Annotated in this window: 55 protein-coding genes and 1 other RNA gene (2 of these 56 only partly in view); 33 read left to right on the plus strand and 23 right to left on the minus strand. The window is 68.3% G+C overall.

Annotated features, from left to right (window positions below):
• Positions 1-310, minus strand: partial view of a LemA family protein gene (locus tag OLX02_RS14260; RefSeq protein ID WP_264423879.1) — the start only. Its footprint begins 371 nt before the window's first position; the window shows 310 of its 681 coding nt (coding positions 1-310); the start codon lies at positions 308-310; its stop codon lies beyond the left edge, outside the window.
• 206 nt (positions 311-516) lie between these two features.
• Here OLX02_RS14260 and mscL point away from each other — a divergent pair, with 206 nt between their 5' ends.
• Entirely contained in the window at positions 517-954 is a 438-nt protein-coding gene (gene mscL / locus OLX02_RS14265; protein ID WP_264424016.1) for a large conductance mechanosensitive channel protein MscL, read from the plus strand.
• A 55-nt stretch (positions 955-1,009) separates the two neighbouring features.
• Positions 1,010-1,410: a transfer-messenger RNA gene (ssrA, locus tag OLX02_RS14270) on the plus strand.
• Between the two features lie 58 nt (positions 1,411-1,468).
• On the opposite strand, the gene OLX02_RS14275 is transcribed toward ssrA, so the two are convergent.
• The 3 genes from OLX02_RS14275 to OLX02_RS14285 all read right to left on the minus strand — a co-directional run bounded on the left by OLX02_RS14275 (position 1,469) and on the right by OLX02_RS14285 (position 4,158).
• Complete coding sequence (locus OLX02_RS14275) at positions 1,469-1,723, minus strand: hypothetical protein (RefSeq protein WP_264423881.1); 255 nt, start codon at positions 1,721-1,723, stop codon at positions 1,469-1,471.
• A gap of 185 nt (positions 1,724-1,908) precedes the next feature.
• Positions 1,909-2,946, minus strand: a complete 1,038-nt coding sequence (locus OLX02_RS14280) for an arginine N-succinyltransferase (RefSeq protein WP_264423883.1) — start codon at positions 2,944-2,946, stop codon at positions 1,909-1,911.
• 6 nt (positions 2,947-2,952) lie between these two features.
• Entirely contained in the window at positions 2,953-4,158 is a 1,206-nt protein-coding gene (locus OLX02_RS14285) for a hydrolase (protein WP_264423885.1), read from the minus strand.
• A 186-nt stretch (positions 4,159-4,344) separates the two neighbouring features.
• On the opposite strand from OLX02_RS14285, the gene OLX02_RS14290 reads away from it, so the two are divergent.
• Positions 4,345-6,471, plus strand: a complete 2,127-nt coding sequence (locus OLX02_RS14290; protein ID WP_264423887.1) for a malate synthase G — start codon at positions 4,345-4,347, stop codon at positions 6,469-6,471.
• A gap of 67 nt (positions 6,472-6,538) precedes the next feature.
• Here the strand turns inward: OLX02_RS14290 and rsmA are convergent, their stop codons facing one another.
• The 4 genes from rsmA to OLX02_RS14310 all read right to left on the minus strand — a co-directional run bounded on the left by rsmA (position 6,539) and on the right by OLX02_RS14310 (position 12,377).
• A complete protein-coding gene (rsmA, locus tag OLX02_RS14295) occupies positions 6,539-7,408 on the minus strand; it encodes a 16S rRNA (adenine(1518)-N(6)/adenine(1519)-N(6))-dimethyltransferase RsmA (protein WP_264423889.1) in 870 nt (289 codons plus the stop codon).
• Positions 7,405-8,418 carry a 4-hydroxythreonine-4-phosphate dehydrogenase PdxA gene (pdxA, locus tag OLX02_RS14300; protein ID WP_264423890.1) on the minus strand — a complete coding sequence of 338 codons (1,014 nt, stop codon included), beginning with the start codon at positions 8,416-8,418 and terminating at the stop codon, positions 7,405-7,407. The genes rsmA and pdxA overlap by 4 nt, the downstream gene beginning before the upstream one ends.
• Positions 8,419-8,464: 46 nt before the next feature.
• A complete protein-coding gene (locus OLX02_RS14305) occupies positions 8,465-9,883 on the minus strand; it encodes a peptidylprolyl isomerase (RefSeq protein ID WP_264423892.1) in 1,419 nt (472 codons plus the stop codon).
• A gap of 190 nt (positions 9,884-10,073) precedes the next feature.
• On the minus strand, positions 10,074-12,377 hold the full coding sequence (locus OLX02_RS14310) for an LPS-assembly protein LptD (RefSeq protein ID WP_264423894.1): 2,304 nt from the start codon (positions 12,375-12,377) through the stop codon (positions 10,074-10,076).
• A gap of 114 nt (positions 12,378-12,491) precedes the next feature.
• On the opposite strand from OLX02_RS14310, the gene OLX02_RS14315 reads away from it, so the two are divergent.
• From OLX02_RS14315 to OLX02_RS14335, 5 genes are all read left to right on the plus strand, one after another.
• Positions 12,492-13,949: a leucyl aminopeptidase gene (locus OLX02_RS14315; RefSeq protein WP_264423896.1), complete on the plus strand. Its 1,458-nt coding sequence runs from the start codon at positions 12,492-12,494 to the stop codon at positions 13,947-13,949.
• Positions 13,950-13,959: 10 nt separating this feature from the next.
• On the plus strand, positions 13,960-14,115 hold the full coding sequence (locus tag OLX02_RS14320) for a DUF2256 domain-containing protein (RefSeq protein WP_264423897.1): 156 nt from the start codon (positions 13,960-13,962) through the stop codon (positions 14,113-14,115).
• The gene (locus tag OLX02_RS14325; RefSeq protein WP_264423899.1) at positions 14,115-14,558 is read left to right on the plus strand and encodes a DNA polymerase III subunit chi; all 444 of its coding nucleotides are present in this window, start codon (positions 14,115-14,117) and stop codon (positions 14,556-14,558) included. Before OLX02_RS14320 ends, OLX02_RS14325 begins: the two co-directional genes overlap by 1 nt.
• A gap of 91 nt (positions 14,559-14,649) precedes the next feature.
• Positions 14,650-15,072: a nucleoside-diphosphate kinase gene (gene ndk, locus OLX02_RS14330; protein WP_264423901.1), complete on the plus strand. Its 423-nt coding sequence runs from the start codon at positions 14,650-14,652 to the stop codon at positions 15,070-15,072.
• 128 nt (positions 15,073-15,200) lie between these two features.
• Entirely contained in the window at positions 15,201-15,443 is a 243-nt protein-coding gene (locus OLX02_RS14335; protein ID WP_264423903.1) for a hypothetical protein, read from the plus strand.
• On the opposite strand, the gene OLX02_RS14340 is transcribed toward OLX02_RS14335, so the two are convergent.
• Genes OLX02_RS14340 through purM form a run of 3 tightly spaced genes read right to left on the minus strand, consistent with a single transcriptional unit; the run spans position 15,392 to position 18,637 of the window.
• Entirely contained in the window at positions 15,392-16,585 is a 1,194-nt protein-coding gene (locus OLX02_RS14340) for an MFS transporter (RefSeq protein ID WP_264423905.1), read from the minus strand. The genes OLX02_RS14335 and OLX02_RS14340 overlap by 52 nt on opposite strands.
• Before the next feature lie 11 nt (positions 16,586-16,596).
• A complete protein-coding gene (gene purN / locus OLX02_RS14345) occupies positions 16,597-17,538 on the minus strand; it encodes a phosphoribosylglycinamide formyltransferase (protein WP_264423906.1) in 942 nt (313 codons plus the stop codon).
• Positions 17,531-18,637: a phosphoribosylformylglycinamidine cyclo-ligase gene (purM, locus tag OLX02_RS14350; protein WP_264423908.1), complete on the minus strand. Its 1,107-nt coding sequence runs from the start codon at positions 18,635-18,637 to the stop codon at positions 17,531-17,533. Before purM ends, purN begins: the two co-directional genes overlap by 8 nt.
• A 107-nt stretch (positions 18,638-18,744) precedes the next feature.
• Here purM and OLX02_RS14355 point away from each other — a divergent pair, with 107 nt between their 5' ends.
• The 5 genes from OLX02_RS14355 to OLX02_RS14375 all read left to right on the plus strand — a co-directional run bounded on the left by OLX02_RS14355 (position 18,745) and on the right by OLX02_RS14375 (position 22,180).
• Positions 18,745-20,016 (plus strand): heavy-metal-associated domain-containing protein, encoded by a 1,272-nt coding sequence (locus OLX02_RS14355; protein WP_264423910.1) that lies wholly within the window; start codon positions 18,745-18,747, stop codon positions 20,014-20,016.
• Positions 20,017-20,052: 36 nt separating this feature from the next.
• Positions 20,053-20,679 (plus strand): HdaA/DnaA family protein, encoded by a 627-nt coding sequence (locus OLX02_RS14360; protein WP_264423912.1) that lies wholly within the window; start codon positions 20,053-20,055, stop codon positions 20,677-20,679.
• A gap of 81 nt (positions 20,680-20,760) precedes the next feature.
• A complete protein-coding gene (epsC, locus tag OLX02_RS14365) occupies positions 20,761-21,477 on the plus strand; it encodes a serine O-acetyltransferase EpsC (RefSeq protein ID WP_264423914.1) in 717 nt (238 codons plus the stop codon).
• Positions 21,478-21,506: 29 nt separating this feature from the next.
• Positions 21,507-21,851, plus strand: coding sequence for a DUF2794 domain-containing protein (locus tag OLX02_RS14370; RefSeq protein WP_264423916.1), 345 nt, complete (start codon positions 21,507-21,509; stop codon positions 21,849-21,851).
• A 107-nt stretch (positions 21,852-21,958) separates the two neighbouring features.
• Positions 21,959-22,180 (plus strand): hypothetical protein, encoded by a 222-nt coding sequence (locus OLX02_RS14375; RefSeq protein WP_264423918.1) that lies wholly within the window; start codon positions 21,959-21,961, stop codon positions 22,178-22,180.
• A 12-nt stretch (positions 22,181-22,192) separates the two neighbouring features.
• Here OLX02_RS14375 and OLX02_RS14380 read toward each other — a convergent pair whose 3' ends face one another.
• The 3 genes from OLX02_RS14380 to OLX02_RS14390 all read right to left on the minus strand — a co-directional run bounded on the left by OLX02_RS14380 (position 22,193) and on the right by OLX02_RS14390 (position 25,239).
• Positions 22,193-23,101 (minus strand): SDR family NAD(P)-dependent oxidoreductase, encoded by a 909-nt coding sequence (locus OLX02_RS14380; RefSeq protein WP_264423920.1) that lies wholly within the window; start codon positions 23,099-23,101, stop codon positions 22,193-22,195.
• 69 nt (positions 23,102-23,170) lie between these two features.
• Positions 23,171-24,271 (minus strand): branched-chain amino acid aminotransferase, encoded by a 1,101-nt coding sequence (locus OLX02_RS14385; protein ID WP_264423922.1) that lies wholly within the window; start codon positions 24,269-24,271, stop codon positions 23,171-23,173.
• 431 nt (positions 24,272-24,702) lie between these two features.
• A complete protein-coding gene (locus tag OLX02_RS14390; RefSeq protein ID WP_264423924.1) occupies positions 24,703-25,239 on the minus strand; it encodes a hypothetical protein in 537 nt (178 codons plus the stop codon).
• Between the two features lie 25 nt (positions 25,240-25,264).
• Between OLX02_RS14390 and OLX02_RS14395 the strand changes: the two genes are divergently transcribed.
• From OLX02_RS14395 to OLX02_RS14405, 3 genes are all read left to right on the plus strand, one after another.
• Positions 25,265-26,122 (plus strand): TlyA family RNA methyltransferase, encoded by an 858-nt coding sequence (locus OLX02_RS14395; protein WP_413630297.1) that lies wholly within the window; start codon positions 25,265-25,267, stop codon positions 26,120-26,122.
• A gap of 35 nt (positions 26,123-26,157) precedes the next feature.
• Positions 26,158-26,712: a TspO/MBR family protein gene (locus tag OLX02_RS14400; protein ID WP_264423928.1), complete on the plus strand. Its 555-nt coding sequence runs from the start codon at positions 26,158-26,160 to the stop codon at positions 26,710-26,712.
• A gap of 100 nt (positions 26,713-26,812) precedes the next feature.
• Positions 26,813-27,100: an accessory factor UbiK family protein gene (locus tag OLX02_RS14405; RefSeq protein WP_264423930.1), complete on the plus strand. Its 288-nt coding sequence runs from the start codon at positions 26,813-26,815 to the stop codon at positions 27,098-27,100.
• Positions 27,101-27,110: 10 nt separating this feature from the next.
• Here OLX02_RS14405 and OLX02_RS14410 read toward each other — a convergent pair whose 3' ends face one another.
• Both OLX02_RS14410 and metZ read right to left on the minus strand, forming a co-directional pair.
• Positions 27,111-28,451 (minus strand): PAS domain S-box protein, encoded by a 1,341-nt coding sequence (locus OLX02_RS14410; protein WP_264423932.1) that lies wholly within the window; start codon positions 28,449-28,451, stop codon positions 27,111-27,113.
• Positions 28,452-28,542: 91 nt separating this feature from the next.
• Positions 28,543-29,751, minus strand: a complete 1,209-nt coding sequence (gene metZ, locus OLX02_RS14415; protein ID WP_264423934.1) for an O-succinylhomoserine sulfhydrylase — start codon at positions 29,749-29,751, stop codon at positions 28,543-28,545.
• Between the two features lie 88 nt (positions 29,752-29,839).
• Between metZ and OLX02_RS14420 the strand changes: the two genes are divergently transcribed.
• Positions 29,840-31,141, plus strand: coding sequence for a phospholipid carrier-dependent glycosyltransferase (locus OLX02_RS14420; RefSeq protein WP_264423936.1), 1,302 nt, complete (start codon positions 29,840-29,842; stop codon positions 31,139-31,141).
• Positions 31,142-31,190: 49 nt separating this feature from the next.
• Here OLX02_RS14420 and OLX02_RS14425 read toward each other — a convergent pair whose 3' ends face one another.
• From OLX02_RS14425 to recO, 3 genes are read right to left on the minus strand one after another with little or no spacing between them, the layout of a single operon-like run.
• Positions 31,191-32,315 (minus strand): glycosyltransferase, encoded by a 1,125-nt coding sequence (locus tag OLX02_RS14425; RefSeq protein ID WP_264423938.1) that lies wholly within the window; start codon positions 32,313-32,315, stop codon positions 31,191-31,193.
• Positions 32,316-32,326: 11 nt separating this feature from the next.
• On the minus strand, positions 32,327-33,382 hold the full coding sequence (gene leuB, locus OLX02_RS14430) for a 3-isopropylmalate dehydrogenase (protein ID WP_264423940.1): 1,056 nt from the start codon (positions 33,380-33,382) through the stop codon (positions 32,327-32,329).
• Between the two features lie 15 nt (positions 33,383-33,397).
• The gene (gene recO, locus OLX02_RS14435; RefSeq protein ID WP_264423942.1) at positions 33,398-34,003 is read right to left on the minus strand and encodes a DNA repair protein RecO; all 606 of its coding nucleotides are present in this window, start codon (positions 34,001-34,003) and stop codon (positions 33,398-33,400) included.
• Positions 34,004-34,094: 91 nt separating this feature from the next.
• Here recO and apaG point away from each other — a divergent pair, with 91 nt between their 5' ends.
• From apaG to OLX02_RS14450, 3 genes are all read left to right on the plus strand, one after another.
• Complete coding sequence (apaG, locus tag OLX02_RS14440) at positions 34,095-34,493, plus strand: Co2+/Mg2+ efflux protein ApaG (protein WP_264423944.1); 399 nt, start codon at positions 34,095-34,097, stop codon at positions 34,491-34,493.
• Between the two features lie 61 nt (positions 34,494-34,554).
• Entirely contained in the window at positions 34,555-35,361 is an 807-nt protein-coding gene (locus OLX02_RS14445) for a LysR family transcriptional regulator (protein ID WP_264423946.1), read from the plus strand.
• 121 nt (positions 35,362-35,482) lie between these two features.
• On the plus strand, positions 35,483-37,420 hold the full coding sequence (locus tag OLX02_RS14450) for a putative bifunctional diguanylate cyclase/phosphodiesterase (protein WP_264423948.1): 1,938 nt from the start codon (positions 35,483-35,485) through the stop codon (positions 37,418-37,420).
• An 18-nt stretch (positions 37,421-37,438) separates the two neighbouring features.
• Here OLX02_RS14450 and OLX02_RS14455 read toward each other — a convergent pair whose 3' ends face one another.
• A complete protein-coding gene (locus OLX02_RS14455) occupies positions 37,439-38,740 on the minus strand; it encodes a multidrug effflux MFS transporter (protein WP_319641253.1) in 1,302 nt (433 codons plus the stop codon).
• Positions 38,741-38,817: 77 nt separating this feature from the next.
• On the opposite strand from OLX02_RS14455, the gene dinB reads away from it, so the two are divergent.
• Positions 38,818-39,993, plus strand: a complete 1,176-nt coding sequence (gene dinB, locus OLX02_RS14460) for a DNA polymerase IV (protein ID WP_413630310.1) — start codon at positions 38,818-38,820, stop codon at positions 39,991-39,993.
• On the opposite strand, the gene OLX02_RS14465 is transcribed toward dinB, so the two are convergent.
• Positions 39,972-40,469, minus strand: coding sequence for an NUDIX domain-containing protein (locus OLX02_RS14465; RefSeq protein ID WP_264423953.1), 498 nt, complete (start codon positions 40,467-40,469; stop codon positions 39,972-39,974). The genes dinB and OLX02_RS14465 overlap by 22 nt on opposite strands.
• A 162-nt stretch (positions 40,470-40,631) precedes the next feature.
• Here OLX02_RS14465 and OLX02_RS14470 point away from each other — a divergent pair, with 162 nt between their 5' ends.
• From OLX02_RS14470 to gspN, 8 genes are read left to right on the plus strand one after another with little or no spacing between them, the layout of a single operon-like run.
• Positions 40,632-41,480 (plus strand): type II secretion system protein N, encoded by an 849-nt coding sequence (locus OLX02_RS14470; protein WP_264423955.1) that lies wholly within the window; start codon positions 40,632-40,634, stop codon positions 41,478-41,480.
• On the plus strand, positions 41,477-43,699 hold the full coding sequence (gene gspD, locus OLX02_RS14475; RefSeq protein WP_264423957.1) for a type II secretion system secretin GspD: 2,223 nt from the start codon (positions 41,477-41,479) through the stop codon (positions 43,697-43,699). The genes OLX02_RS14470 and gspD overlap by 4 nt, the downstream gene beginning before the upstream one ends.
• A gap of 2 nt (positions 43,700-43,701) precedes the next feature.
• A complete protein-coding gene (locus tag OLX02_RS14480) occupies positions 43,702-45,255 on the plus strand; it encodes a GspE/PulE family protein (RefSeq protein ID WP_413630301.1) in 1,554 nt (517 codons plus the stop codon).
• Positions 45,255-46,496 (plus strand): type II secretion system inner membrane protein GspF, encoded by a 1,242-nt coding sequence (gene gspF, locus OLX02_RS14485; RefSeq protein ID WP_264423959.1) that lies wholly within the window; start codon positions 45,255-45,257, stop codon positions 46,494-46,496. Before OLX02_RS14480 ends, gspF begins: the two co-directional genes overlap by 1 nt.
• Positions 46,497-46,500: 4 nt before the next feature.
• The gene (gene gspG, locus OLX02_RS14490) at positions 46,501-46,983 is read left to right on the plus strand and encodes a type II secretion system major pseudopilin GspG (protein WP_264423961.1); all 483 of its coding nucleotides are present in this window, start codon (positions 46,501-46,503) and stop codon (positions 46,981-46,983) included.
• Positions 46,984-46,992: 9 nt separating this feature from the next.
• Positions 46,993-48,123, plus strand: a complete 1,131-nt coding sequence (gene gspL / locus OLX02_RS14495; RefSeq protein WP_264423963.1) for a type II secretion system protein GspL — start codon at positions 46,993-46,995, stop codon at positions 48,121-48,123.
• Positions 48,120-48,593 carry a type II secretion system protein M gene (locus OLX02_RS14500; protein ID WP_264423965.1) on the plus strand — a complete coding sequence of 158 codons (474 nt, stop codon included), beginning with the start codon at positions 48,120-48,122 and terminating at the stop codon, positions 48,591-48,593. Before gspL ends, OLX02_RS14500 begins: the two co-directional genes overlap by 4 nt.
• Positions 48,590-49,318 (plus strand): type II secretion system protein N, encoded by a 729-nt coding sequence (gene gspN / locus OLX02_RS14505; protein ID WP_264423967.1) that lies wholly within the window; start codon positions 48,590-48,592, stop codon positions 49,316-49,318. Before OLX02_RS14500 ends, gspN begins: the two co-directional genes overlap by 4 nt.
• A gap of 3 nt (positions 49,319-49,321) precedes the next feature.
• Here the strand turns inward: gspN and OLX02_RS14510 are convergent, their stop codons facing one another.
• On the minus strand, positions 49,322-49,777 hold the full coding sequence (locus OLX02_RS14510) for a Dps family protein (RefSeq protein ID WP_264423970.1): 456 nt from the start codon (positions 49,775-49,777) through the stop codon (positions 49,322-49,324).
• Between the two features lie 96 nt (positions 49,778-49,873).
• A complete protein-coding gene (gene nhaA, locus OLX02_RS14515) occupies positions 49,874-51,046 on the minus strand; it encodes a Na+/H+ antiporter NhaA (RefSeq protein WP_264423972.1) in 1,173 nt (390 codons plus the stop codon).
• A 101-nt stretch (positions 51,047-51,147) separates the two neighbouring features.
• On the opposite strand from nhaA, the gene OLX02_RS14520 reads away from it, so the two are divergent.
• The 4 genes from OLX02_RS14520 to OLX02_RS14535 all read left to right on the plus strand — a co-directional run.
• Positions 51,148-52,527, plus strand: coding sequence for a glycosyl transferase family protein (locus OLX02_RS14520; protein ID WP_264423974.1), 1,380 nt, complete (start codon positions 51,148-51,150; stop codon positions 52,525-52,527).
• Positions 52,528-52,874: 347 nt separating this feature from the next.
• Entirely contained in the window at positions 52,875-53,600 is a 726-nt protein-coding gene (locus OLX02_RS14525) for a hypothetical protein (RefSeq protein WP_264423975.1), read from the plus strand.
• Between the two features lie 78 nt (positions 53,601-53,678).
• Positions 53,679-54,593, plus strand: coding sequence for a sulfite exporter TauE/SafE family protein (locus OLX02_RS14530; protein ID WP_264423977.1), 915 nt, complete (start codon positions 53,679-53,681; stop codon positions 54,591-54,593).
• Positions 54,590-54,786 carry the 5' end (the start) of a TIGR02186 family protein gene (locus OLX02_RS14535; RefSeq protein WP_413630305.1) on the plus strand. Its footprint extends 565 nt past the window's final position, so the window shows 197 of its 762 coding nt (coding positions 1-197); its start codon is at positions 54,590-54,592; its stop codon lies off the right edge, out of view. The genes OLX02_RS14530 and OLX02_RS14535 overlap by 4 nt, the downstream gene beginning before the upstream one ends.

Raw genomic sequence — 54,786 nt, forward strand, 5'->3', positions numbered from 1 at the left:
GCTGGTACTGCGCCATCTTGGCCGGGTCGGTCACGTCGGCCGCCGAAATCTGGATGCTGGTGGCCTTGGCGCGCGCCTCGGTCACTTTCACCAGCGTGTCTTGCTCCTGCTTGGCATAGCCCTTCACCGTCGCGACCAGGTTGGGGATGAGGTCGGAGCGGCGCTGGTACTGGTTCTGCACGTCAGCCCACTTCGCCTTGGCGTTTTCCTCGGCCGTGGGGATCGTGTTGACACCGCAGCCGGCGAGGCCGGCGGCGGCGGCGGCGACGAACGCAAACCGGGTCAGTCGGGAAAGGAAGGAAGCGGCCATGGCTTGAAAGGTCCTCTCGTGCGCCGGGCGCGCCGGCTGTGCGAAGGGCAATGTAGCGCCGCCGTGGGGCGGTTCAAGGCGCGACACGAAACGTCACGAAGCCGCGAGCAGCGCGGCCGGCACCTGATCGCGCTTGTCGCGTTGGCGGACGAGTGGCAATCAGGAGACGCTCGAGGATGGTTAAAGGGGAAATACGGGTCATGGGCATGATGCACGAATTCAAGACGTTCATCGCGCGGGGCAATGTGCTTGATCTCGCGGTCGGCGTGATCATCGGCGGCGCCTTCGGCAAGATCATCACCTCGCTCACCGAAAGCGTCATCATGCCGGTGGTAGGCTTCATCACCGGCGGCGTCGATTTCACGCGCTTTTTCGTCCGGCTCGGGCCGATCCCGGCGACGTTCAAGGGCGATCCCACCAGCTATGCCGAACTGAAGACGGCGGGCGTGCCGATGATCGGTTATGGCGATTTCATCACGCAAGCGGTCAACTTCGTGATCGTGGCCTTCATTATCTTCCTGATCGTCAAGGCGGCCAACCGCCTGCTGGAAAAGCGCAAGGAAGAAGTTCCCGCCGCTCCCGCCGGGCCGAGCGAGGTCGAACTCTTGGCGGAAATCCGCGACGAACTGCGCCGCCGCGCCTGAAGGAGCGTCAGGTCCGGTCGCAAGTCCGGTCGTGTGAAGGGGCGTCGTTGCGGCGCCCCTTTTCATTTGAAGCGCAGCGCCTATATGGGTCGTGCCGGTTTCGACCGGCTATGACGATAAATTGTGGCGTACAATAGACGCAGCGGACCCGGGGGCGGTACCCGGCGGCTCCACCATCACCACCGGACCAATGGGCCGGGCCTTGTTGTCGCAAGGGTGTTGATGGGGCCGAACTAGGATCGACGTGTGTTGAAAAGCGCTGTTTTCGTCCGGGCTGAGTAACCCGTTAAAGGCTCAAAACCCACAAGTGCCAACGACAACGACGCACTTGCTCTTGCCGCGTAATTCTAGGGGCTAACGCCCCGAAGTTACAAAGCCAGAACGCGGTTGGACCCACCGGGCAACAGAAGGGATACCAGCGGCTGGGGACGAGCCGGGCAACAGAATCGTCCCACCTTCCCACATCTATACCATCGGGCCTGGCACGAGCCGCGCCGCCGGCCGCAGGCACCTTTCAGGTGTCGCCGCCGGCCGCTGCGCGCAGGTCCGCTTTCGCCGCATGCTCGTACTTCACCGCGTCGAGGATCTTGGCGCCGCCCATGAAGACGGCGCCGGTGCAGGCCAGGAACAGCAGTTTGCCGCCGAAGCCGGGATACTGCCCCAGATAGACATGGCCGCGCTCAACCGCGCCCAGCGCCAGCGCGTAGATGATCGCGAACGCCTCGAAGCGGGTCTTGATCATGAACAGGCGCGCGATCTTCTGGAGCATGGCATCCCTCTCTGCCTGAACCCTTCCGCAACCATCGTGCCAGATGAGGAATTGCAGTCCAGAAGAAGGTTAAGGCCGCGGTGACTGTAAATCGCGGCGACACCCGCTCCGGGCCTGCCGTGCGGCAAGCGTCAGCTCCTGAACCCAACGGCGCGCCGTCTCGCCGGTTCCGCCTGCCCGCCCGATCAGCGGCGCACGTGCCAGACCTTGTCGCCCACGCCGACACCCAGCCCGGCCGCCGCGATCGGATCGAGCACCAGCCCGTCACCCGTCTCGGCCACTTCGGCAAAGCAGCAGCGGAAATCGGCCAGCCGCCCGGTTGCGACCAACGCCTTGCGCGCACCTCCCGTGCTTTCGGGCGCGCGGATGTGCGCCACGGGGGCTTCGCTGGCGGATGCAATCGATTCGACGCGGTCGGTGCGCGCGGTCATCGTCGGGCCGCCGTCGAAGATGTCGATATAGCCTTCTGACGCGAAGCCCTCCTCCTCCAGCATCCGCATCGCCGCCCGGCCGGAAGGGTGGGGCAGGCCGATCGCGCTGCGCGCGGTTTCCGGCAGCATCGCGATATAGACGGGATGCTTGGGCATCAGGTCGGCGATGAACTGGTTGCCGTTGATGGCGTTAAAATAGTCGGCTTCCTGGAAGCTCATGCCAAAGAAGCGCCCGGCCACCCCGTCCCAGAAGGGCGATCCGCCGCGCTCGTCGATCACGCCGCGCAGTTCCGCCAGAATCTTGTCGCCGAAGCGCCTGCGATGCATCGCGATGAACAGGTAGCGGCTGCGCGCCAGCAGCATCCCCAGACCGCCGGCGCGTTCGGAGGGATGGAGGAACAGCCCGCCCACCTCGCTCGATCCTTCGAGGTCGGTGACGAGGTTGAGCATCTCGGCGCGGAACGTGCGGTTCAGCTCCTTGGAGTGCTGGGTCAGCGTGGCCATGCGATAGGAATAGAACGGCCACTGCTGACCAACGCGCGTGAAGATCTGCGCGGTGCCGCGCACTTCGCCTGTGGCGGTGTCTTCCAGCACCAGCACGAACAGTTCGTCCTTGCTGTCTTTGGAATCGCCTTCCTCAAGGTTGGCATAGGCCGCGGCGGATCGCTCCAGCTTGGCACGCAGCGCCTTGCGGTCCGGAGGCAGGTTGGTGAAGCCGCCCCCCGTCAGCTTGGCCATTTCATAGAGGTGCTGCAGATCGTCGGCGCTGGCCGCCCGGATGCGATGGGTCATTATGGTCTACTCCCCTCCCGAAAGTCGATGCAGCACCAGCGCCGAAAGCGCCGCGCGCTCCGCCAGCGAAGGCACGATCAGGTATTCCTGCGGCGAATGGATAGCCCCGCCGCGCACGCCCATCGTATCGACCACCGGCACGCCCAGCGCTGCGATGTTGTTGCCGTCGCAGACCCCGCCCGATGGCTGCCAGCCGATCTTCTGCCCCAGCGCGGCGCCGCAGGTTCGCACCAGCCCGAACAGCGCCTCGGCCTCCGGTGTCAGCGGCTTGGGCGGGCGGGTGATCCCGCCATGGAGGTGGACCTCCACTTCGTGCTCGGTTTCGATCTCGCGGATCAGGCCGTGGATCGCGCGTGAAAAGCGTTCGGCATCGGCCTCCTCGCGCGGGCGGATGTTGAAGCGCAGCACGGCATGATCGGGCACCACGTTGTTGGCGCTGCCGCCGTCGATCCGTGCCGGGTTGATCGAAAGTCCGGCCGTTTCCATGTGCTTCAGCCGCAGCGCGAGATCCGCCGCCGCGACCAGCGCGTTGCGCCCGTCCTGCGGATTGCGCCCCGCGTGCGCCGACCGCCCGGTGACGATGGCGGAGAAGTTGCCGCTGCCGCCACGCGCGCCGGCCAGTGTGCCGTCGGGCAGCGCGGACGGCTCGTAAGTGAGCGCCGCGACCTTGCCCTGCGCGAGACTGGCGATCAGCGCGGCGGAAGACAGGCTGCCCGTCTCCTCGTCGGAATTGATCATCACGTCGTATCCGACACCGGCCGCCGCCGGGCCGGCCTCGAACGCGGCGAGCGCGGAGAGGATCACCGCGATGCCGCCCTTCATGTCGGCCACGCCCGGTCCGTTCAGCGTTTCCCCGTCGAGCCAGGTCAGCGCCTGGAAGGCGTGGTCCGCCGGATAGACGGTGTCCATGTGGCCCGTCAGCAGGAACCGCCGTGCGGCGCCGGGCCGCACCGACAGCACCAGATGCGCGCCGTGTGCCAGCGCCGTGCGGGTTCCGTCGGCTGCCACGGCTTCCACCGGGGCGGCCTCGACCAGTCGCACCTCGCCGGGCAGCGCGGCAAAGGCATCGGCCAGCAGCCCCGCTTGCGCGGCCAGACCGGCAAGGTTGCGCGTGCCGGTGTTGATGGCGCACCAGCCTTCCACCTGCGCCAGCATTGCGCCGGCGCCTATCGGTTCCAGCAGGGCGCGTTCGGTGGGGGAAAGCTGTTGCATCCGTAACCGTCTAGCGCGGCTTGGGCACGGGGTGAAGCCCGTGCGACTTTCGGATGATTGCCATTCGCGCGCCGATGCGGCATAGGCTGGGGCATCCTCCCCAGGATCTTCGATTCCATGCGATACCCAGGCTGCGGCTTCGGGTATCGTGCGTCTGTTACCGAAGCGAATGGGAAGTTGAGATCCATGAACGAACGCGTCACGCTGAGCGGCCTCCACGTCGATCGCCTGCTTGCGGAATTCGTCGATAACCGCGTGCTCGCCCCGCTGGGCCTTGAAGCTGCGGCTTTCTGGCAGGGCTTTTCCGCGCTGTGCGACCGCTTCGTGCCGGTAAACCGCGCGCTGCTGGCCAGGCGCGATGCGCTTCAGGCGCTGATCGATTCCTGGCACCGCGAGCGCAAGGGCAAGCCCATCGACGGCGACGAATACCGCGCCTTCCTCACCGAGATCGGCTATCTGGTGCCCGAGCCGGAGGACTTCCTGATCGGCACGCAGAACGTCGACCGCGAGATCGCGGGCATGGCGGGGCCGCAGCTGGTCGTCCCCGTGCTCAACGACCGTTTCGTCCTCAACGCCGCCAACGCGCGCTGGGGCAGCCTCTATGACGCATGGTACGGCACCGACGCGCTCGACGCCGCGCCCGCAAAGCCGGGCGGCTACGACGCGGAACGCGGCGCCGCCGTGATCAAGGCGGGCCGCGCCTTCCTCGACCTCACGCTGCCGCTGGGCGGTGCCAGCTGGTCCGACTGGGACGGCGAGGGCCTGCCCGCGCTGGTCGATCCCTCGCAGTTCGTCGCGCGCAAGGATGGCGGCCTGCTTTTCTGCAACAACGGCCTGCACATCGAGATCGTGATCGACCGCACGCACAACGTGGGCAAGAGCGACAAGGCCGGCATTGCCGACATCGTGCTCGAAGCGGCGTTGACGGCCATCGTCGATCTGGAAGATTCGGTTGCCGCGGTCGATGCCGAGGACAAGCTTGCCGCCTACACCAACTGGCTGGGCCTGATGCGCGGCGATCTGGAAGCCAGCTTCCAGAAGGGCGGCCGCACCATGACCCGCGCGCTCGACGGCGACCGGGAATGGACCCGCGACGATGGCAGTGCGCTCACGCTGCCGGGCCGCAGCCTGCTGTTCGTGCGCAACGTCGGCCACCTGATGACCAACCCGGCGATCCTGCTCGCCGATGGCTCTGAAATCCCCGAAGGCGTGATGGACGCGGTCATCACCTCGGCGGCGGCGATGCACGACATCACGGGGCTGGGCCGCCATCGCAACAGCCGCACGGGCAGCATCTACATCGTCAAGCCGAAGATGCACGGGCCGGAGGAAGCCGGCTTCACCAACGACCTGTTCAATGCGGTGGAAGACCTGCTCGGGCTGGACCGCCACACGATCAAGGTCGGCGTGATGGACGAGGAGCGCCGCACCAGCGCGAACCTCGCCGCCTGCATCGAGCAGGTGCGCGACCGCATCGTGTTCATCAACACCGGCTTCCTCGACCGGACCGGCGATGAAATCCACACCTCGATGCAGGCGGGCGCGATGATCCGCAAGGGCGCGATGAAGGCCTCCGGCTGGATCGCCGCCTATGAAAAGCGCAACGTGTGCATCGGCCTCGCGCATGGCCTGTCGGGCAAGGCGCAGATCGGCAAGGGCATGTGGGCCGCGCCGGACATGATGCACGACATGATGGTGCAGAAGATCGGCCATCCGAAGACCGGCGCCAACACCGCATGGGTGCCGTCGCCCACCGCCGCGACGCTCCACGCCATGCACTATCACCAGGTCGACGTGTTCGACGTCCAGCGCGATGTCGCGCAGGAAAAGACTCCGGGCCTCGACGCCTTGCTGGCGATCCCGCTGGCCGAAGGCACCAACTGGTCCGAAGCAGAAGTGCAGGAAGAACTCGACAACAACGCGCAGGGGCTGCTCGGCTATGTCGTGCGCTGGATCGATCAGGGCGTCGGCTGCTCCAAGGTGCCGGACATCAACGATGTCGGCCTGATGGAAGACCGTGCCACGCTGCGCATCTCCAGCCAGCACATGGCCAACTGGCTGCTCCACGGCATCGCCAGCGAGGCGCAGGTGCTGGATTCGCTCAAGCGCATGGCGGCCAAGGTCGATGCCCAGAACGCGGACGACGCGCTCTATGAGCCGATGGCCGGCAACTGGGATACCAGCTTCGCCTTCCGCGCGGCCTGCGACCTGGTGTTCAAGGGCGTGGACCAGCCCAATGGCTATACCGAACCGCTGCTGCACGCCTGGCGGCAGCAGAAGAAGGCGGCGATGAAGGTGGCAGAGCCGGCCTGACGATACACAGGGGGCGGGGCGAAAGCCTCGCCCCTGTATCGTGAGCGGCCTTACTCGGCCTACGCCCCTACTTCGTCAGCGTCCGGGCAATCGCCACGAACTCCGCGACGTCCAGTGTCTCGGCACGGCGCTGTGCGTCGATGCCCAGCACTTCCAGTGCGTCCAGCGCGCCGGGCAGGCCCTTCAGCGACTGGCGCAGCATCTTGCGCCGCTGGCCGAACGCGGCCTCGGTCACGCGCTCCAGCATCCGCGCCGAAACGCCTTCGGGCATGGCTGCCGGCTCGACGTGGACGATCGCCGACATGACCTTGGGCGGCGGGGTGAAGGCGCTGCGATGCACTTTCATCGCGATGCGCGGGGTGGCGCGCCACTGCGCCAGCACCGCCAGCCGGCCATAGGCGTCGGATCCGGGCCGGGCGATGATCCGCTCGGCCACTTCCAGCTGGAACATCAGCGTCAGCGAGCGCCACTGCGGCGGCCATGCCTGACCGGAAAGCCAGCCGGTGAACAGCATCGTGCCCACGTTGTAGGGCAGGTTGGCGGCGACGTGCCACGGCGCGTCGAACAGCGTGGCGGGGTCGATCTTGGTCGCATCGCCCTCGATCACGCGCAGCTGGCCGGGGAAGGCCTCCGCCAGTTCGGCCAGCGCGGGCAGGCAGCGCCTGTCCATTTCGATCGCGGTCACGTTGGCGCCGGCGCGCAGCAGCGCCCGGGTCAGGCCGCCGGGACCGGGGCCGACTTCCAGCACGTTCTGTCCCCGCAGCTTGCCGGGCACAGCCGCGATCCGGCCGAGCAGCTGCTCGTCGAACAGGAAGTTCTGGCCCAGCGCCTTGGTCGCGATCAGCCCGTGGCGATTGACCACCTCGCGCAGCGGCGGAAGGTCGGGATTGGGAAGCGCGGTCGGAAGACTGGCGGAAAGGTCGGGCTGATCGGTCATGCGTGCCTCCGGCGTGCGCATTCGCCTGCCATGCGGATAGCGGCGACCGTGGCGCCGGGACGGGCGGTGGCGGTGCCGGCAATGGCGAAAGCGGTGCCGTGATCGGGCGATGTCCGCACGATCGGCAAGCCGAGCGTGACGTTGACGCCCTCGTCGAAATCGAGCGCCTTGATCGGGATCAGCGCCTGATCGTGGTACATGCAGATCGCCACGTCATACGTTTCGCGAGCGGCGGCATGGAACATGGTGTCGGCCGGCAAGGGCCCGCGCGCGTCGATGCCCTGCGCCTGCAAGGCGGCGACCGCGGGGGCGATCACGGCGGCATCCTCGTGCCCCATGCGCCCGTCTTCGCCGGCGTGCGGGTTCAGCCCGGCCACCGCAAGGCGCGGCCGGGCGATGCCGTAGTCGCGGCGTAGCGCGGCGGCGGCGATGGTCGAGCGGCGGGTGATCAGATCGGTGGTCAGCAGGCCCGGCACCGAATGCAGCGCGACGTGGACGGTGATCGGCACCACCCGCAGCGACGGCCCGGCCAGCATCATCACCGCGTCCTCGGCCGAAACGCCGCAGGCTTCGGCGACGAACTCGGTCTGGCCGGGATGGGTGAAGCCCACGCGGGCCAGTCGGCTCTTGGCGATCGGTCCCGTCACCAGTGCGCCGGCCATGCCTTCGCGCACCAGCCTTGTCGCGGTCGCCAGCGCATCGAGCGCGAGCTGCGCGCCGGCATCGTCGGGCGCGCCGGGGGTATAGTCCGTTTCCCCCAGATCGAGCACCGGCAAGGCACCGTCGAACACGGCGGCAGCCTCGTCCGGGGAGGTGATGGCCCTGACCTTCATATGCAGGTCCCGGCGCCGCGCCGCCTTTTCCAGCACGCGCTTGCTGCCCACGGCGAAGAACGGCGGCAGCGCGGCGGTGGCGCTGAGCGCCCAGGCGGCACAGATCAGCTCGGGGCCAACGCCGGCGGGATCGCCGATGCTGATGGCCAGCGGGTGCAGGGCAGACGGGTTGGTCATGCCCTGCGGCCTAGCCGGGTTCGGTCCGGGCGGAAAGCCCGCCGGATCAGTCGTATTCGATCACCGCGTCGCGGCGCAGGTCGCGCAGGTAGGTCTGCGCGCGCTTGTTCACGCGGTCGTCCTCCATCTGCGACTGCAGTTGCTCGAAGTTGGGGCCGGACGCTTCCTTCGCATCGTCGCGCCCGCACAGCAGCAGCACGCGCACGCCGTCGTCGATCGAGCCGAAAGGCGGGGTCGATTCGCCGACGGAAAGCTTGAGCAGCATTTCCTGCAACGCGGCGGGCAGGTCGCGCGCCTTGATCTGGTCGTTGGCGACGATGCTGGCGCCCAGCTTGCTCGCGGCGGCTTCCGCCTCGCCGCAGCCGTGGACGGCCTTGACCGCGGCGGCAAAGTTCGCGGCCTTGGCGGTCGCGTCCTTCTCGCTGGTGCCCTTGGGGAAGCTGATCGAGATCTGCTTGAGGCTGAGCAGCGCATCGCGCGGATCGGCGGTCAGCACCTGGCGCTTGTCGATCATGTAGAGGATCGAATAGCCGCCGCTGACCGGAACCGGCCCGACGAGCTGGCCCGGGTTCATCTGCCCGGCCACGGTGCCGAGTTCGGCGGGAAGCTGCGCGAGCTTGATCCAGCCCAGATCGCCGCCAACCGCGGCGGTCGAGGCTTCGGAGAACTGGCGCGCATAGGCGACGAAGCTGCCGCCCTGCTTCAGCTGCTCGACGATCTTGGCGGCGTTGGCTTCCACCTGCGTGCGGTTTTCGTCGGTGGCCGAGAGGTAGATCTCGCCGATGCGATATTCCTCGGTGCCCTTCGCGGCCTTGAGCCGGTCCATCATTTCGCGGACTTCTTCGTCCGAGACGTTGATGAACGGCTGCACGTTGCGGCGCAGCAGGCGCTGCCAGGCCATTTCGCCCTTGATCTGGCGCTTGAGCGAAGCGCCGGACGAGCCGATCTGCGTCAGGAACTTGTCGAGCGCGGCGACGTCCTTGCCGAAGTTCTGCTGGGCCACGCGGGTGAAGGTTTCCATCACCTCTTCGTCGGACACGTCGATGTCCGCCGCCTTGGCTTCCTGGATCTGCAGCGTCTCGTCGATCAGGTTGCGCAGCACCTGCAGGCGCAGGCGTTCCTGCTCCTCGGGGTTCACCTTGCCGCCGTTCGCATTGACGATCAGCGCCAGGCGCTGGTCGATGTCGGTGCCGGTGATGATCTCGCCGTTCACGACCGCGGTGGCGCGGCGCATGTTGGGATCGCTCTTGCCGAAGATCTTGAGGTTGGCCGGGATGTTGAGCTGACCGCTGGCATCGCTGGGCGCGGGCGGAGCCGCCGCCGGGGCGGGCGCTGCGCCGGGCGCGGCGGCCGCACCTTGCGCGTTCGCCGCCGTGGTCGCCAGCGGGGCGGACACGGTCGCCGCGAGGCCCAGCAGCAGGACGGAGCGGCCGAACGTGGAAAACAGGCGGGAACTACGCTTCATGGCAATCAGAACATCCTGTCGATGCGGGCGCCAGGAAGCACCCCTCGTTCCGCCGGGAAATCGGGGTTTCCGGCTTAACCAAAGCTGAGTGACGTGCCGATAGCCGGATTGCAACGGGCAGGAAAGCGAATCCGGGGAAAAGCAGCCGCGCAGGCGTTTCCCGGGGCTGCCACCCGGCTGGCGGGCCGCGTCACTTGGTGCCGAGGTTGCGCAGCGAGAGGCTCAGCTGGAAGGCATTGCCCTTGCTCGCGTCACCCGTGGTCACATAGTCGCGGCGCCAGGTGAACGACAGGTCGAGGCAATCGTCGGCATAGGCGATGCCAATGCGGTGGCGCAGCATCTGGAACCCGTCCGACGTGTTGGTGGGGTCCTCGTCCTTGTTGGTCAGGTTGATGACCGCCGAGGCGAAGGCCGACCAGTACTTGGCGAAGGCCACGCGGCCCGCGGCGCGCAGTTCCTCGCGGTCGCGCAGGTCCTCGAAGCTGGAGGCGATGTTCCGGTTCAGCTTGAGATAGCCGACTTCCAGATATGTGCGGTGGCTGCCGATGGTCGCGTCGAACTCGTTGCGGCGCAGCGCCAGCGTGTCCTTGTCGAGCCGGAAGCGGTGGGTCAGCTGCACCACGTCGCGAAAGCGGACGTCGGTCCGCCCCACGATATCGGACACACGCGTGGCAAGGCCGGTGCCGTCGGGCAGCAGGGTCTGGTCCTTGGACAGGCGATAGCTTTGCCCGATCGTGGTGGAAACGCGCCAGCCCGGCCGCGTCAGCTGCCAGTCGACGCCATATGTCACGCGCGCGCCATCCTCGATCCGGTCGTTGCCGGGGAAGCGGTTGAGCGCGAACAGGTTCGAATCTTCAAGATCGACCGAACGCGAATCCTCGTTGGGAATAGAGATGTTGCGGACGTGCGGCGTGGCCACGATCTGCACGCGCGGGGTCAGCACCTGCGTCCCGCCCAGCAGGCTGCCGATCAGCGGCCACTTCACGTCGACCGCCGCGGTGGCGACGCCGCGCGTCTGCCAGCCGGGATTGCCGCGATAGGCGGCGTTGGTGGTCAGCGCGTTCTCGTCGCTGTGATAGACATCGCCGCGCACCAGTCCGGTGAACGTCACTTCCTGGCCCATCCCGGTGATGGTGCGCAGGTCCCATTGCGCGCGGGCAAATGCGCGCTGCGTGTCCTGCCCGCTGGTGCGGGTGATGGCCAGGCTGTTGGCCTCGATCTCGAACTTGCCCAGCGGTGCGTCGATCCGCCGGCGATATTCCAGGCTGGGCAGCGCCACCGGCACCTGGCCCTGCGTGTCGCCCACGCGCAGCGTCTGGATCGCCCAGCCTGCCAGGCTGAAGTAGCTGTCGTCGTCGATCCGTTCCAGATTGACCGAGGAGCGCAGCCGGTCGTCGCGGCTGATGTCGTAGCGGCGCAGGAAGGTGCGGTCGCTGGCGTAGCGGCCATAGGCCGTCACGCTCCACTTGTCGCTCAGCTGGAAGCGGCCGTTCGCCTCGAAATAGCCGCGGAAACGGTTGGCCGAGGTGTCCGTCAGCGTGGTCGTCCCGCTGCCGACGAGAATGCGCGAGCTTCGCGTCAGGTAGCCGGTGATCTGGTAGGCGCCGAGGTCGGTCAGCTGGCGATAGCGCGCCGAGACCATCGGCAACGCGCCGGTATAGACATAGCCGGTAAGCGCCAGGTCCTTGTTGTCGGCGATGCGCCAGTACCAGGTGTCGGAAATTTCCACGCCGTTGGACGCGCCCAGCCGCAGGTCGGGGATCAGCAGGCCGGTTTCGGCGCGGAAATCGCTGGTGTGGCCAAGCCCCGGCAGGGGCAGCAACGGCACCCCGAACATATGGAGCGTGGCGCCCTCGTACTTCACGCGCTTGTCCGCCGCATCGTAGCTGACGCGCACGGCGGTGATTTCCCAGCTCGGCTTCTTGGGGCAGCCGTTCTCGTCCTCCACCGCGCAGCCCGAATAGGCGGCGTTGTGCAGCACGAGGTTGCCCTTCTCGTCGCGCTCGCCGCTCTGCGCTGCCAGCCTGCCGCCTTCGCGCAGCACCAGCAGCATGTCCTCGATCGCGCCGGCCTTCAGTTCGTCGGTCAGCTCGACCTTGTCGGTATAGAGCACGTTGCCGCTGTCATCGACGAAGCGGATATTGCCGTTGGCCTCGATCTGGCCGGACTTGCGGTTCCACGTCACTGTATCCGCGCGCACCGTCTGGTCCTCGCGCCGCAGCACCACGTTGCCGGCGGCGGTCACCGTGTCCGAATCGTTGGCATACTGCAGCCGGTCCGCCTCGAAGCGGATCTCCTCGGGCGCGGAGGGGGCCGGGGAGGGGGCCGGGGCGGAGGCCGGGACAGGCGCCGGCGCACCGGCAGGGGTGTCCTGCGCCAGCGCCTCACCGTGCGGCATCAGCGAAAGAACGGCAAGCGAAGCGCCCGCGGCCAAGCGGCGCAGGCGCAAGCATCGGGAAAAGGCTTGCGGCAGCGGCCGCGCGGCGGGTTGCATGAGCTTGCCTATCGCACCGGCGCGCCCTAACTGCAAACCAACAATTTGCGCCCCCTGCCGCAGCTTGCACCCCGGTGCGCCCGGCCGTGGTCGCTTTCCGACAGGAGCCGTGACATGACCGTTGAATTCCGCAAGGGCAGCGACAGCCGCCCCCGCCTCGTCGCCCGCATCGTTGCGGAAGGCGCGCTCCCGGCGGACATCGACGGCACCGCGCGCGAAGCCGCCGCCGTCTCGCGCTTCACCGGCAAGGCCGGTCAGGTGTTCGAATATTTCACCGGGGGCGAAGGCGGACTGGTGCGTCACGCGCTGGCGGGCAGCGGCGAACCCGGCGCTTCGGGCCGCCTTGCCGCGCTCGAACGCGCGGGCGGTGCGCTGACGGCCAAGTACATCACCTCGGGCGAGACGGCGCTCGGCATCGATTTTGCCGGCAGCGGCCTCACCGCCGATGAAGCCGTCGCGGTGCTCACCGGCGCGCGCCTGCGCGGCTGGCGCCACGATGTCTATCGCACCAAGCTGGCCGACGATCACAAGCCGAGCCTTGCCGCCATTGCCGCGATCGACGCGCCGGACGGCACCGAGGCCGCATGGGAAATCGAAAGTGCGGTGGCCGAAGGCGTCGAATTCACGCGCGAACTGGTGACCGAGCCGGCGAACGTGATCTACCCCGAAAGCTTCGTCGAACGCTGCCGCGCTCGCCTCGAAGGCACGGGCGTGGAGATCGTCGTGCTCGGCAAGGCGGAAATGACCGCGCTCGGCATGGGGGCGCTGCTCGGCGTGTCGCAAGGTTCGGTGCGCGAGCCGCGCATTCTCGCCATGCGCTGGAAGGGCAAGGCCGGCACCAGGCCGACCGCCTTCGTGGGCAAGGGCGTGACGTTCGACACCGGCGGCATCTCGATCAAGCCGGCCGCGGGCATGGAAGACATGAAGTGGGACATGGGCGGCGCCGCTGCGGTTGCGGGCACCATGCTCGCGCTGGCGAAGCGCAAGGCGCAGGCCGACGTGATCGGCGTGTGCGGCCTTGTCGAGAACATGCCCGATGGCGGCGCGCAGCGTCCGGGTGACGTCGTTACCTCGATGTCGGGCCAGACGATCGAAGTCATCAACACCGATGCCGAAGGCCGGCTTGTGCTGTGCGACGCGCTGACCTGGGTGCAGAAGGAATATGCCCCCGCCACCATCGTCGACCTCGCCACGCTGACCGGCGCGATCATCATCTCGCTGGGCCACGAACATGCCGGCATGTTCTCCAACGACGATCTGCTCGCCAGCCAACTCGATGCGGCGGGCAAGGCCAGCGGCGACAAGCTGTGGCGTTTCCCGATCGGTCCTGCCTATGACAAGCTGATCGACAGCCCGATCGCCGACATGAAGAACGTCGGCCCGCGCTATGGCGGTTCGATCACCGCCGCGCAGTTCCTCCAGCGCTATATCGACAAGGGCGTGGCCTGGGCGCATCTCGACATCGCGGGCACTGTCTGGATCGACAAGCCTGGCGCCACGCATGCCAAGGGTGCGACCGGCTTCGGCGTGCGCCTGCTCGACCGCTACGTCCGCGACGTGCTGGAAGCGTAAGGCTCTCCCAATGCCGAAAATGCGGCGCAAGTCTGATCTCCCGACAAAGACTTGCGCCGCCTGCGGCCTGCCGTTCACGTGGCGCAAGAAGTGGGAGCGCGACTGGGACAACGTGAAGTTCTGTTCCGACCGCTGCCGCAGCGGGAAGGGGAAGGTCAGCGCCTGATGCGCGTCGATTTCTATCAGCTGACCCGCGATCCAGCCGAACTGGTGCTGCCGCTGATTGCGCGCGCGACGCTGGGTGCGGGCGCGCGACTGCTGGTCGTCTCGCACGACGATGCCCAGCTCGCCCGGATCGACGAGGCGCTGTGGACCCGCCTGCCCGACACTTTCCTCGCGCATGGCCGCGCAGGCGGGGGGCACGATGCGCGCCAGCCGATCCTGCTGTCGGACCAGCCACAAGCCGCCAACGGCGCGACTTATCTCGCCTGCGCCGATGGCGTGTTTCGCGACATGGACGGCATGGAGCGCGCCTTCCTGCTGTTCCCGCCGGCACAGGTCGATGATGCGCGCGCCACATGGAAAGCGCTGCGCGGCCGCGAAGGCGCGGACCTGCGCTATTGGCGGCAGGGCGAGCGTGGCTGGGAAGAGGTCAAGCCGAAGGGCTGAGCCGCGCGGAGATCCGCGCAACCTTGCAGTGCAGCACAATCCCCGCTAGGGGCGCGCGCAACAAATCTCCCAAAACACCGAGGAACATCTCATGGCGGTTACCCGCACCTTTTCGATCATCAAGCCCGACGCCACGCGCCGCAACCTGACCGGCGCCGTCACCAAGATGCTTGAAGAAGCGGGCCTGCGCGTCGTTGCTTCGAAGCGCATCCACATGACCCGCGAGCAGGCCGAAGGCTTCTACGCGGTCCACAAGGAACGCCCCTTCTTCGGCGAACTGGTTGAATTCATGATCTCGGGCCCGGTCGTCGTGCAGGTGCTCGAAGGCGAGAACGCCATGCAGCGCAACCGCGACATCATGGGCGCCACCAACCCCGCCAATGCCGAGCCGGGCACGATCCGCAAGGAACTGGCCGAATCGATCGAAGCCAACACCGTTCACGGTTCGGACAGCGATGAGAACGCCGCGATCGAGATCGCCTACTTCTTCAAGCCCGAAGAAATCGTCGGCTGATCCCGCAAGGATCGCCGAATGCGAAAGGGCCGGGGGGAATCCTCCGGCCCTTTTCGTTTTGGCAACCCGGCGATCCCCTTGTCCCGCGCGGACAAGCGGCTATCTCCTCCCGAAACGGGAGAGAATGAATGCAAGGCATGGGACAGGGCGATTGCCCGTTCGAGTTCAACTTCGATGCCGCCACTTTCAAGGTGGGCGATGTGGTCAGCTACCGGATCGGCGGCGGCAGTTTCGATGGAATGCCGTTCGTGGGCACTTTGCTGGAAGTCCACGTGGACCACGTCGTGATCGCGGGCGATCCCAGCGACCCGGAGGTGCGCTATCGCGGCACGCGGGAAAGCCGGCCGGTGGTTGATTCCTCGGAAATCTGATCGCCACCGCGATACCATCGCCGCAGCAGCGCGGCGATGGTCGCCACTGCCACCAGCCCGGTCAGGATCGGCACGGCGAATCCGGCTCCGGCATGGAGCGCGGCGGCAGCGGCGAGGCATGCGGCCGAACAGCCCAGGTCCCATCCGCCTTCGGTCACCATATTGAAGCGCAGCGTGCAGTTGGAATGGCGCGCCATGGCATAGAGAGGCGCGAGCATCGCGGTCGCGGTCATCGGCATGACCAGCGCGCCCAGCGCCGTCGCCCCGATCGCCAGAGCCGCGGGGCTGCCTGCGGCGACGACCCCTGCCTTGACCGCGATGGCCAGTGCCGCCGCGCCATAGGCGAGCGCCACCGAGCGCAGCGGGTGGCCGCCGTCGATCAGCCGTCCGATGACAAGGCTGCCCGCTGCTGCGGCAAGGCCGGCCAGCGCCAGCGCACCGCCGAACGCCTCGAACCGCTCGCCCAGCGCGGCGAACAGGGCAAGGTTCCAGATGACCACCGCGCAGCCTGTGCCGAATCCCTCGGCGAAATAGAGCCGCCGGGCGAAGCGGGTCAGCGCGCGGTCGAGAACGACACCCTCGGCCACGCGCGGGTTGGGCGCGCGCAGCAGCGGCAGCGCACCCATCGCCTGGATCCAGGCGATGGCGGCAAAGCCGGTCAGGGCGCCGGCGCGCGCGAGCAGGAAGCCGCCCACCACCGGCGCGGCGATGCCGACCACGGCGGTCGTCGCCTGCTGGATCGATACCTGCCGCCCGCCGGTCGCGCTATCACCCAGCGCCGAGGCGAAGGCATGCCAGCCGGTCCAGTAAAGCACGCTGCCAAAGCCCGTGACGATCACGAACAGCGCCAGCATCGGGCCCACGTCGGTGACGAAAGGCAGCATCAGGAAGCCGGCCGCGCGCACCGCGATGCCCGCCAGCACCACCGCTTTCAGCCCTTGCCGGCGCGCCAGCGGCAGCACCGCGCCGCGCATGGCGAAGCGCGACAGCAGGATCGCGGCGAAGCTCGCCAGCGCGGCAGGATAGGACAGGCCCCGGCTGGCGAGGAAGCCGACGATGAAAATGCCGCCGCTCGCCTCGACGAACGCCTGCACCGCCGCGTGGGCATAGACGCGGCGCATGGCATTGACGGCGAACGGCATGGGCCTGGCCTCTAGAATTCCATCATCGCGGCAAACCTGCGCGGCGCCACCGCGGTCCAGCTGCGCTGGAGCCATTCGGCGATGTCGTCCCATTCGGTCTCGCCATGATCGAGCCGGATCGCGATCCAGCCATCGCCGAAATGGGCCGGCCGGAAGAACCGGGTCGAATCGCTTTCGATCAGCTGTTCCTGCTCGTCGAGCCCGCTGATCTTGACCAGCAGCGAGACGCGCCCGTCGCCATGGTGATCGCTGGAGACATAGGCAAACTTCTTGCCCTTGATGATGCCGAAGCAGGCCATGCCGTGGCTGAGCGTCTCTTCCGCCTCGGGCAGCGCCATCGCGCGCGCGCGCACTTGCGCCGTCAGCCATTCCGGAGACGTGCCCTGCGCCGCCAGCGCGGCAAGGCACCGCGAATATAGCTGGTGCTCGGCGATCAGCACGCGCGCTGCCAGTGTATCCGCCGTGTCGCCCGGCTGGATCGCCACCGGCACCTGCCCTAGCACCGGGCCTTCGTCGAGATCGGCCGTCACCAGATGGACGGTGCACCCGCCATGCGAATCGCCCGCGTCGATCGCGCGCTGGTGGGTGTGCAGCCCGGTATACCTGGGCAGCAGCGAGGGATGGATGTTGACCATCCGCCCGTCCCACCGCGCCACGAACTCTTCCGACAGGATCCGCATATAGCCCGCCAGCGCGATGAAGCGCGCGCCGCTCGCCAGCACTTCGGCTTCCATCGCCGCGTCGTGCTCCTCGCGGCTCATCCCCTTGTGGGGCAGCGCGAACGTGCGGACGCCTTCCGCTTCGGCCAGCCGCAGCCCTGCCGCCTCGGGCTTGTTCGAGGCGACCAGCACGATCTCGTACGGGCAATCGGGCAGGCGGCTCGCATAGAGCAGCGCCGCCATGTTGGTGCCGCTGCCCGAAATCAGGACGGCGACTTTCGCCCGTTCAGCCAAGATGCACCGCTTCCCACGGTTCGCGTGCGGACCAGGCCTCGGCGCCGCCGAACACGGTGCAGCCCTTCTCGCCCGCCACGATCTCGCCGATGCGGAACACGGTCTCGCCGGCGTGGCCAAGGTCGCGGGCCAGTTGGTCCGCCTCGTCCGCTGCCACCGCCAGCACCATGCCGATGCCGCAGTTGAACGTGCGCGCCATTTCCTTCGGCTCGATGTTGCCCTGCGCCTGGAGGAACGCCATCAGGCGCGACTGCTCCCAGCTGTCGGCATCGATCCGGGCGTGAAGGCCCTTGGGCAGCACGCGAGGCACGTTCTCGAGCAGTCCGCCGCCGGTGATGTGCGCCAGCGCATGGATGCGGCCGGCGCGAATGAACGGCAGCAGGCTCTTCACGTAGATTCGCGTCGGCTCGATCAGGTATTCGATCAGCAGGCGCTCGTTGTCGAACAGCGCCGGCCGGTCGAGCTTCCAGCCCTTGTCCGCGGCAAGTCGGCGGACCAGCGAATAGCCGTTCGAGTGGACGCCCGAGGAGGCGAGGCCGAGCAGCACGTCGCCTGCGGCCACCTTGTCGCCGGTCAGCTGCTCGCCGCGTTCCACCGCGCCCACGCAGAAGCCGGCAAGGTCATAGTCGCCATCGGCGTACATTCCCGGCATTTCCGCGGTTTCGCCGCCGATCAGGGCGCAGCCGGCTAGCTTGCAGCCATCGGCGATGCCCGCGACCACGCGCTCGGCCACGCCGTTGTCGAGCCTGCCCGTCGCGAAGTAGTCGAGGAAGAACAGCGGTTCCGCGCCCTGCACGATCAGGTCGTTCACGCACATGGCGACAAGGTCGATGCCGATGGCATCATGCCGGTCGTGATCGATCGCGAGCTTCACCTTGGTGCCCACGCCGTCGTTCCCGGCCACCAGCAACGGGTCCTTGTAGCCCGCCGCCTTCAGGTCGAAGAACCCGCCGAATCCGCCCAGCTCGGCGTCGGCACCGGGCCGCGCGGTCGATTTCGCGAGCGGCCCGATGGCCTTCACCAGCGCGTTGCCGGCGGCGATGTTTACCCCTGCCTGTTCGTAGGAATAGGACTGCTGCTTGTTGTCGTCGGAAGCCATGGCCAGCCGCCTAGCGCTTTCCTGCTTGGATTTCCACTTGCCTTTGGGCAAAAGCGCCGGGTCCAGAGCCGCCTTTCCACACGTGCGGCCATCCTTGCGGAGTTCCCTTGGCCGTCCTGCGCCTTCCGAATCGACTGAAGCTGAATCGCAAGGCCCTGCTCGCCCTTGGCGGCACGCTGGCGCTCGGGCTGGCTGGAGCGGCGCTTTACGCGCAGATCGAGGGGGATCGCGGCATTCCGCCGATCGCCAGCAACGGCGATTTCGAGGTGTCGGGGATCGAGGTGAATGCCTCGGGCGAAAACGCCGAAGCGGCCCGCGCGGCCGGGTGGAAGGACGCCCAGCGCAAGGCCTGGGAAAAGCTCTGGGCGTCGAATGGCCTTGGCGGCGGCACCGCCCCGGCGCTCGATGCCGCAACGCTCGATGGCATGGTGTCGGCCATCGTGGTCGAAAACGAACAGGTCGGCCCGCACCGCTACATCGCCACGCTGGGCGTGATCTTCGACCGCGCGCGCACCAGCGGCTACTTGGGAATGCAGGGCCAGATCGTGCATTCCGCGCCGCTGCTGATCATTCCAGTGCTCTATCAGGGCGGCGTCGCCTCGGTCTATGAAACACGCACGCCCTGGCAAAAGGCCTGGGCCGAATTCCGAACCGGCGAATCGGTGATCGATTATGTCCGGCCCAACGGATCGGGTGCCGATTCGCTGCTGCTCACCGAAGGCCAGCTTTCGCGCCGCAGCCGCAACTGGTGGCGCCTGATTCTCGACGAATTCGGTGCGGCCGATGTCATCATGCCGATTGCGCGGCTGGAACGGCAATGGCCGGGCGGCCCGGTGCGCGGCAGCTTCACCGCGCGCTTTGGCCCGGACAACCGCTTCCTCGGCTCGTTCGAGATGACCGCCCAGAGCGAGGACAAGCTCCCCGGGATGCTCGCGCAGGCGGTCAAGCGGCTCGACGGACTTTACGGACAGGCGCTCGCTGCCGGCCGGCTGACGCCCGATGCCACGCTCAACATGCAGCCCGTAATCGATCCCAAGCTGATCGAGGAAGCGCTGGCGAAGATGGGGCCGGCCGCCGCCGCGCCTGCTGCCGGCGCTGCCCCCGCGGGCGCGCCCGCCGCCGCCGCCACCGCCGCGGCGCCGGTCACCAGCGTGACCATCCAGTTTTCCACGCCCGATGCGGCGGCGGTCGATGCCGGCCTGTCCGGCGTGCGCGCCGTGGCCGGGGTGCAGGGCGCCGCGACCAGTTCCATCGCCATCGGCGGCACCTCGGTCATGCGGGTGACCTACGCCGGCGATCTCGACGCGCTTGCCGCGGCCCTGCGTGCGCAGGGCTGGAAGGTCACGCAAGGGGCCGGGGCGCTCAGCATCCGCAAGTAGGCGGATCCTGGTCCGTTCCCACGCCTTGTTCCGGCCATGACGCAGTTCGCGCTTCCCCTCGTCACCGCGACGAGCGCCGAGACGATCGTTTCGGGGCCGTCGCTGGGACCGGTGCTGGCCGCGCTGGCCGCGTCCGAGGACTGGCCTTTCCGCACCGCGATTCTCGCCGGGCCGTCGCGTTCGGGCAAGAGCCTGCTGGCGCGCTGGTTCGCGCAGGGCACGGGCGGCGATGCGATCGACGATGCCGACCGCCTGCCCGAGGACGTGCTGTTTCACCGTTGGAACCGCGCCCAGGCAGAAGGCCGCCCCCTGCTGCTGGTCAGCAGCAGGTTGCCGGGGGCGTGGCACATCGCGCTGCCCGATCTCGCCTCGCGGCTCGGCGCGGCCCTGCTGATAGAGATTGCCGCGCCCGACGACGAACTGCTGCGCGCGCTGATCGAGGATCATGCTGCCCGGCGCGGCCTGGTGTTGGGGGAGGGCGTGCTCGCATGGCTCCTGCCCCGGATCGAGCGCAGCCATGCCGCGGCGGAAGCGCTGGTCGAAACAATCGACCGCCTATCCCTTGAGCGCAAGGCGCCCGTCACCATATCGCTCGCACGCGACGCCCTGGCGGAGCGCGTTCATGGCCATGCCGATGGCCAGTGGCAGCCCCGATTGCTCTGATCGGGTGCTTTGGGGGCCTGGTTCAGGGCGGTTTGCGGCGCGCTTGCGTCCAACGATGAAAAGAGGGAGGATCACGGGGCCATGTTCAACAGCCTTGTCGCCTATCTGGACTCGATCCGTGCCCGCGATCCGGCACCGCGCTCGCGCTGGGAAATCCTGCTCTATCCGGGATTGTGGGCCGTGGGCCTGCACCGCGTTGCGCACTGGCTGTTCGAGGCGGAGCTTTATTTCCTTGCGCGCCTCGTCAATCACTTCTCGCGCTTCCTGACCGCGATCGACATTCACCCGGGCGCGAAGATCGGGCGCAACCTGTTCATCGACCACGGTTTCACCGTGATCGGCGAGACTGCGGAGATCGGCGACAACGTCACGATCTACCAGTGTGTCACGCTGGGCGGCACCAACCCGGCCAACGGCATCCCCGGCAAGCGGCACCCCACCTTGTGCGACAACGTGATTCTCGGCTCCGGCGCCCAAGTGCTCGGTCCGATCACGGTCGGCGCGCGCGCGCGTGTCGGCGCCAATGCAGTGGTCACCGACGACGTGCCCGAAGGCGCGACGATGATCGGGCTGAAGGCGCGTTCCACGCTGGTGCCGGTCGAAACCTGGCTCAAGGACTTCATCCCCTATGGCACGCCGTGCAAGGAGCCGTGCGAACCCGACGGCGGCTCCCGCGTGGATGAACTGGAATCCGAAGTCGCCGCGCTCAAGGCGCAGGTCGCGGCGCTGCTCGCGCGGGAAAACGGCACCACGCCCGAGCCTGAGCCGACGGCATCGCGGCGGAGGACGCGCAGCTGAGCGCGCCCGGTTCCGATCCTGCGGGTTTCGTGGCCGGAAATGTCGTTCCGCTGCACCCCGCCCGCATCCAGCCGCAGGTCGGTTTCGACCGCGCCGAACTGATGCGCATTCTCGATCTCTACGGCCGCATGGTCGCCGCCGGCATCTGGCGCGACTATGCCATGGGCTTCGACCGGGAGGCGGCCAGCTTCTCGGCTTTTCGCCGCACGGCGGAGCGTCCCACCGCACGGATCGAAAAGCGCCCGTCTTTGCGCGCACGGCAGGGGATGTGGACTCTGTTCGGAGAAGCGGGGCAGGTGCTCAAGCGTGGGCACGACCTCTCGGGCGTGCTGTCCCCGCTGGAGCGCAAGCTGCTCAAGGTCGTCGAGGACTGACCATTCGCCCGCATCGCTGCCTGCTCGCGCTATCGCTGGCGGTGCTGGGCGGCTGCTCGGCGAAACCGCCCGCCGCGCCCCGGCACCCGCGGGAGGAAGGCCAGCCCGTGCTGCGCGTGCTTTACCGCGATGCGGCGTCCACCATGCTGCTCACTCTGCCGCCCGGTCCGGGCGCCGCGCCGCCGCCGCCGTCGTGCGCGGCGCCGCTGCTCATCGATCCGGCAAGCGGGGCGGCAAGGCCGCTCACCGCCCAAGAAGTCACTGCGCGGCTCCGGACGATGCAACTGGCCGGCGCCGTCCATGGCACCTGCGCGCCTGTCGGGCGCTGAGCGCCCCGCGCCTCAGGCCTTCATCGCCTCGGCCAGCGCGGTCAGGATCACGCGGCTCTGGTCGCCGCCCGATTGCGGCACGAAGTCGCCCGAACGATCGGAAATGCGGTCCCACGCCGCAGCGAAGCCTTCCACGGTCTGCTCCTGCGGCGGCAGTACCACCGCCGGGTTCATCGTGATCCACGAACAATGGAACGCGCCGCCGCCGCCGCCCACGATCATGTTGGTCGGCGCATCTTCCGAAACCAGGAACAGCGCGGCGGGAACGACCTTGTCGGTGGAGAACGCGGCGAAGGCTTCTTCGGGGAAGATGTCCTCGGTCAGCCGCGTCGCCGCCACCGGGGCCAGCGTGTTGACCCGAATGTTGTACTTCGCGCCTTCCAGATAGAGCGTCTTGGTCAGCCCGGCGACGCCCAGCTTGGCCGAGCCATAGTTCGCCTGCCCGAAGTTGCCGAACAGCCCGGTGGACGAAGACGTCATCAGGATGCGGCCATAACCCTGCTCGCGCATGGTGTCCCACACCGCCTTGGTGGCGAAGGCCGATCCGGTCAGGTGCACCTTGACCAGCAGCTCGAAATCCGCCGGCTCCATCTTGGTGAAGCTCTTGTCGCGCAGGATGCCGGCGTTGTTGATCAGGATGTGGACCCCGCCCCACTTCTCGCGGGTCTTGGCGACCATCTCGACCATCTGCTCGTATTCGGTGACCGACCCGCCATTGGCCATGGCCTCGCCCCCGGCGGCGGTGATTTCCTCCACCACCTTGAGCGCGGCGTCGGAGTGTCCGGTGCCGTCGCGCGAGCCGCCCAGATCGTTGACCACCACCTTCGCGCCGCGCCGGGCGAGTTCGAGCGCATAGTCGCGGCCGAGGCCGCCACCGGCGCCGGTCACGATGGCGACGCGGCCCGCGAAGGATATGGTCATGTCGTTTCTCCGTGCCCGTCCGGCGCCGTCAGGCGGGGTCAGGTGCCTTTAGGTGCCTTTAGGTGTCGTTCAGGCGATGCGCTCGACCCAGCCGTGGGTGTCGGGCGCTTCGCCGCGCTGGATCGAGACGAGCTTCTGGCGCAGCTTCTGCGTCAGCTGGCCCGGACCGCCCGATCCGATCACGAATTCGCCGTCGCGGCTGGCCACCTTGCCCACCGGCGTCACCACCGCCGCGGTGCCGCAGGCGAAGGTTTCGATGAGCTTGCCCGATGCGGCGTCAGCCTTCCACTGGTCGAGGCTGTAACGCCCTTCGCGCACGGTCAGCCCTTCCTCGGCGGCCAGCTTCAGCAGGCTTTCGCGGGTGATGCCGGGCAGGATCGTGCCGGTCAGTTCCGGGGTCAGGATGGAGCCGTCGTCGAACACGAAGAACAGGTTCATGCCGCCCAGTTCCTCGACCCACTTGTGCTCGGCCGCATCAAGGAACAGCACCTGGTCGTGCCCCCGCTCGAACGCTTCGGCGGTGGGAACAAGGCTGGCGGCATAGTTGCCCCCGCACTTGGCCGCACCCGTGCCGCCGGGCGCGGCGCGGGTGTAGTCCGAAACCCAGATCGACACCGCCGGTGCGCCGGACTTGAAGTAGTTGCCCGCAGGGCTGGCGATGACGAGGAACTTGTACTGCTTCGACGGGCGCACGCCCAGGAACGCCTCCGACGCGAACATGAAGGGCCGCAGGTAGAGCGAGCCGCCCTCGACCGTGGGGAACCAGTCCTTGTCCGTCAGCACCTGCTGGCGCACGGCCTCGACGAAGACGTCCTCGGGCAGTTCGGGCATGGCGAGCCGGCGGGCGGAGGCGTTGAAACGCGCGGCGTTGGCTTCGGGCCGGAACAGCGCGATGCCGCCATCGGCAAGGCGGTAGGCCTTCAGTCCTTCGAAAATTTCCTGCGCATAGTGCAGCACCGCGGAGGCGGGATCGAGCGCGATCGGGCCATAGGGAATGATGCGAGCATCATGCCAGCCGCGCCCCTCGGTGTAGTCGATTTCGACCATGTGGTCGGTGAAGGCGCGGCCGAAGCCCGGGTCCGCCAACACTGCCGTCCGCGCATCCACGCCCAGCGGGGCGGGGTGAGGGTGGCGCGTGAAGGAAAGGCTGGGTTCGGCGGTCGTCGCCATGGGAAGAAATCCTTGCACTGGAGTCGGCATGAAGGCGCGTTCGGTGAACGATTGTTGCGCCAGACGCAAGGGGAATGTAATAAATGTGAAGGGCCGCGCCGGTCAATCCGGAGCGGCCCTTCGCATGGTCAGCGGCCGGAAGTGCCGCCCACGAAGCCTTTATCGCTTAATCGAAATTCAGCGATAATGCTCCGCGCGGGACTGTACCGACCTCTCTGCTGAACCATGAGACATCGGATCACCTCCTTTCGCGCTGTTGAGCCAAAGTCACCGCTTTCGCGGCTGGACCGGGAGGGGTGGGCCGCTCACCGATCTTGACGCCAATGTGAGTCATTCGCCGGGCAACAACAAGTCTTGCATGAAATTATTTTGCCGTCAGGATAGAGACTTCGCGCCGCGTTCCGGGCGCGCTCGCCGCCCTGCTTCCGGCGCTAGCGGCAATCCTCCACGACGCGGCCAACCTCCGCCCACGCGGGCAGATAGAGCGTCGGCAGTCCATTCACATCGACCACGAAGCGGCCCCGGCTGAAGGCCATGGCATCGAGCAGCCGGTCATTGGCGGCAAAGGGGATGGCGACCACCGGTGCGGCCGCGCCGGCCAGCGGCGAGGCGCTGAGCGGACGGCTTTCGCTCGACGTGGTGATGGTGGCCGGCACGGGGGAAGCGGCTGCACCGGCGCGCAGCACGGTGACGGTGCGGGCCGCCGTGTCGCAGCGCAGCGAGACGAGCGGTTCTGCGCCCGCTGCCCCGAAACGCGCCATGCTGCCGCCCGGGATGGGGCCGTAGCTCCAGGTGCCGGGGGTCTGCGCCGCATCGCGCCAGTCACGGGGCGGCGGGGGCGAGGGCGGCGGCGGAGCGGGCCGTGCGGGCGGCGCCGGCGGCGGCGGGGGAGGAGGCGGCGGGGCCGCGACGCAGCCGGCCAGGGCGGCAATAACGAGGAGCGGCAGATGCGCGCGGTTGATCTTCATGCCCGGCTTATGGAAGAGACGCTGCGTGACCTCAACCCGTCCCCCCAAAGCGCCCGCCAGGACGAAAGTCCGCGTCGACCAGTTGCTCGTCGAGCGCGGTCTTGTCGAAAGCCGCGCGCGCGCGCAGGCGCTGATCCTCGCCGGCCTCGTCTTTTCAGGCGAGACCAAGATCGCCAAGGCCGGCCAGGCGCTGTTCCCCGACGCGCCGCTCGACGTGCGCGGGCGCGATCATCCGTGGGTTTCGCGCGGCGGGATCAAGCTGGCCCATGCCATCGCGCACTTCGCGCTCGATCCGGCGGGTGTCACCGCGATGGACATCGGCAGTTCGACCGGCGGGTTTACCGACGTGCTGCTCCAGAACGGGGCAGAGCACGTCTTCGCGGTCGATTCCGGCACCAATCAGCTGGCGTGGAAGCTGCGACAGGACCCGCGCGTCACCGTGCTGGAACAGACCAGCGCGCGCGTGCTGACGCCGGGGCACATCGATCGCTCCGCAACCTGGGTGGTGTGCGATGCGAGCTTCATCGGCCTGCGCAAGGTGCTGGAAGTGCCCCTGGCGCTCGCCACGCGGCCGACGCGGCTGGTCGCGCTGATCAAGCCGCAGTTCGAGGTGGGACGCAGTGAAGTGGGCAAGGGCGGCGTGGTGCGCGACCCTGCGCTGCACGCGCGCGTCTGCGAGGAAGTGCGCGCGTGGCTGGAAAGCGAGGGCTGGCAAGTTCAGGGCATCGCGCAAAGCCCGATCACCGGCCCCGAAGGCAACGTGGAGTTCCTGATTTCCGCCTTGCGCCCCGCTGACAATGACGGTCTTAGTAAAGGAACCAGTGACAGCGCCAGTGACAGCGATTGCGCGAACGCTGCGGCCTCGCCAATATCACAAGGTTAATGGGGCGAATCGAGGGGGTGGCTGGTTCCGGTACGATGAGATACTTGGCTTCTCCTGCGCAACTTCGCGCCAGCCTGCTGCGCTGGTCGCTGTTCACCGTACCGCTCGTGCTGGGTCTTGGGCTGCTTTCGGGGCGCACCGCCGGCAGCGGCCCGGGCAACGCCTGGTTCGATGCCCTGAACAAACCCGCGATCTATCCCCCGCCAGTGACCTTCGCCATCGTGTGGTCGGTGCTCTATGTGCTGATGGGCATCGCGCTGGCGATGATCATCGCGGCATGGGGGGCACGCGGGCGCGGCCTCGCCATCGGGGTGTTCGTGGTCCAGCTGGCACTCAATCTGGCGTGGAGCCCCGTGTTCTTCGCGCTGCACCGGCCAGGCGCGGCGCTGTGGATCATCGCGGGGATGATCCTGGCCGTCCTGCTGACGGTGGTGCTGTTCACGCGCATCCGGCCTTTGGCCGGGGTGCTGCTGCTGCCCTATCTGGCGTGGACCTGCTTTGCGGCGGTGCTGAACTGGCAGTTCGTGGAACTGAATCCCGGCGCCGAGCAGGTCGAGGAATCCGGCGCGGCCGTCCGCGTCGAGTTGTAAGGCGGCGGGCTTGCGCGCGGCGGATGCGAAGCCCATTTAGGCCTCCGCATGATGGCGCTCGCGGTCTCGCGGTGCCGGACATTCATTCAAAGGGCAGACAATGCAGAGCGAGAACCCGCTGATCGCCGATTTCGTGAAGCTGGTGAACAGCGCCGCCGGCACCTTCGCCGGCATGGGCCGTGAAGCCGGCGGCACCGCGCGTGAAAAGCTGCGCGAAGTGTTCGGCGGCATGGACTTCGTCAGCCGCGAGGAGTTCGAGGCGGTGAAGGAAATGGCCGCCACCGCGCGCGAAGAAGTCGACGCGCTCAAGGAGCGTCTCGCGAAGCTGGAAGGTGCCGCCGCGGTGCAATCCCCGGCCGACGCCGCCAGCGGCACGGCCGCCGGCTGAGCGTTTCAGATCAGGAGACGAGGCTGCGCGCGACTTTCGCGTCGCAGTCGAGCCGCCACAGCAGTCCTTCGGGGGCATAGTCGAGTACCACCTCGGCCTTGAGGCTGCGCGACGGGATGTGCCGGATCAGCGTGGTGCCGAAACCGCTGGCATTCGGCGGCACGACCGTCGGGCCACCGGTTTCGCGCCATTCGACCACGAAGCGGTCTGCCGCGGTCACTTCCCACGATAGCCAGACTTCCCCGCCGGATTTCGACAGCGCGCCGTACTTCAGCGCGTTGGTGGCCAGTTCGTGCAGCGCCATGCCGATGATCTCGGCGCTTCGCGGGGAAAGATCGACCGCAGGGCCGCAGGTCTTGACGAGACCCCTGCTTTCACGGCCCAGAATCGCCAGCTGCGCATCGACCAGTTCCTCCATCGGGATGGTGGCCCAGCCGCGCCGCACCAGCAGGTCCTGATTGGCGGAAAGGCTGGCGAGGCGTTTCTCGAAGCGTTCGAGAAAACTGGCGTCGCCTCCTCCTGATCGGCGGGCCAGCGCCTGCACCACCGACAGCATGTTTTTCGAGCGATGGTTCACTTCCATCAGCAGGACCCGGATCTGCTCTTCCTTTTCGAGCAGTTCGGTGACGTCGGTGTTGGTGCCGAACCAATGGATGATCTCGCCCGCGTCGTCGCGGATCGGTTTCGCGCGCGAGAGGAACCAGCGGTAGGCGCCATCGGCGCCGCGCAAGGGGAAGGTGTCTTCCCATTCGGTGCCCGATGCGATGCAGATCGAGAAATGCTCTCGCACGCGGTCCAGGTGGTCGGGGTGATGCACCGCTTCCCAGCCCCAGCCCCGCATCTGCTGGAACTGCGTGCCGGTATAGTCGTACCAGCGCTTGTTGTACCAGGTCAGCCCGCCGTCCGGCGCGGCGATCCAGGCCAGCTGCGAGATATTGTCCGCCAGCATCCGGAACTTCAGCCCGGTTTCCTTGAGCGCTTCCTCGGCCGCGTGGCGCTCGGTCACGTCGCGGGCGATCTTGCTGGCGCCGACAATCCGCCCATCGGGATCGAGAATCGGCGAGACGGTTAGCGAGACGCGTAGCGAGCTGCCGTCCTTGCGCTGGCGGATCGTCTCGAAGCTGCGGACACGTTCGCCCCGACCGATGCGGGCGAGGATATCGTCCTCCTCGTCCTGCCTGTCATGCGGGATGACCTTGCGGATCGATTGCCCGACCATCTCCTCCTCGGTGAAGCCGAAGATGCGGGTTGCACCGGGATTCCAGCTGATGACCGTGCCGTCCAGCCGCTTGCTGATGATCGCGTCGTCGGAGGACTGGATGATTGCAGATAAGTGGGCTTCCGCCAGCAATGCGCGTGCTCCGATGCCATCCCGCCCGCGAACACTGTAGGCGCTCGCGGGGGCAATGCAAACGGACAAATACCGCCTTGTTCAGAGTGGCTTAGAGGCCGACCTTGGTCAATGCCTGATCGAGATCCTCGATCAGGTCATCCGGATCCTCGAGTCCCACGTTGAGTCGCAGCATCCCCTCACCCACACCCATGTCGGCGCGGGTTTCCGGGCCGACGCCGTGGTGCGTGGACGACGCCGGGTGGCACATCAGCGAGCGCGAATCGCCGATGTTGTTCGAGATGTCGATCAGTTCCAGCGCATCGAGCAATCCGTGCGCCTGCGGCCGGCCGCCGTCGAGGTCGAACGAGAAGATCGGCCCGCCGGCCTTCATCTGCTTCTTCGCCAGTTCGTGCTGCGGGTGGCTGGGCAGGAACGGGTAGAGCAGCCGGGGGACGCGCTTTTCCAGGAAAGTCGCGACCTTGAGTGCGCTTTCGCTCTGGCGGTGGATGCGCAGGTCGAGCGTTTCAAGGCCCTTGAGCACGACCCACGCGTTGAACGGCGCGCAGTTGGGACCGGTATTGCGCTGGAACGGCAGCAGCACGTTGTTGATGAAATCGGCCGAGCCGCAGACCGCACCGGCCAGCACGCGGCCTTGCCCGTCCATCATCTTGGTCGCGGAATAGGCGACGACATCGGCGCCGAAATCCATCGGGCGCTGAAGCGCGCTGGTGGCGAAGGCATTGTCGACCACGGTGACGATGCCGTGCTTCTTCGCCAGCGAGCAGACGAATTCGAGATCGACCACGTCCATCGTCGGATTGGCCGGGCTTTCGAAGAAGAACACCTTGGTGTTGGGGCGGATTGCGGCTTCCCACGCGGCTTTGTCGCTCGCGTCGATCGTGGTGCCCTGGATGCCGAAGCGCGGCAGCAGGTTGTCCACCAGCCAGCGGCACGAACCGAACGCGGCCTTGGCGGCGACGACGTGATCTCCGGCGGACAGCTGGCAGAGCAGGGCGGTGGTCATCGCTGCCATGCCGCTGGCCTGTGCGCGGCAAGCTTCTGCGCCTTCGAGCAGGGCGATGCGTTCTTCCATCATCTGCACGGTGGGGTTCTGGAGGCGGGAATAGGTCATCCCGTCATCTTCGCCGGCGAAGCGCGCGGCCACGGTCGCGGCGCTGTCGTAGGTGTAGCCCGAGGTGAGGAACAGCGCCTCGGACGTCTCGCCCATTTCGGAGCGCCAGGTGCCCCCCCGGATCGCCTGGGTTGCGGGGCGCCACTTGGTGGTGATCGAACGGTCCTGGCCGGCTGTGCGCTTCATGAGGCCACGCCTTAGTTTCCGAGCATCGACGGCGCAAGCGGCTGGCATTGCCTGCACCGCTGCAAATGGCCTATCTGCGTGCGCAGGCATGAAAATCCTCCCGCAGAACTCGCCCGCGCAAGCTGTCCGCCACCCCGCCAACGACCCGTTGCTCTGGGTGCTGGCGATCACCGCCGCGTTCCTGGCCCTGGCGCTCTACCGGATCGGCATCCCCTCGAAGCCGATGTTCGACGAGATCCACTATCTGCCGGCCGCGCGCCGGCTGATCGACCTGACCCACCGGCTCAACCCCGAGCATCCGCTGCTGGGCAAGGAAATGATCGCGCTGGGGATGCGACTGTTCGGCGACGTGCCCTTCGGCTGGCGCGCGCCGAATGCCGTGCTGGGCGCGATCGGGCTGTTTGCGGCGACGCGCGCGGTGTGGTGGGCCAGCCTGTCGCGATCGACGACGCTGCTGTTCGGCGTATTGATGGCCAGCAATTTCATCTGGTTCATTCTCAGCCGCATCGCGATGCTCGACATGGCGATGGCCGCGATGCTGGCGCTGGCGTTCTGGCAATGGGCGCAGGCGTGGCGCAAGGGCGGGCGGCGGCATCTGGTGCTGTGCGGCGCGTTCCTGGGCTTGTCGCTTGGGGCCAAGTGGAACGGGGCGCCGCTGCTGGTGATGCCGGGCCTGCTGTTCGCCTGGGACCGCTGGCAGGCGCTGCGCGGCCGGCGGGGCCAGTTCCTCACCGCGCGTGATGCCGGTCCGGTGCCCGGTGTCTCGCTGATCGAGGCGGGGGTCTGGCTGGGGCTGTGGCCGCTGGTGGCCTATTTCGCCACGTTCGCACCAGCGTTCTTCTATCACGTCCAGCCGATGACGTTGGGCGGCTTGATCCCGTGGCAGAAGTACATGCTGCAATTGCAGGACAGCGTGGTGAAGCCTCACACCTACATGAGCCGGTGGTGGCAGTGGGTGTTCAACATCCGGCCGATCTGGTTCCTCTACCAGAACGTCGATGGCGCGCAGCGCGGGGTGCTGATGCTCGGCAATCCGTTCACGATGCTGGCCGGGCTGCCCGCGCTGGTGTTCTGCGCGTGGGACGGCGTGAAAGGCGACAAGCTGAGGCGCGGCGTTGCATTGCTTTATGTCGCGGCGCTGATCTTCTGGGCGCTGAACGGCAAGCCGGTGCAGTTCTACTATCACTACACGCTCGCCAGCCTGTTCCTGATCGCGGCGCTGGCGCTGGTGCTGGGCGAGTGGTGGGACAACGGCACGCGCTGGCCGGCGCGGGTAGCGGCGGGCCTGTCGCTCGTGCTCTTCGCGGGGTTCTACCCGATCCTGGCGGCGGGGCCGCTGCCCCGCGCCAATTCCTACGTCGATTACACGTGGATCAAGAGCTGGCGCTGAACGCCGGCGGCAAGGGGAGAGCTGGCGCCGGGCGCCAGCTCCATCGACCTCAGTATTTGCCCCAGACGAACTTGCTCGACAGCGCGAAGTTCCACACCGAGCCGAGCACGATGCCGATGATCACGGCGACGAAATCGTGGAAGCCCATCGCCTTCAGCGCCGCGGCCGAGCCGACATTGGTGAGCAGGCCGAGCGAGCAGGTCATGGCGAACTTGGCCCAGCCGCGCATCACCGGCACGAAGCCGCGCAGGCGCTTGTCGGAATAGGTCAGTTCATTGTTCAGCACGAAGTTGAACGACATCGCGATCACGGCGGCGATCGTGTTGGCGACGTTGAAGGTGACGTTGCTGGACCAGTGGCCATAGACGAAGCGTTCGCCCAGCAGCAGGTGCAGGACGAGCCACAGCGCGCCCATCTGCACGCCCACGCCCATCGCGCCCACGGTGCCGAACAGCGCGAAGCGGGTGGGGATGATGCGGCCCAGCCACTTGTCGTAAAGCCCGACGAGGAACTCGAATACCACGGTGCGGTCGAGCTTGGATTCGCCTTCCATCCGCGCTGCGAAGTTCAGCGGGAATTCCTTGACGCGCAGCGGGGCATCGACGGTGGCGAGGATGTCCAGCAGGATCTTGAAGCCCACGCCCGAAAGGCGGTGGGCGTCGGCGCGCAGCGTTCCGGCGCGCAGCATGAAGAAGCCGCTCATCGGATCGGACAGCTGCACGCCGGTTACCCGGCGGGCAAGGCGGTTGGCGAGGCCCGAGGCCTTGACCCGGTCCGGGCGGCCCCATGCTTCGGTGCTGGCACCTTCGGCGAAGCGGCTGGCATAGGCCACGTCCCAATCGCCGCTGGTCACCGCCGCCAGCATCTGCGGCAGCAGCGCCGGATCGTGCTGTCCGTCGGCGTCCATCACCGCCACGACAGGGGCGGCGGTGGCGCACATCCCCTCGATCGCGGCGGAGGCGAGGCCGCGCCGGCCGATGCGCTCGATCACGCGGATGCGCGGATCGGTCAGCGAGATCCGCCGCGCCTCGTCGGCGGTCCCGTCGGGGCTGTTGTCATCGACGAAGATGGCTTCCCAGGCGAGCCCGGAAAGCGCGGCGTCGAGCCGCTCGACCATCAAGGCGATGTTCTTGCGTTCGTTGTAGGTCGGCAGGATAACGGCGAGTTGCAGCATGACGCGCGCGCTTACAGGCGTTCGAGCACCGCGTCACCAATTTCCGTCGTATTCGCGTTGCCGCCCAGGTCCCGCCCGAGGACACCGTCCTCCAGCGCCTTGGCCACAGCGGCTTCGACGCGGTCTGCGGCAGCGTCCTGGCCCAGCGAATGGCGCAGCAGCATCGCCGCCGACAGGATCGTCGCCATCGGGTTGGCAAGGCCCTGCCCGGCGATGTCCGGCGCGGAGCCGTGGATCGGCTCGTAAAGTCCGAAGGTGCCGTAGTCGGTCTGGCGTTCGCCCAGCGAGGCCGAGGCGAGCATTCCGATCGAGCCGACGCACATGCTGGCCTGATCGGAGAGGATGTCGCCGAACAGGTTGCCGGTCACCACCACGTCGAACTGGCCGGGGTTGCGCACCAGCTGCATCGCGGCGTTGTCCACATACATATGGCTGAGCGCGACGTCGGGGTATTCCTTCGCCACTTCGATCACCACGTCACGCCACAGCTGGCTGGTTTCCAGCACGTTGGCCTTGTCCACCGAGCAAAGGCGTCCGGCGCGGCCCTGCGCGGCGCGGAAGGCGACGTGGGCGATGCGGCGCACTTCGCTCTCGCTGTAGGACATGATGTCATAGCCTTCGCGTTCGCCGTTCGGGGTGGTGCGGAAGCCCTTTTCGCCGAAATAGACGTCCCCGTTCAGCTCGCGCACGATCAGCAGGTCGATGGCGGAAGCGACTTCGGGACGGAGCGCGGAATGGTCTTCCAGTCCCTTGAACACCTTGGCCGGGCGCAGGTTGGCGAACAGCACCAGCTCCTTGCGCAGGCCCAGGATCGCCTGTTCCGGCCGCAGGTGGCGGTCGAGCGAGTCGCAGTCGGGATCGCCCACCGCGCCGAACAGCACGCCATCGGAAGCGCGGGCGATTTCCAGCGTCTCGGGCGGGAGCGGGTGGCCATAGGCCTTGTAGGCCGCGCCGCCGACCGGGGCGTGCTTCAGCTCGATGCCAAGGCCCAGTGCCTCGATCACCCGCACCGCTTCTTGCGTGACTTCGGGACCGATGCCGTCGCCCGGCAGAACCGCAATCTTCATGGAAGAACCCCTTCGCTAACCCGGAATGCGTTTCAGCCGATCGAGCAGAATCGCGCGCAGCCCCATAACATCGCGGCGATGATCGGCAAGCAGGCGGTTCCCGATCGCCTTGCCCTGCCGGTCCAGCCGTTCGAGCAGATTGGTCCATTCCTCGTCCGGCGGCGGGGCGCCGGCCGTGCCATAGCCGACCTCGCGAAGCAGCAGGATCTCGTATCCTGCCAGCGCCCGCGCCCAGCCGCGCGCGGACGGCGCATGGCAGATGGCATCAAGCAACGCGCCCAGCGCCGCGTAGAGCGCGGGGTAGGGGTGGCCTTCGGGCAGAGTGGCGGCGGTCAGCGAAGTGGCCCAGCCGATACCTGCGCTCGCCAGCGGCTCGCCCAGCCAGGCGCCACGGCTTTCCACCAGTTCGATGCGGGCGGAGGGCAGCTGGCTGGCGGAGCGCGCGCGCACTTCGGCTTCGACCCTGTTTCCGGGGATCAATACCGGACGCATCTCGCGCCCTTTCGCCCCGGCGACGTAGGCTGCGACAAGGCCGTGCTCGGCGGTCATCAGCCGCACGATCGCACCGTGTTCGCCGTGGGGACGGACGGCGCAAAGCAGGGCGGGGGCGCGGATGAGCATCGCTGTCCCGTCTGCGTTCGATCGGGAACGGTGGCAAGCGGGACAATTTACTTCATTGGAACGTCGGCGCTTGTGGAGTAGTTTGGCTGTCATGAAACAGCTCTTCCAACATTCCGCGACGACGGAAGGGGTGACCGTCCGGGTCGCAGTGAACTTCCTGCCGGAACAGTCGCGCATCGATGCGGGCAAGTGGTTCTGGGTCTATCACATCCGGATCGAGAACGACGGCGCGCAGCCGGTCCAGCTGCTGACGCGGCATTGGCGGATCACCGACGGGCGCGGTGCGGTGAACTTCGTCGACGGCGAAGGCGTGGTCGGCGAACAGCCGTTGCTCCGATCGGGACAGGCGCATGATTATGTTTCGGGCTGCCCGCTCGGCACGCCGCAGGGAAGTATGCAGGGGCATTACACCATGCGCCGCGCCGACGGTTCGCTGTTCGACGTGGCGATCCCGTTCTTCCCGCTGGCCGCGCCCGCGACGGCCAGCTGACGAACCGGCCTGATCGTCCTGCCGGATTGACATCCGCGCTTGTGCGCCGGAAGGGGACGACATGAAGCGGACGCACCTGCCCCTCAATGGTCTGCGCGTGCTCGATGCGGCGGCGCGGCATCTTTCGTTCACGCGCGCGGCAGACGAGCTGGCGGTGACGCCTGCCGCCGTGGGCCAGCAGATCCGCGCGCTGGAGGACTTGCTGGGCGTCGTCCTGTTCCGCCGCACGTCCAAGGGTCTCGAACTCACCGACGAGGCCTCGGCCGGACTGGATGCGATCCGCGAGGGCTTCCTGCGCTTCGAGGAAGGCGTTCAGTCGATGCAGGCGGGCCAGTCGAGCCACGTCTATACGATCGCCTGCCCCCGCGATTTCTTCGCCGCATGGCTTTCGCCCCGGCTGGCCGCCTATCGCCATGAAAGCCCGCAGATGCGCTTCTTCCTCGTCGGAGGAGATGGCGACGTCGATTTCACCGAGGCCAATCTGGACGTTGCGGTGCGCTGGGCCGAAGGGCCGGGCGAACTGGAAGGGATCGCGCTCGGCTCGCCCGAGACAATCGTGGTGACCGCGCCGGGCGCGACCGGCGATGCGCCATGGATCGGCTGGCCGGGCGATCCGGCACCCGATGGCAGTGCCAGCGACGTGCAGTTTTCGGTCGGGGATGCCGGCACCGCGATCAGCGCCGCCGCCGCCGGACTGGGCAAGGCGCGCGTGCCGCTGCTGCTGGCCGAGGGCGCGATCGAGGCGGGCCGAGTCGCGGCCATCGGGCCGGCCGAAACAGGGCGCCGCGGCTATTGGCTCGTTGCGCCGCTGCCGCAGTGGCGGCAAAAGAAGGTCAAGGCGCTGGTCTCGGCACTTTCCGGGCAATAATCGGACGCCTGTTTGCGACGAGTTGTTACGGGTATTGACTCGCTCTTAACTGCAATGCCCCTAGTCGGATCCGATGGACTCGGTGGAATTTTCGGCACTTAGGCGGGCGAGACAGGCGGCGATGACGCGCCTGCGCCGTCTGTCGGGCTTGGTTCGCGCCGCGTTTCGCCAGCACGATGGCGATGCTTTTACCCAGGCCTACGCCAACTCGCTCTCGCGCCGGCTGCCGCTGCTCTATCTCGTTGTCGTCTTTGCGCTGATGCTGTTGATGGTGCGCTTTATGGGCAGGGCCCCGCCGGCGTTGCTGGCTGCCGGGCCGGCGCTTTGCCTGTTCGCGGGATGGCGTGCGCGGCACTGGTTGCCGCATCGGGTCCGGCGGCGCTCGGTCGATCAACTGCGCGCCGATCTTGACCGGATGAGCCAGATCGGCGGGTTTTCCGGCCTGTTGTTCGTCAGCTGGGGGCTGGCGCTCTATCCGTTCGGCGATAACGATGCGCGCAGCCTGATCCACTATATGCTGGCGGTGGCGATGATCTCCGGCGTGCTGGGCCTTGCCCATGCGCCAGCCACCGCGCTGCGCATCGCACTTGCGTTCGTGGTGCCCAGCAGCCTGTTTTTTCTGATCGCGGGTCATCCCAATGCGGTTTACGTCACGCTGGTCCAGCTGGTGGTCACGGCGATCCTGCTGTTCGTCAGCCAGGGGCACCATCACGATTTCGTGGGGCTGGAACTGTCGCGGCAGCAACTCGCGCGGCGCGAGCAGGCCACCGCGCGCCTTGCCGGCGAAGCGACCGTGCGCGCGAGCATCGATCCGCTGACTGGCGGGCTCAACCGCGGTGCGATCCTTGAGCGGGTGGAAGAGGCGATCGGCTCGCCTTCGCCGGTCAAGCCATGGCTGGCGCTGATCGATCTCGACGGGTTCAAGCTCGTGAACGACACCTATGGACACGCGGCGGGGGACGAGGCGCTCAAGGTGATCTCGGAACGCATCGCGGCGGTGCCCGGCGTGCTGGCGAGCGGCCGGCTGGGCGGGGACGAGTTCGCCGTGCTGTTCGATGCCGCGCTGGAAGGCCCTGCCATGGCCGGGCTGGCGGCGCGGCTGGTATCGTCGATCCGCGAGGAGATCGGCCATCAGGAAGCCCGCCTGCGCCTGAGCGCGTCGATCGGCCTGCACCGGGTGCGCGGCGAGGGACTGGGCGGCTGTCTCGAACGTGCCGACGCGGCGCTCTACAAGGCGAAGGATCGGGGCGACGGATCGGTCGTGTTGTTCGGACCGGACGACGAGGTCGCCCTGCAGGAGCGGATCGAGATTACGCGCCGCTTCAACGACTGCGCGCTCGATGACCGGCTGAAGCTGCTTTACCAGCCGATCCACGATTTCGACGGAGGGCGGATCGTCACGGTCGAGGCGTTGGCGCGCTGGTCGCCGGATGGCGTGCAGTGGCATGCGCCCGGCACGTTCCTGGCGATTGCCGAAGCCACCCGCCGCACGGGCGAGTTGACGCGGCTGGTGCTGGCCCGCGCGCTGGCCGAATGCCGCCCGTGGGAAACCGGGATCAGCATCGCCATCAATCTTTCGCCGCGCGATATCGTGCGCGACGGCGCGGTGGAACGGATCGCCGCGATCGTGCGCGATGCCGGTGCGGTGCCGCAGTCGATCACGCTGGAAGTGACCGAGCGCGCGATCATGGCCGATCCGCGCCGCGCCGCGATGCAGCTGGCCGCGTTCCGCGAACTGGGCTTCCGCATTGCGCTGGATGATTTCGGTGCGGGCTGGTCGAGCCTGTCACAGCTGCGCGACCTGCCGCTGGACATGATCAAGCTTGATCGCGAACTGGCCGCGGCGCTGCCGGGCGATCCCGATGCGCGGGCGATCGTGGGAATGATCGTCGCGCTTTCGTGGCAGCTGGGGATCGATTGCACGCTGGAAGGCGTGGAGACCGAGGAGCAGGCCGAGGCGGCACGCGCGCTGGGTATCCGGCTGATGCAGGGCTACTACTTCAGCCGGCCCGGCACGCTGGACGAGGCGCTGGCCGCCGCCCATCGGGCCGTGGCCTGAACGCGGGCGACCGGCGCTCTAGTGGAAGTCCACCACCACGCGCGGGCCTCCCGGCGGGTGGATGCGGCGGAACAGGCGCCCTTTTTCACTGAACAGCACCAGCGCGAGCGAAAGCAGCGCACCGGCAAGCAGCGACCAGGCCAGCGGCCTTGCGCTGCCGTCATAGGCCTGGCCGATCATCATGCCGAGGCCTGAAGCAATCGCCATGCGCAGGAACGTCTGCACCGAGCTGGCCGCGCCGGCGGTCTGGGCGAAAGGCTGCAACGCGATCGAGCTGAAGTTGGCGCCGATGAAGCCGATCAGGCAGACGTTGGCCGCCATCACCGGCATGAACTGCCACAGGGTTTCGTCCGGGCGAGATGCCAGAAGGACCTGGGTGGTGCTGAACAGGATGAATGCCAGCAGCGCGGTGTGGGACACGCGCCGCGCGCCGAAGCGTTCGACGATCCGGGCGTTGAAGAAGCTGGCCAAGGACATGGCCGCGCCCGTCGCCGCGAAGAACAGCGGCATCAGCGCGCCGGCGCCGAAATGTTCGCCGACCAGCTGCTGGACCGAGTTCACGTAGCCGAACAGCCCGCCCATCACGAGGCCGGACCCGATGACATACCCCGTCGCGCCGCGGTTGGTGGCTGCGCGGGCCATGTTGACCGCGATCGAAGCCGGCCGGATCGGCTGGCGGAATTCGGGATGCAGCGTTTCCTCGAGCCGCGCCCAGACCCAGATGCCGAGCAGGACCGCCAGCACCGCCAGCGCCGCGAAGATCCAGCGCCACCCTGCGAACATCAGCACGAACTGGCCCAGGCTGGGCGCGAGAATCGGTACGATCATGAACACCATCGAGACGGTGGACAGCATTCGCGCCATGCGGTCGCCCGCGTGCCGGTCGCGGATGATTGCGCTTGGCACCACCGTCATGCCCGCACTGCCAAGCCCTTGGAGCACGCGCAGCACGAGGAGCGTGTTGAAATTGGTGGCCAAGGCGCATGCCACAGACAGGACGACGTAGAGCGAAAGGCTGGCCAGGACCACGCGGCGGCGGCCAAAGCGGTCGGCCAGCGATCCGGGGATCAGCGCGCCAATGCCGCCGGCCAGCAGGTAGACCCCCACCACCAGTTGGCGGCGATTGGGATCGGACACGCCCAGATCGTGCGCGATCTGACCCAGCGCAGGCAGCATCGTATCGATCGCCAGCGCCTGCAATGCCATCATCATCGCCATCATGGCGACGAATTCGCGGTGGCCCATGCTGAAGCTGTTTTCGCCCCCTTGGGCGTCCGGAAGCGCGCGCGGCCCCGGAGTCTCGTGAGTCTTCCGGTTCATGGCGCCGGCCTTAGGGTGGCGGACAAGGATCGGCCAGCCCTTTATGCTGCGGCGCGATGTGGCCTATCATGCCGCACATGGACGCGCGCAAGCAGCACGGCGAGGAAGATGAGACGCGGGCCCGCGAAGGTGCGGGCGGGGGTGCCGGCGGATTGCGCAAGATCATCCATGTCGACATGGATGCCTTTTTCGCCAGCGTCGAACAGCGTGACGAACCGGCGCTTCGCGGCAAGCCGGTAGCGGTCGGTGGATCGTCCGACCGCGGGGTCGTGGCTGCGGCAAGCTATGAAGCGCGGGTGTTCGGGGTGCGGTCGGCGATGCCGTCGGTGCGGGCGGCAAGGCTTTGTCCGGACCTGATCTTCCGCAAGCCGCGCTTCGACGTATACCGCGCGGTCAGCCAGCAGATCAGGGCGATCTTCCTTGACTATACCCCCCACGTCGAACCGCTGTCGCTCGACGAGGCCTATCTCGACGTCACCGACGACGTGCGCGGGATCGGTTCGGCCACGCGGATCGCGCAGATCATCCGGCGACGGATTCGCGAGGAGACGGGCCTGACCGCCAGCGCGGGCGTGTCCTACAACAAGTTCCTGGCGAAGCTTGCCAGCGACCAGAACAAGCCGGACGGCCTGTGCGTGATCCGCCCGGGTGAGGGGGCGACCTTCGTCGCGGGGCTGCCGGTCAAGCGGTTCCACGGCGTAGGCCCGCGCGGCGCGGAGAAAATGGCAGCGCTGGGCATCGAGACCGGCGCCGATCTGCGCGCCCGCGACATCGCCTTCCTGCGCGAGCATTTCGGCAGTTTCGCCGATTACCTCTACCGCGCGGCGCGTGGCATAGACTTGCGTTCCGTGCGCGCCGATCGTCCGCGCAAGTCCGTGGGCGGCGAGCGCACGTTCGACCGCGACCTGTCGTCCGGCCCGGTCCTGCGCGAGACGCTGGAGCGGATCATCGATATCGTGTGGGAGAGGATCGAGCGCAGCGGCGCCAAGGGGCGGACGGTCACGCTGAAGCTGAAGTTCATCGACTTCCAGGCGATGACCCGCGCGCGTTCGCTGCCCCGGCCTGTCGCGGACAAGGCCGAGTTCGCGGTCATCGCGCGGGCGCTGCTCGATGCCGTGCTGCCCCTGCCGCAGCCGGTGCGGCTGATGGGGCTGACGCTGTCCGCGCTGGATGGCGCAGCCGACGACGAGGATGAAGGCGCGCCCGGGCCGGCCGCCGCCGGCAGCGCGCCTCAGGCCGAATTGCCGTTCTGATCCGCGCGCCAGGCGCGCCACAGGTCCAGATAGTGCAGCGGCGCGCCGCAGATGCCTTCGGGGAGCGCATCGAGCGGGAAGAAGGCCGCTTCCTCAAGCTCGCGCCCATCGGCGACCGGCGGGTCCTGCGTGGTGCCGGTGACCAGTTCGGTCACGTTGGTCCAGCCGCCAGCAGCGCGGAACGGAAATGTCGCGAACCAGGTTGCTTCTTCCAGCCGGCAGCCCGTTTCCTCGCGCAGTTCCCTTGCGCCCGACCGCGCCGGGTCCTTGCTCCGCCCGATCCCGCCACCGGGCAGCATCCACGCCTCGCGCCGGTGATAGCTGTGCCGCACCAGCAGGATCCGGCCTTCCGGATCGAAGGCCAGCACGCTGCATCCGCGCACTTTCAGCCGCAGCAGGCCCCATACCCGCAGCCGAACAGGATGCGCGGCGCGCAGCAGCGCGCGGTGGAGCGGGGCGGGGACAAGGCCGAACATCAGGCAGCAGGTGTCGCGCCGCAGCGCTGCCGCCGCAAGCCCTTGATTGCAGGCGCGGCGGATCGGGCGGGCTATCGTTGGTAATTCCGCAAGCGCTTGGTATGGCTGGGGCTGGCGAACCGCTGAATCGGCAGTTCCGCCAGTGGGGGAGGGTTCGGGGGCGTGATCCGGCGCGGCGCGATGATCGGGGCAAGGCGGGCGGCGCTGCCGCACGGGCTGACCCTGCACGCCATGTTGTGGTGGACGCTCGCCGCCACCATCGCGAGCCTTGGCGCCGCGATCCTGTGGGCGCTGGTGACGCCGGTTTCGCCCATTGGCGCGTGGCGCCCGGCCACCGTCCGGATCCCATCGCCGGCGGAGCGCGCCGCGCTGTTCGCGTCGGTCGACCCGTTCAACCGGGGTGCTGCGTCGTCCGCTGGGCCGGCTTCGTCCGACACCGGCGCGGTGACCTCGCTGGCACTGACCCTTTTCGCCACGCGTTCCACGCCGGGTGGCGGCGGCAGCGCGATCATCGCGGGGGCAGGCGGCGTGCAGCAGGTGGTCCGCACGGGCAGCGAGGTGCAGCCGGGCGTGACGCTGGCGGCAGTCGCTTTCGATCATGTGGTGCTGAGCCGCAACGGCGCGCGCGAACTGCTCTATCTCGACCAGTCCGGCGATGCGCCCAGCGCGGACCGCGTGGTGGCTGCCAATCCGGTGCGCGATACGCTGGCTCCCGCCAGTGCCGCCGGGCCGTTGACGGTCGATGCTGCGCGCCGGGGCATCGGCTTCGGCCCGCGCGCGGAGGGCGGGCGCGTGACCGGGCTGGAAGTGATGCCGTCGGGCGATGGCAAGGTCTTCCGCGCCGCCGGTTTCCAACCGGGCGACGTCATCACCGCCGTCGATGGCAAGCCGGTTTCCGGCGCTGGCGACGGCGCGCTTCTTGCCGGTGCGCTGCGCCCCGGCGCTTCCGTTTCGGTCACCGTCCGTCGCGGCGACCGCCAGCTTCCGCTCGCGATCACATTGGCACCATGAACCTCAGACACCTGCTCACTGCCCTGTCCGCGACCGTGCTGGCGCTCCCCCAGGGCGCAATGGCCCAGTATACGCTCAACGTGCGCGAGGCGGACATTCGCGCTTTTATCGCCGACGCCGCCGAAGTGACCGGGCGCACGTTCATCGTCGATGCGCGGGTGCAGGGGAAAGTCAGCGTGGTCAGCGACCGGGCGCTCAGCCGGTCCGAATACTTCGAGGTGTTCCTTTCCACCCTGCGCGCCAACGGCCTGATCGCGGTGCCCACCGGCAACGGCGCCTTCCGCGTACAGCCCGCCGATGGCGCGGCCACGCAGCCCACTCGCATCGGTAGCCGGGGCGCGGCGCGCAACCAGATGGTGACCGAGATCGTCCGGCTCCGGACCGTGGATGCCACGCAGGCGGTCGAGACGTTGCGCCCGCTGGTGAGCAAGGACGGCTCGCTCACCGCGAACAAGTCGGGCAATTCGCTGGTCATCGTCGATTATGCGGACAACCTCGCCCGTATCCGCGCGCTGCTGCGTCAGATCGACCGTGACCAGTCCTCCACCCAGACGGTGCTGCTGGAACACGCCGGCGCGCGAGAGATCGCGACCGCGCTGGGCCAGCTGATCCCGGCTGGCGGAGAAGGCGGGCGGGCGCTGGCCAGCGTGGTCGCGGTGGACAGCTCCAACGCCCTGCTGCTGCGCGGCGATCCGGCCACGCTGGCGAAGCTTTCCGCCATGGCGCGCCAGCTCGATGCGCGTGCAGCACTGGGCGGCGAGATCAAGGTGCTGTGGCTCGACTATGCCGATGCGGCGGTGCTGGTGCCCGTGCTGGAACGGCTGGTCGGCGGTCAGGGCGGCAGCGAAGTGGCGTCCGGTTCGCAGGCGCCCGTTTCGCTGGGGGGCGTTGGTGGTAACACCACCTCCACGGCGGGCACGCAGGGCAGCACGATGCCTGCGGGCGGCGCGGCGGCAGGCACGGCGGGCATCAATCCCACCGGCGGCACCAGCGGCGGGCTGGGTTCCGGGCCGATCAAGCTGGAAGGCGGGCGCGGTACGGCCACGATCACGCGCTATCCCGGCGCGAATGCGGTCATCATCGCCGCACCGGCCGATGAACAGCGCCGCCTGACCGAACTGGTCCGCCAGCTCGACATTCCGCAGGAACAGGTGCTGGTCGAGGCGATCATCGTCGAGATTTCCAACGACGTGGCGCGCAAGCTGGGCGTGCAGATGCTGATCGGCGGCAAGGACATTCCCTTTGCCGTCTCCAATTTTTCCAACGTCTCGCCCAACATCATCGACATCGCGGGCGGGCTTTATGCCGACAGGCTGGACCAGACGACGACCGTGATCAACGGCAGCACCGTCACCACCAGCACCAATTCGCCGACCGCCGACCTGCTGCGCCAGAACGCGGCGAGCGCGATCCTGGGCGCGCAGGGCGGGTTCGGCGGCTTTGCGACGGAGCTGGGCAAGGACCGCTTCTTCGGCGCGCTGATCAATGCGGTGCAGGCGGACAGCAATTCCAACATCCTGTCCACGCCGCACATCACCACCAACAACAACGTCCCCGCCTCGATCCTGTTCGGCAAGGAGATCCCGGTGGCGACGGGCGAGGCGCTGTCTTCCGCCAATTACAACAACACCTTCCGGACCATCCAGCGCCAGAACGTGGGCATCGAGCTGGACGTTACCCCGCAGATCAACGCGGGCAACCAGGTGCGGCTGGACCTGCGCCAGCAGGTCAGCTCGATCGCCGGGCCGGTTTCGTCCAGCAACAGCGAACTCATCATCAACAAGCGCGAGATCAAGACCACGGTCACCGTGGGCGACCGCGAGATCGTGGTGCTGGGCGGCCTGCTCGACGACAACGAGCGGCGCACCATCGAGAAAGTGCCGCTGCTGGGCGACGTGCCGATCCTGGGCGAACTGTTCAAGTCGCGCGGGAAAAGCCACGTGAAGACCAACCTGATGGTGTTCATCCGGCCCACGATCATGCGCAACGGGGCGGACCGCGCCGCGCTGACCGCCCGCCGTTACGGCGTGATCCGCGATGCGCAGGCCGCCTATGATCCCAAGCGGGAGCCGAGCATCGACCAACTGATCGTCGATTATATGGGGGCCGCGCTTCCGGTGGCGCCCGCACCGCAGCCCGGCACCGACACGGTGATCGCGCCGCGCTCCGGCATGGTCCAGCCGCTGCCGCTCCCGCCGAGCACCGCGCCCCGGCCTTGACGATGGACGGCGCGCCCGAATCCGTCGAACCCGAAATCGCGCCGGGCGTTACGCTTGCTGGCGCGGCGACGGTGGCCGCGCTGCCGCTCGCATGGCCCTATGCTCGCGCCCGCGACACCGGCCTGCTCGCCGCGGAAACGGCAGACGGGGCGGAAGTGGCGATGCGCGCGGGCAGCGATCCGCTTGCCCTGCTCGACCTGCGCCGGATGCTGGGCCGGCCGTTCACGCTGCGCACGGTTCCCGCGCCTGATTTCGAGCGGCTTCTCGCCGAACGCTATGCCGTGGACGGTGCCGCCGCTGCCGTGGCGGGCGACATGGCGCTGGGCGATATCGGGCTGGACGGATTGGACCCGCTGGCGCTTGGACTGCCGAGCGCCGAGGACCTGCTCGACAGCGCCGACGATGCGCCCGCGATCCGGCTCATCAACGGGCTGATCGCCGAAGGCCTGCGGCAGGGCGTGTCCGACATCCACATCGAACCCTATGAACAGGCGCTGGTCGTGCGGATGCGGGTGGACGGCGTGCTGGCGGAAAAGCTGCGGATGCCGCCGCACGTCGCGCCGGTGCTGGTCAGCCGGATCAAGGTCATGGCCCGGCTCGACATTGCAGAACGCCGGTTGCCGCAGGACGGGCGCATCTCGCTCAGCCTGGGCGGCAAGCTGGTGGACGTGCGCGTTTCCACCCTGCCCAATCGTGCGGGCGAGCGCGTGGTCATGCGCCTGCTCGACAAGGACAACGCAGGGCTGGACCTCGCCCATCTGGGGCTGGGCGAGAAGGCCAAAGCCTCTTTGCGCGGCGCGCTGGCCGAACCCAACGGCGTGGTGCTCGTTACCGGGCCGACCGGATCGGGCAAGACGACCACGCTCTATGCCGCGCTGCGCCTGTTGAACGATGGCGCGCGCAACATCCTCACGGTCGAGGACCCGGTGGAATATGCGGTGGAAGGCGTGGGCCAGACGCAGGTCAACGCCAAGGTGGGCCTGACTTTCGCAGCCGGGCTGCGCGCCATCCTGCGGCAGGATCCGGACGTGGTCATGGTGGGCGAAATCCGCGACCGGGAAACCGCCGAAATCGCGGTGCAGGCTTCGCTCACCGGCCATCTCGTGCTGTCGACCGTCCACACCAACGATGCGGTGGGCGCGATCACGCGGATGCGCGACATGGGCGTCGAATCGTTCCTGCTGGCCTCCACCCTGCGCGCGGTGATCGCGCAGCGGCTGGTTCGGCGGCTGTGCCCGCATTGCAGCGTGGAGCGTTCGATCGAGCCGGCCCTTGCCGAGCTGCTGGGGATCAAACCGGGCCGCCTTGTGCGCGAACCGGTGGGCTGCGCGCGTTGCGACCAGACTGGTTATGCCGGCCGGATCGGCGTGTTCGAGGCGCTGCGTGTCGATGAAACCGTGCGCCGCCTGATCCATGAAGACGCAAGCGAAGCGGCCATCGCGCGCCATGCCTTCGCCGATGCGCCGCGGCTGGCCAAAGCGGTGCGCCGGCTGGTGCGGGACGGCCTGACCAGTCCGGCCGAAGCCGCACGCATCCTGCGGCGCGAGGACGGCTGATGGCGCGCTTCGCCTATCATGCCATCGACCCCAAAGGGCTGGAACGGCGCGGCGCGGTCGAGGCCGGGGACGAGCGGCAGGCGGCTGAAAAGCTGGCGGCGCGCCAGTGGCACATCGTGGCGCTGGCGCCCGATGTCGCGGCTTCGGCGCGGCGGGCGGCGAGCGGCACGGCGCAGGGCGGCGGGCGCGGATCGCTGTTCGCACCGCGCCTTTCCGCCAAGCAACTGGCGTTGTTCACGCGCCAGATCGCCTCGCTGATGCTGGTCAGCCCGTTGGAGGAATCGCTGCGCACCATCGCGCGCCAGACCGAAAAGCCCCGGGCGCGGGCCATCCTGGGCAATGTCCATGCCGGCATCGTAGAGGGCTTGCCGCTGGCCGAGGCAATGCGCCGCGAGGAGCCGAGCTTTCCCCCCGTTTACCGGGCGATGATCGCAGCGGGCGAGAACTCGGGCAGCCTGCCCGCCATCGCCAACCGTCTTGCCGACCTGCTCGAACGGCAGGCGGCGGTGCGCGCGAAGATCCTGGCCGCGCTGGCCTATCCCGTCGTGCTGTCGTTCGTCGCCATCGCCGTGGTCGCGGGCCTGATGATCTCGGTCGTGCCGCGCGTGGTCGAGCAGTTCGACAACGCCAGCCGCCAGTTGCCGTGGCTGACGCGCGGCGTGATCGCGGTGTCGCAAGTTCTTGCGGGATGGTGGTGGGCGATCCTGCTGGCGCTGTTGGCGGCCACTTTCGGTTTCGCGCGGGCCTTGCGCGATCCGGGTTTCCGGCTTCGCGTGGACCGGGCGGTGCTGGGCCTGCCGTTCGTTGGCCGGCTGGTGCGCGATGTCCATGCCGCCGCGCTCGCCCGCACGCTGGCCACCATGATCGAGGCGCGGCTGCCGCTGGTGGACGGGCTGCGGCTCGCGACGCGCACCGTGTCGAACAGCGTCCAGCGCAATGCGCTGGCCCGGATCACGGAGCAGGTCCGCGCCGGCGGCTCGCTTTCCACCGCGCTGCGCGAGGCGGGCACGTTCCCGCCGCTGCTGGTCTATCTGGCCGCCAGCGGCGAAGCGGCGGGGCAGCTGGGCCTGATGCTCGAACGCGCGGCCGACTATCTCGAGCGCGAGTTCGAAAGTTTCACCGCCACCGCGATGGCCTTGCTCGAACCTGCGATCATCGTCGTGATGGGCGCGGTCGTGGCGCTGATCATCCTCGCGATCCTGCTGCCGATCCTGCAACTCCAGAACCTGACCGGACTGTGACCCGATGAACACCTACCGACACATTGGCCGCACTTCGGGCCGCACCGGGGACCGCACCTCGCGCCCCGTCGCCAACGGCTTCAGCCTCGTCGAACTGATGGTCGTGCTGTTCATCATGGCGCTGCTGGCGGCGGTGGTCGCCTACAATGTGATTCCGGTGGGCGATAAGGCGAAGGTGGTCGCCGCGCGGGCCGATATCGCCACGCTTGACCAGTCGCTGGAAATGTATCGCCTCGATCTGGGGGCTTACCCCACGCAGGGCGAAGGCCTCGCCGCGCTGCGCACCCCGCCGGCCGGGCTGGCTAGCCCGCAGGATTATCGCAGCGGCGGCTATATCAAGGATTTGCCCAACGATCCCTGGGGCCACCCCTACCAATATGTCGTCCCCGGCCGCGATGGGCAGGCGTTCGAGGTGTTCTCGCTCGGCGCTGATGGCCAGCCGGGCGGCAGCGGGCTTGCCGCCGACGTGACCGCGAAGAAGGACTGACGCGCGGCGATGGCGCAGCCCGTTCCCCTTGGCGATCCCGCACCCGACGGAGTGATCGCGCTGCTGCCCGACGCCCCCGGCGGTGCGTGGCGGTGGTGGCGCGTGGCGGATGGCGCGTTGGGCCGCGAGCGCGCGTGGCTGCCGGGCGAGGAACTGCCGTGGGTCGCCGCGACGCCGGCAACCTTGCTGGTGCCCTCCGCTGCGGCACCGGTGCGGGACAAACCCTTGCCCGACCTGCCCGCGGCGCAGGCGCTTGCGGCGGAACGGATCGCGCTGTCGGGGCAGTCGGGCGCCGAGGCGGATCGCCATGTCGCGGTGGCGGCAGCGGACGGGCGCCTGCTTGCGGCGACGGCGGGCCTTGCGGATATGGACTGGTGGCTGGCGGCAGCGGAAGGCGCGGAACTGGCGGTGCGGGCACTGGTGCCGGCTGCGCTGGCGCTGCCCCGGCCTGAAGCTGGAGTGGTCACTGCTGAGCTGGGCGGGCAGCCGCTGGCCCGCACCGCCGAAGCGGCGTTCGCGGGCGAGTTGGCGCTGGTAGAGGCGCTGGGCGGCGGGTGCGGGACAGATGTGGTCGCGACCGAGGCGCTCGATGCGGCGTTGCTGGCGCTTCATGCGCGCGCGCCGCTGGACTTGCGGCAAGGCCGCTATGCGCCGGCGCGGGTTTCGTTCTTCCATGTGGCGGATTGGGTCCAGATCGCGCGGATGGCGGCTGTGGCGGCGCTGCTCGGGCTGGTGCTGATGCTGGTGTGGATCGTGCGGCTCGATCGCGACACCGCCGCACGCGAGGCCGAGGCGCTGGCCGCCGTGCAGGCGAAGTTCCCGGCGGCGGGCGATCTCGACGGCGCGGAGCGGCTGGTGCTGGCGGAAGCGGCGCGGCGCGGTGCCGGGGCGGCGGCATTCCCAGCGCCTGCGGCGGCGCTGCTGGCGGCGATGCGTCCGGTGCCCGCGCTGCGGCTGCGCGATCTGGGCTTCGACGGCGATGGCACGCTGCGCTTCACCGCCGCCGCACCGCGTGCGGAGGACGTGAATGCCGTGCTGATCGCGCTGCAACGGCAGGGCTGGAAAGTGACCGTTCCGCCGTCGCTCAGCCCCGATCCCACCGGCGCGACCGTCGCCGCGATCACGCTGAGGGCTCCATGAGGGCGTTGCTCGACTGGCGCGCCGGGCTGACCGGGCGCGAACGCCGTCTGGTCGATCTGGCGGCGCTGCTGACCGCGCTGGTCGTCGGTGTCTATGGGATCGTGCTGCCCGTGGGCCACGCGCTCGACGATGCCGAGGCGCGCCATGCGGCAGCGGTGGAGCGCAGCGCGCGCCTTGTCACGGCGGTTCGCAGCATGACGCCGGGCGTATCGCCGCGCGAGTCCGCATCGGCACCGCTCGACCAGATCGTGTCCGTCAGCGCGCAGGAGGCGGGCCTTGTCGTCCAGTCGGTGCAGCCGCGGGGGAGCGACCGGGTCGTGCTGGTGATACCGTCGGCACCTCCCGTCACGGCGCTTGGCTGGATCGATCGCCTTGGTGCGCGCGGCCTGGCGGTCGAAAGCCTTGCCGTGCGGCCTTCGCCCGATGGCACGGCTGCGGTCGAAGTCACGTTCCGGCGAGCCGGGCCATGATCGGCCGCTGGATTTTCCTGCGCGACGGGCGCTGGCCCGCCGGATCGCGGATGACGCTCGCCTTGTTGTTCCTCGCGGCGCTGGTGGTCTTGTTGCCGTTGCGACTGGTGCTGGGCGGGGTGCCGGGCCTTTCGGCGAGCGCGGCCGAAGGGACCATATGGTCGGGCCGGGTGCGCGATGCCGCTATCGGACCATTCGTGCTGGGCACGGTGGACGCTGGGCTTTCGCCGCTGCCGCTGCTGGTGGGGCGGCGCGAGGTGTGGCTGCGCCGCGGCGGGGCCGATCCCTTGCATGGCCGGATTTCGGGCGCGGGCGGGGAGGTTCGGCTTTCGTCGGTGGACGGGACCGTGGCGCCGGGTGGTGCCTTTGGCGGACTGCCGGTGGAGGCGATCAACTTCGCCGGGTTCGGCGCGGCGCTGGCGGACGGCCGTTGCCTTTCAGCGGAAGGCAGCGTGACCGCCACGCTGCCGCCGCTGGGCGCGTTGGGCGGAGGCCCGATCCTGCTGAGCGGCCGTGCCCGCTGCGACGGAGCCGCACTGCTGCTGCCACTGCGCGGCAGCGGCGGCATGGAGCGGCTGGACTTGCGCATCCATGCGAATGGCGGGTGGCGCGCGGAGTTTGTGCTGGCCGATCCGCCGATGGAAGCCGTGCCGGCGCTTGTGGCCATGGGGTTCGTCGCTCGTCCCGGCGGCCTTGGCCTCAGGACGAGCGGACGGTTACGGTAGGATTCAGCTGGCGATCTGGGTGAGGAACCAGACGCGCTGCTGGGCCTGGTCGGTCCAGTCGTCGGCCAGCCCTTCGGTGGCGTTGTCGCCCGCTTCGCCCGCGGCAGCCTTGGCGGCGCGGATGCGTTCGACCAGCTTGGCGTTGTCGTCGCGCAGCGCCTTGACCATCTCGATGGCATCCACCTTGGCGCGGTCGTCGTCCTCGATCACGGTCTTGGCGGCGATCGACCCGATCGAGGTCAGCGTGGCGCCGCCGTTCTTGCGCACGCGCTCACCAATGATGTCGGTCAGCGCGAAGAGCGCGGCGGCCTGTTCGTCGAACAGCAGGTGCAGGTCGCGGAACTGCGGCCCGGCGACGTGCCAGTGGTAATTCTTGGTCTTGAGATAGAGCGCGAAGTAATCGGCGAGCAGCCCGTTCAGGCTGTCGACCAGCGCCTTCCTTGCATTGTCACCCGGCATGGTAATCCCCTTCGCTTGCTGCGGCTGGACCCTAATACGCCAAGGCGACCGATTGGTTTCACGCAAAAGCCGGGTTGAACTGATCGGCAGCGTCGATCAGTCGGCGGGCTTGGGCGAGAACCTCAGGACCAGTGCGCCGGCGATTGCGGACAGCAGCGAGCCGGCGAGAATGCCGATCTTGGCTTCCTCACCCAGCGCGGGGCGGGTCGGAAAGGCCAGCCCGGCGATGAACAGGCTCATCGTGAAGCCGATGCCGCACAGCAGCGCCATGCCCCACAGGTGCGACAGGTGCGTGCCCGCCGGGCGCGGCGCGAAGCCGAGCCGCTCGCAGGCGACCACGGCGGAAAACACGCCGACCTGCTTGCCGATGAACAGTCCGGCCGCGATGGCGAGCGGGAGCGGATCGGCAAGGCTCGATCCCCCGCCCAGCGTGACGCCGGCATTGGCAAGGCCGAACAGCGGCACGATCAGAAAGCCGTTGGGCGCGACCAGCGCGTGTTCCATCCGCAGCAGCGGGCTATCGCCGTGCCGATCGAGCGCCATGGGCACGGTCAGTGCGGCCAGCACGCCGGCTACGGTGGCATGGACGCCCGAATGGAGCACTGCCGCCCACAGCGCGATGGCCAGCACGATGTATGGCCACGAGGCGCGAATCCCGCTGCGGTTGAGAATCACCATGGCCCCGAAAAGCGCGGCGGCGATGCCGAGCCATGCCCACACGATGCCGGCGGTGTAGAAAATCGCGATGACCGCGACCGCGCCAAGGTCGTCGACGATGGCGACGGTGAGCAGGAACAGGCGCACGGAGGGTGGCACACGTTTGCCAATCAGCGCCAGCACGCCCATTGCGAAAGCGATGTCGGTGGCGGCGGGAATGGCCCATCCCGCGTGCAATGCGGCATCTCCGCGCGAGGCGGCGAGATAGACCAGCGCCGGCACCGACATGCCCGCCAGCGCGGCGACGACGGGCAATCGCCGGCGCTGCGGGTCGGCCAGTTCACCGACGATGATTTCCCGTTTGATCTCAAGCCCGACGACGAAGAAGAACACCGCCATCAGCCCGTCATTGATCCACAGGTGGAGTGTGTCCAGCCGAGGCAGCGGAGTCCACGGCAGCGGGTGGTGGAACAGATCGTGCCACGCTTGCGCGAGGGGGGAGTTCGCAAGTGCGAGCGCCGCCGCGGCGCAGGCGATGAGCACCAGCCCCGGCGCTGCCTCGCTGCGCCCGAGGCGGCCCAGCCACCCCCTAGACCTTAGGATTCCCGCCATATTCGAACCAATCACCTGCGTGCCTGCGTTGCCATCGGGGCACGCGCGCCGATACTCTCTAACCGGAGATGGGGTGCCGTCAAACCGGCGGGGGCAAGGACATGATGCCGTTAACAACGGCCCTGGAGTGGCTCGACCTCATCGAGCATGAACTCCTGCTGTTCGCAGCCTTCTGGTTCGCGATCGGGGCCATCGATGAATTCGGGGTCGACCTTTTGTGGGTCTGGCTCCGCCTCTCGGGGCGCGTGGGAACGGGACGTGCGCCCGACGATCACGAGGCGCCGCTGCGGGGTGTTGCCGCCGTGCTGGTGCCGGCCTGGCACGAAGCCGGCGTCGTGGGCGCCATGCTCGCGCATTGCCTGCGCGTGTGGCCGCAACAGGAGTTGCGCATCTACGCGGGGTGCTATCGCAACGATCCGCACACGCTGGCGGCGATGATCGGGGCTGCGGGCGATGCCCGCCTGCGCATTGTGGTCCACGACCGGTCCGGGCCGACGACCAAGGCCGATTGTCTCAATCGGCTCTATGCGGCCATGGTCGAGGACGAAAAGCGTGGCGGCTTCATCGTGCGCAGCGTGATCCTGCACGATGCCGAGGACATGGTGCATCCCGCCGCGCTTGCCGCGCTCGATCGCGGGCTGGACGATGCCGATTTCGTGCAGGTGCCGGTCCGCCCGGAACCGCAGGCGGCGTCGCCGTGGATCGCGGGGCACTATTGCGACGAGTTCGCCGAAAGCCACGGCAAGGGCATGGTGGTGCGCGATTGGCTTGGCGTGGGGCTACCGGCTGCCGGGGTTGGCTGTGCATTCCGGCGCGATGCGATCGAGGCCATCGCGGCGCGGCGCGGATCGCACGAACCGTTCGCCGCCGAGTGCCTGACCGAGGACTACGAATTCGGCCTGCTGATCGAGGAGAGCGGCCGCCGCGCGCGGTTCCTGCGGCTGCGCGACGGCGAGGGCCGGCTGGTGGCGACGCGCGAGTTTTTTCCGTCCGGACTTTACACATCGGTGCGCCAGAAGACCCGTTGGCTTCACGGCATCGCCTACCAGGGTTGGGAGCGGCTGGGCTGGAGCGGGCGTCCGCTGGAACTGTGGATGCGCCTGCGCGACCGGCGCGGCCCGCTGACCGCGATCGTGCTCGCGGCCGGATACATGCTGATCGTGCTGGCGCCCATCAGCGCGCTGGCCGTGTGGCTGGGCCTTGCCGCGCCGCCTCCGGTGGACCCGGTGTTGCGCGCCCTGGTGCTGTTCAACTTCGCGGCCCTGCTGTGGCGCGTGGCGGCGCGTGTGCTGTTCACCGCGCGCGAATATGGCGCGGTGGAAGGACTGCGCGCAATCGTGCGGATGCCGTTGGCCAATGTGATCGCGATCATGGCCGGGCGCCGCGCGCTGTTCGCCTATCTCGCCTCACTGCGCAGCGGGCGGGTGAAATGGGATCACACGCTTCACTTCGGTCATCCCTCGCTTGCCGGTGCGCATTGAGCGCAGCAAGGCTCCTCGACGTGCATGGCGGACGCCGTGGGCAGCCGCTCGTCGCGTTGATGGGTGTGCTGGCGCTGTGGGTCGGTGTGCGGGCCTGCCTGCTGACGGGCGGCACTGTGTCCCAGGCGAAGGCCGATGGCAGGGACGTGGCGGCAGGCGCTCCCCGGTCCGTGCCTCATGCGTTAGGTCGCCCGGGCGTTCGCCAGCTCGCCTCGCGCGGTGCAGCGGTGCATCCTGCGCGCGCCGTTTCAGCCGCCCGTCCGCGTTCCCGGCCGGCTGAGGGGGGACGCACGGCAACCGCGCTTCCGTTGCAGGCGGGGCTGGCACCAACGCCTGCCGAACCGGCTATGAACGAGCGCGCGGCGCCGGTGCCCTCCAGTCTTGCCGGCGCCGCAGGACCTTCAGCGGCTGGCGCGAGCCGGTGGTCGGGCGACGGCTGGCTCTATCTGCGGCGCGGTCATGGCGCGCCCGCGCTCGGGACGCTGGGGCCGACCTATGGGGCCAGCCAGTTCGGCGCTGTGCTGCGTTACGCTCTCGCGCCTGGACCGCGGGCGCGGGCTTTCGGTTATCTGCGGGTTGCCGGCGCGATGGACGCTCCCTTCCGGGATCGCCATCTGGCGCTGGGTCTTGGCCTGCGGCCTGTCCGCCATTTGCCGGTCGCGGTACTGATGGAGGCGCGTGTCCAGCAGGGCGGGCGCGACACGCACGTGCGGCCGGCCGTTGCGCTGGTCAGCGAAGTGCAGCCGCTGGCGCTGCCGCTCGGAGCAGAGGCGGAAATCTACGGGCAGGGCGGCTGGGTCGGGGGGCGGGATGCGACCGCGTTCTTCGATCTTCAGGCCGTGGCCGACCGGAGCGTGCTGCGCCCCTCGATCGACGCCGACCTGCGGTTGGGGGCGGGCGTGTGGAGTGGGGGCCAGAAAGGCGCGGTGCGGCTCGACGCAGGGCCGCGCGTGAGCCTGCGCACGGCGATCGGCGGCGTTCCCGCGCGGCTCGCGCTGGATTGGCGGTTCCGGGTCGCGGGGGATGCCGCACCCCGTTCCGGCCCGGCGCTGACCGTTTCCGCCGGGTTCTGATCATCCGGCGGGCAATGCCGGAAAAGCTGGCCTGCGGCGTTTGCATCCGGCACCGCCTGCGCTAGCCTCATCCGCAGGATGGACGTTTACCTCCCCATCGCGAATCTTTCGGTCAATGGACTGGTCATCGTCGGGCTTGGCCTGCTGACCGGGCTGTTGTCCGGCATGTTCGGCGTGGGCGGTGGGTTCCTGACCACGCCCTTGCTCATCTTTTACGGCGTGCCGCCGACCGTCGCCGCCGCTTCGGCCGCCAGCCAGGTGACGGGGGCCAGCGTATCGGGCGCGTTCGCCCATGCGCGGCGCGGCGGGATCGACTACCAGATGGGCGGCGTGCTGGTGGCGGGCGGCGTGCTTGGCACCGGGCTGGGCGCGCTGCTGTTCCGGCTGCTGCAATCGCTCGGCCAGATCGATACGGTGATCAACATCCTCTACGTCCTGATGCTGGGCGGGATCGGCGGGCTGATGGCGCAGGAAAGCATCGCCACGCTGCGCGCGCAGCGATCTGGCGTGCCGGTCCCTGCGCGCAAGCGCCGGCACCATCCGCTGGTGGCCAGCCTGCCGCTGCGCTGGCGGTTCTATCGCTCGGGCCTCTACATCTCGCCGCTCGCGCCGCTTCTTCTGGGTATCACGACCGGCATCCTGACGATGTTGATGGGCATCGGCGGCGGATTCATCCTCGTGCCTGCGATGCTCTACATCCTGGGCATGGGGGCGGGGGTCGTCGTTGGCACCTCGCTGTTCCAGATCCTGTTCGTGACGATGGCGACGACCATGATGCACGCGCTGACGACACGCGCGGTCGATATCGTGCTGGCCTCGCTGCTGCTGCTCGGCTCTGTCTCTGGCGCGCAGATCGGCGCGCAGTTCGCGCAGAAGGCGAAGCCCGAGCAATTGCGGCTGATCCTTGCGGTGATCGTGCTGGCCGTGGCGATCCGCATGGCGCTGGGGCTGGGCTACCGCCCGGACGAGATCTACACCGTGGTGCCGCTGTGAAAGGCTTGCGCGCGCTGTTCCTGCTTGCCTGCTTCGCATTGCTTGGCGCCGCGCGCGAGCCGGTGCTGGTGCCTGAAATCTCGCAGCACGAAATTCAGGTGCGGCAAGGCTTTACCGGTGCGGACCTGCTGCTGTTCGGGGCGATTCTTACCCCCGAAGGCACGCGCGCGGCGCAGGATACCGATATCGTCGT

Origin of the sequence: Novosphingobium sp. KCTC 2891, from assembly GCF_025938155.1 — a bacterium.
Classification (GTDB): domain Bacteria; phylum Pseudomonadota; class Alphaproteobacteria; order Sphingomonadales; family Sphingomonadaceae; genus Novosphingobium.

What these genes read in the sequence shown, in the direction of transcription:
- nhaA (WP_264423972.1), bottom strand. Translation starts at nt 51,046, where the DNA reads ATGGCGGGAATCCTAAGGTCTAGGGGGTGGCTGGGCCGCCTCGGGCGC.
- OLX02_RS14290 (WP_264423887.1), top strand. Translation starts at nt 4,345, where the DNA reads ATGAACGAACGCGTCACGCTGAGCGGCCTCCACGTCGATCGCCTGCTT.
- OLX02_RS14465 (WP_264423953.1), bottom strand. Translation starts at nt 40,469, where the DNA reads ATGTTCGGCCTTGTCCCCGCCCCGCTCCACCGCGCGCTGCTGCGCGCC.
- OLX02_RS14360 (WP_264423912.1), top strand. Translation starts at nt 20,053, where the DNA reads ATGACGCAGTTCGCGCTTCCCCTCGTCACCGCGACGAGCGCCGAGACG.
- recO (WP_264423942.1), bottom strand. Translation starts at nt 34,003, where the DNA reads ATGCTCATCCGCGCCCCCGCCCTGCTTTGCGCCGTCCGTCCCCACGGC.
- gspD (WP_264423957.1), top strand. Translation starts at nt 41,477, where the DNA reads ATGAACCTCAGACACCTGCTCACTGCCCTGTCCGCGACCGTGCTGGCG.
- OLX02_RS14280 (WP_264423883.1), bottom strand. Translation starts at nt 2,946, where the DNA reads ATGACCCATCGCATCCGGGCGGCCAGCGCCGACGATCTGCAGCACCTC.
- OLX02_RS14335 (WP_264423903.1), top strand. Translation starts at nt 15,201, where the DNA reads ATGCAAGGCATGGGACAGGGCGATTGCCCGTTCGAGTTCAACTTCGAT.
- OLX02_RS14275 (WP_264423881.1), bottom strand. Translation starts at nt 1,723, where the DNA reads ATGCTCCAGAAGATCGCGCGCCTGTTCATGATCAAGACCCGCTTCGAG.
- OLX02_RS14510 (WP_264423970.1), bottom strand. Translation starts at nt 49,777, where the DNA reads ATGCCGGGTGACAATGCAAGGAAGGCGCTGGTCGACAGCCTGAACGGG.
- OLX02_RS14455 (WP_319641253.1), bottom strand. Translation starts at nt 38,740, where the DNA reads ATGAACCGGAAGACTCACGAGACTCCGGGGCCGCGCGCGCTTCCGGAC.
- OLX02_RS14285 (WP_264423885.1), bottom strand. Translation starts at nt 4,158, where the DNA reads ATGCAACAGCTTTCCCCCACCGAACGCGCCCTGCTGGAACCGATAGGC.
- OLX02_RS14340 (WP_264423905.1), bottom strand. Translation starts at nt 16,585, where the DNA reads ATGCCGTTCGCCGTCAATGCCATGCGCCGCGTCTATGCCCACGCGGCG.
- apaG (WP_264423944.1), top strand. Translation starts at nt 34,095, where the DNA reads ATGAAACAGCTCTTCCAACATTCCGCGACGACGGAAGGGGTGACCGTC.
- mscL (WP_264424016.1), top strand. Translation starts at nt 517, where the DNA reads ATGATGCACGAATTCAAGACGTTCATCGCGCGGGGCAATGTGCTTGAT.
- OLX02_RS14445 (WP_264423946.1), top strand. Translation starts at nt 34,555, where the DNA reads ATGAAGCGGACGCACCTGCCCCTCAATGGTCTGCGCGTGCTCGATGCG.
- epsC (WP_264423914.1), top strand. Translation starts at nt 20,761, where the DNA reads ATGTTCAACAGCCTTGTCGCCTATCTGGACTCGATCCGTGCCCGCGAT.
- gspF (WP_264423959.1), top strand. Translation starts at nt 45,255, where the DNA reads ATGGCGCGCTTCGCCTATCATGCCATCGACCCCAAAGGGCTGGAACGG.
- OLX02_RS14405 (WP_264423930.1), top strand. Translation starts at nt 26,813, where the DNA reads ATGCAGAGCGAGAACCCGCTGATCGCCGATTTCGTGAAGCTGGTGAAC.
- OLX02_RS14320 (WP_264423897.1), top strand. Translation starts at nt 13,960, where the DNA reads ATGCCGAAAATGCGGCGCAAGTCTGATCTCCCGACAAAGACTTGCGCC.
- ndk (WP_264423901.1), top strand. Translation starts at nt 14,650, where the DNA reads ATGGCGGTTACCCGCACCTTTTCGATCATCAAGCCCGACGCCACGCGC.
- purM (WP_264423908.1), bottom strand. Translation starts at nt 18,637, where the DNA reads ATGGCTTCCGACGACAACAAGCAGCAGTCCTATTCCTACGAACAGGCA.
- gspN (WP_264423967.1), top strand. Translation starts at nt 48,590, where the DNA reads ATGATCGGCCGCTGGATTTTCCTGCGCGACGGGCGCTGGCCCGCCGGA.
- OLX02_RS14390 (WP_264423924.1), bottom strand. Translation starts at nt 25,239, where the DNA reads ATGAAGATCAACCGCGCGCATCTGCCGCTCCTCGTTATTGCCGCCCTG.
- OLX02_RS14305 (WP_264423892.1), bottom strand. Translation starts at nt 9,883, where the DNA reads ATGAAGCGTAGTTCCCGCCTGTTTTCCACGTTCGGCCGCTCCGTCCTG.
- OLX02_RS14325 (WP_264423899.1), top strand. Translation starts at nt 14,115, where the DNA reads ATGCGCGTCGATTTCTATCAGCTGACCCGCGATCCAGCCGAACTGGTG.
- OLX02_RS14450 (WP_264423948.1), top strand. Translation starts at nt 35,483, where the DNA reads ATGACGCGCCTGCGCCGTCTGTCGGGCTTGGTTCGCGCCGCGTTTCGC.
- pdxA (WP_264423890.1), bottom strand. Translation starts at nt 8,418, where the DNA reads ATGACCAACCCGTCTGCCCTGCACCCGCTGGCCATCAGCATCGGCGAT.
- rsmA (WP_264423889.1), bottom strand. Translation starts at nt 7,408, where the DNA reads ATGACCGATCAGCCCGACCTTTCCGCCAGTCTTCCGACCGCGCTTCCC.
- dinB (WP_413630310.1), top strand. Translation starts at nt 38,818, where the DNA reads ATGGACGCGCGCAAGCAGCACGGCGAGGAAGATGAGACGCGGGCCCGC.
- OLX02_RS14315 (WP_264423896.1), top strand. Translation starts at nt 12,492, where the DNA reads ATGACCGTTGAATTCCGCAAGGGCAGCGACAGCCGCCCCCGCCTCGTC.
- leuB (WP_264423940.1), bottom strand. Translation starts at nt 33,382, where the DNA reads ATGAAGATTGCGGTTCTGCCGGGCGACGGCATCGGTCCCGAAGTCACG.
- OLX02_RS14425 (WP_264423938.1), bottom strand. Translation starts at nt 32,315, where the DNA reads ATGCTGCAACTCGCCGTTATCCTGCCGACCTACAACGAACGCAAGAAC.
- metZ (WP_264423934.1), bottom strand. Translation starts at nt 29,751, where the DNA reads ATGAAGCGCACAGCCGGCCAGGACCGTTCGATCACCACCAAGTGGCGC.
- OLX02_RS14400 (WP_264423928.1), top strand. Translation starts at nt 26,158, where the DNA reads ATGAGATACTTGGCTTCTCCTGCGCAACTTCGCGCCAGCCTGCTGCGC.
- OLX02_RS14520 (WP_264423974.1), top strand. Translation starts at nt 51,148, where the DNA reads ATGATGCCGTTAACAACGGCCCTGGAGTGGCTCGACCTCATCGAGCAT.
- OLX02_RS14310 (WP_264423894.1), bottom strand. Translation starts at nt 12,377, where the DNA reads ATGCAACCCGCCGCGCGGCCGCTGCCGCAAGCCTTTTCCCGATGCTTG.
- OLX02_RS14385 (WP_264423922.1), bottom strand. Translation starts at nt 24,271, where the DNA reads ATGGCGACGACCGCCGAACCCAGCCTTTCCTTCACGCGCCACCCTCAC.
- OLX02_RS14420 (WP_264423936.1), top strand. Translation starts at nt 29,840, where the DNA reads ATGAAAATCCTCCCGCAGAACTCGCCCGCGCAAGCTGTCCGCCACCCC.
- OLX02_RS14525 (WP_264423975.1), top strand. Translation starts at nt 52,875, where the DNA reads ATGAACGAGCGCGCGGCGCCGGTGCCCTCCAGTCTTGCCGGCGCCGCA.
- OLX02_RS14380 (WP_264423920.1), bottom strand. Translation starts at nt 23,101, where the DNA reads ATGACCATATCCTTCGCGGGCCGCGTCGCCATCGTGACCGGCGCCGGT.
- OLX02_RS14530 (WP_264423977.1), top strand. Translation starts at nt 53,679, where the DNA reads ATGGACGTTTACCTCCCCATCGCGAATCTTTCGGTCAATGGACTGGTC.
- gspL (WP_264423963.1), top strand. Translation starts at nt 46,993, where the DNA reads ATGGCGCAGCCCGTTCCCCTTGGCGATCCCGCACCCGACGGAGTGATC.
- gspG (WP_264423961.1), top strand. Translation starts at nt 46,501, where the DNA reads ATGAACACCTACCGACACATTGGCCGCACTTCGGGCCGCACCGGGGAC.
- OLX02_RS14500 (WP_264423965.1), top strand. Translation starts at nt 48,120, where the DNA reads ATGAGGGCGTTGCTCGACTGGCGCGCCGGGCTGACCGGGCGCGAACGC.
- OLX02_RS14480 (WP_413630301.1), top strand. Translation starts at nt 43,702, where the DNA reads ATGGACGGCGCGCCCGAATCCGTCGAACCCGAAATCGCGCCGGGCGTT.